The sequence below is a fragment of the Streptomyces sp. NPDC050164 genome, assembly GCF_044459945.1.
GTDB lineage: Bacteria > Actinomycetota > Actinomycetes > Streptomycetales > Streptomycetaceae > Streptomyces > Streptomyces coeruleorubidus_A.
On record NZ_JBITJK010000004.1, the window covers coordinates 113,003 to 168,018 of the forward strand.

Annotated in this window: 49 protein-coding genes, 3 tRNA genes and 4 pseudogenes (1 of these 56 cut by a window edge); 28 read left to right on the forward strand and 28 right to left on the reverse strand. The window is 71.8% G+C overall.

Translation table 11 applies throughout. The features are described from left to right. Positions 1-136: 136 nt before the first annotated feature. The 4 genes from ACIBNA_RS08360 to ACIBNA_RS08375 form a co-directional block, all read right to left on the reverse strand. Positions 137-631 (reverse strand): FG-GAP repeat protein, encoded by a 495-nt coding sequence (locus tag ACIBNA_RS08360; protein WP_399164457.1) that lies wholly within the window; start codon positions 629-631, stop codon positions 137-139. 139 nt (positions 632-770) lie between these two features. Beyond that, entirely contained in the window at positions 771-1,286 is a 516-nt protein-coding gene (locus ACIBNA_RS08365) for an MSMEG_6728 family protein (RefSeq protein ID WP_399164458.1), read from the reverse strand. 18 nt (positions 1,287-1,304) lie between these two features. Continuing rightward, a complete protein-coding gene (locus ACIBNA_RS08370) occupies positions 1,305-1,772 on the reverse strand; it encodes a DUF4383 domain-containing protein (protein ID WP_399164459.1) in 468 nt (155 codons plus the stop codon). 13 nt (positions 1,773-1,785) lie between these two features. Continuing rightward, positions 1,786-4,263: a SpoIIE family protein phosphatase gene (locus ACIBNA_RS08375; RefSeq protein ID WP_399164460.1), complete on the reverse strand. Its 2,478-nt coding sequence runs from the start codon at positions 4,261-4,263 to the stop codon at positions 1,786-1,788. A gap of 200 nt (positions 4,264-4,463) precedes the next feature. Between ACIBNA_RS08375 and ACIBNA_RS08380 the strand changes: the two genes are divergently transcribed. Further along, positions 4,464-5,435 (forward strand): DUF72 domain-containing protein, encoded by a 972-nt coding sequence (locus ACIBNA_RS08380; RefSeq protein ID WP_399164461.1) that lies wholly within the window; start codon positions 4,464-4,466, stop codon positions 5,433-5,435. Here ACIBNA_RS08380 and ACIBNA_RS08385 read toward each other — a convergent pair. The 4 genes from ACIBNA_RS08385 to ACIBNA_RS08400 all read right to left on the reverse strand — a co-directional run bounded on the left by ACIBNA_RS08385 (position 5,335) and on the right by ACIBNA_RS08400 (position 10,753). Next, positions 5,335-7,209, reverse strand: a complete 1,875-nt coding sequence (locus ACIBNA_RS08385; RefSeq protein WP_399164710.1) for a copper resistance protein CopC — start codon at positions 7,207-7,209, stop codon at positions 5,335-5,337. The genes ACIBNA_RS08380 and ACIBNA_RS08385 overlap by 101 nt on opposite strands. Before the next feature lie 220 nt (positions 7,210-7,429). Continuing rightward, positions 7,430-7,909, reverse strand: coding sequence for a cupin domain-containing protein (locus ACIBNA_RS08390; RefSeq protein ID WP_399164462.1), 480 nt, complete (start codon positions 7,907-7,909; stop codon positions 7,430-7,432). Next, positions 7,906-8,514: a GNAT family N-acetyltransferase gene (locus tag ACIBNA_RS08395; protein WP_399164463.1), complete on the reverse strand. Its 609-nt coding sequence runs from the start codon at positions 8,512-8,514 to the stop codon at positions 7,906-7,908. Before ACIBNA_RS08395 ends, ACIBNA_RS08390 begins: the two co-directional genes overlap by 4 nt. Next, the gene (locus ACIBNA_RS08400) at positions 8,507-10,753 is read right to left on the reverse strand and encodes a penicillin acylase family protein (RefSeq protein ID WP_399164464.1); all 2,247 of its coding nucleotides are present in this window, start codon (positions 10,751-10,753) and stop codon (positions 8,507-8,509) included. Before ACIBNA_RS08400 ends, ACIBNA_RS08395 begins: the two co-directional genes overlap by 8 nt. 81 nt (positions 10,754-10,834) lie before the next feature. Here ACIBNA_RS08400 and ACIBNA_RS08405 point away from each other — a divergent pair. The 5 genes and pseudogenes from ACIBNA_RS08405 to ACIBNA_RS08425 all read left to right on the forward strand — a co-directional run bounded on the left by ACIBNA_RS08405 (position 10,835) and on the right by ACIBNA_RS08425 (position 14,077). Further along, positions 10,835-11,556 (forward strand): annotated as a pseudogene (locus tag ACIBNA_RS08405) (siderophore-interacting protein). A 24-nt stretch (positions 11,557-11,580) separates the two neighbouring features. Further along, positions 11,581-12,174, forward strand: a complete 594-nt coding sequence (locus ACIBNA_RS08410; protein WP_399164465.1) for an HhH-GPD-type base excision DNA repair protein — start codon at positions 11,581-11,583, stop codon at positions 12,172-12,174. 747 nt (positions 12,175-12,921) lie between these two features. Next, the gene (locus ACIBNA_RS08415; RefSeq protein ID WP_399164711.1) at positions 12,922-13,485 is read left to right on the forward strand and encodes an HdeD family acid-resistance protein; all 564 of its coding nucleotides are present in this window, start codon (positions 12,922-12,924) and stop codon (positions 13,483-13,485) included. A 31-nt stretch (positions 13,486-13,516) separates the two neighbouring features. Then, entirely contained in the window at positions 13,517-13,855 is a 339-nt protein-coding gene (locus ACIBNA_RS08420; RefSeq protein ID WP_399164466.1) for a hypothetical protein, read from the forward strand. A gap of 69 nt (positions 13,856-13,924) precedes the next feature. Continuing rightward, a complete protein-coding gene (locus tag ACIBNA_RS08425) occupies positions 13,925-14,077 on the forward strand; it encodes a hypothetical protein (protein WP_399164467.1) in 153 nt (50 codons plus the stop codon). A gap of 33 nt (positions 14,078-14,110) precedes the next feature. Here ACIBNA_RS08425 and ACIBNA_RS08430 read toward each other — a convergent pair whose 3' ends face one another. Continuing rightward, positions 14,111-15,667, reverse strand: coding sequence for a helicase HerA-like domain-containing protein (locus tag ACIBNA_RS08430; RefSeq protein ID WP_399164712.1), 1,557 nt, complete (start codon positions 15,665-15,667; stop codon positions 14,111-14,113). 106 nt (positions 15,668-15,773) lie between these two features. On the opposite strand from ACIBNA_RS08430, the gene ACIBNA_RS08435 reads away from it, so the two are divergent. Beyond that, positions 15,774-16,070, forward strand: coding sequence for a type II toxin-antitoxin system VapB family antitoxin (locus ACIBNA_RS08435; RefSeq protein ID WP_003991361.1), 297 nt, complete (start codon positions 15,774-15,776; stop codon positions 16,068-16,070). 121 nt (positions 16,071-16,191) lie between these two features. Then, entirely contained in the window at positions 16,192-16,806 is a 615-nt protein-coding gene (locus tag ACIBNA_RS08440; protein WP_399164713.1) for a LytR C-terminal domain-containing protein, read from the forward strand. A 19-nt stretch (positions 16,807-16,825) separates the two neighbouring features. Here ACIBNA_RS08440 and upp read toward each other — a convergent pair whose 3' ends face one another. Next, the gene (gene upp, locus ACIBNA_RS08445; RefSeq protein WP_274817487.1) at positions 16,826-17,461 is read right to left on the reverse strand and encodes a uracil phosphoribosyltransferase; all 636 of its coding nucleotides are present in this window, start codon (positions 17,459-17,461) and stop codon (positions 16,826-16,828) included. Positions 17,462-17,593: 132 nt separating this feature from the next. On the opposite strand from upp, the gene ACIBNA_RS08450 reads away from it, so the two are divergent. The 8 genes from ACIBNA_RS08450 (at position 17,594) to ACIBNA_RS08485 (ending at position 22,227) form a co-directional block, all read left to right on the forward strand. Then, on the forward strand, positions 17,594-17,929 hold the full coding sequence (locus tag ACIBNA_RS08450) for a hypothetical protein (RefSeq protein ID WP_399164723.1): 336 nt from the start codon (positions 17,594-17,596) through the stop codon (positions 17,927-17,929). A gap of 275 nt (positions 17,930-18,204) precedes the next feature. Further along, positions 18,205-18,741, forward strand: coding sequence for a hypothetical protein (locus ACIBNA_RS08455; RefSeq protein ID WP_399164714.1), 537 nt, complete (start codon positions 18,205-18,207; stop codon positions 18,739-18,741). A 110-nt stretch (positions 18,742-18,851) separates the two neighbouring features. After that, positions 18,852-19,283 carry a tRNA adenosine(34) deaminase TadA gene (gene tadA, locus ACIBNA_RS08460; RefSeq protein WP_274817488.1) on the forward strand — a complete coding sequence of 144 codons (432 nt, stop codon included), beginning with the start codon at positions 18,852-18,854 and terminating at the stop codon, positions 19,281-19,283. Positions 19,284-19,338: 55 nt separating this feature from the next. After that, positions 19,339-19,423, forward strand: a tRNA-Ser gene (locus ACIBNA_RS08465). A 116-nt stretch (positions 19,424-19,539) separates the two neighbouring features. Beyond that, positions 19,540-19,716: a hypothetical protein gene (locus ACIBNA_RS08470; RefSeq protein WP_399164468.1), complete on the forward strand. Its 177-nt coding sequence runs from the start codon at positions 19,540-19,542 to the stop codon at positions 19,714-19,716. Next, positions 19,716-20,009 (forward strand): Dabb family protein, encoded by a 294-nt coding sequence (locus ACIBNA_RS08475; protein WP_399164715.1) that lies wholly within the window; start codon positions 19,716-19,718, stop codon positions 20,007-20,009. The genes ACIBNA_RS08470 and ACIBNA_RS08475 overlap by 1 nt, the downstream gene beginning before the upstream one ends. A gap of 143 nt (positions 20,010-20,152) precedes the next feature. Continuing rightward, on the forward strand, positions 20,153-21,007 hold the full coding sequence (locus ACIBNA_RS08480; protein ID WP_399164469.1) for an RNA polymerase sigma factor SigF: 855 nt from the start codon (positions 20,153-20,155) through the stop codon (positions 21,005-21,007). 314 nt (positions 21,008-21,321) lie between these two features. Further along, positions 21,322-22,227 carry an RNA polymerase sigma factor SigF gene (locus tag ACIBNA_RS08485; RefSeq protein ID WP_274817491.1) on the forward strand — a complete coding sequence of 302 codons (906 nt, stop codon included), beginning with the start codon at positions 21,322-21,324 and terminating at the stop codon, positions 22,225-22,227. A gap of 573 nt (positions 22,228-22,800) precedes the next feature. Here the strand turns inward: ACIBNA_RS08485 and ACIBNA_RS08490 are convergent. Then, complete coding sequence (locus ACIBNA_RS08490; RefSeq protein ID WP_399164470.1) at positions 22,801-22,998, reverse strand: hypothetical protein; 198 nt, start codon at positions 22,996-22,998, stop codon at positions 22,801-22,803. 215 nt (positions 22,999-23,213) lie between these two features. Here ACIBNA_RS08490 and ACIBNA_RS08495 point away from each other — a divergent pair, with 215 nt between their 5' ends. The 3 genes and pseudogenes from ACIBNA_RS08495 to ACIBNA_RS08505 all read left to right on the forward strand — a co-directional run. Next, complete coding sequence (locus tag ACIBNA_RS08495) at positions 23,214-23,702, forward strand: MarR family winged helix-turn-helix transcriptional regulator (RefSeq protein ID WP_399164471.1); 489 nt, start codon at positions 23,214-23,216, stop codon at positions 23,700-23,702. 13 nt (positions 23,703-23,715) lie between these two features. Further along, positions 23,716-26,238: pseudogene (locus tag ACIBNA_RS08500) on the forward strand (MFS transporter); the annotation flags it as partial. Positions 26,239-26,535: 297 nt separating this feature from the next. Next, positions 26,536-27,057, forward strand: a pseudogene (locus ACIBNA_RS08505) (YceI family protein); the annotation flags it as partial. Here the strand turns inward: ACIBNA_RS08505 and ACIBNA_RS08510 are convergent. Together ACIBNA_RS08510 and ACIBNA_RS08515 are read right to left on the reverse strand one after the other, a co-directional pair. After that, the gene (locus tag ACIBNA_RS08510) at positions 27,040-27,741 is read right to left on the reverse strand and encodes an ANTAR domain-containing protein (protein WP_399164472.1); all 702 of its coding nucleotides are present in this window, start codon (positions 27,739-27,741) and stop codon (positions 27,040-27,042) included. The pseudogene ACIBNA_RS08505 and the gene ACIBNA_RS08510 sit on opposite strands and share 18 nt — an antisense overlap. Before the next feature lie 57 nt (positions 27,742-27,798). Further along, complete coding sequence (locus ACIBNA_RS08515) at positions 27,799-28,521, reverse strand: ANTAR domain-containing protein (protein WP_399164473.1); 723 nt, start codon at positions 28,519-28,521, stop codon at positions 27,799-27,801. Between the two features lie 217 nt (positions 28,522-28,738). Here ACIBNA_RS08515 and ACIBNA_RS08520 point away from each other — a divergent pair, with 217 nt between their 5' ends. Both ACIBNA_RS08520 and ACIBNA_RS08525 read left to right on the forward strand, forming a co-directional pair. Continuing rightward, positions 28,739-29,092 carry an STAS domain-containing protein gene (locus ACIBNA_RS08520; RefSeq protein ID WP_399164716.1) on the forward strand — a complete coding sequence of 118 codons (354 nt, stop codon included), beginning with the start codon at positions 28,739-28,741 and terminating at the stop codon, positions 29,090-29,092. A 10-nt stretch (positions 29,093-29,102) separates the two neighbouring features. Continuing rightward, the gene (locus tag ACIBNA_RS08525; RefSeq protein WP_399164474.1) at positions 29,103-29,573 is read left to right on the forward strand and encodes a PPOX class F420-dependent oxidoreductase; all 471 of its coding nucleotides are present in this window, start codon (positions 29,103-29,105) and stop codon (positions 29,571-29,573) included. A gap of 4 nt (positions 29,574-29,577) precedes the next feature. On the opposite strand, the gene ACIBNA_RS08530 is transcribed toward ACIBNA_RS08525, so the two are convergent. The 8 genes from ACIBNA_RS08530 to ACIBNA_RS08565 form a co-directional block, all read right to left on the reverse strand. After that, positions 29,578-30,333: a TetR/AcrR family transcriptional regulator gene (locus ACIBNA_RS08530; protein ID WP_399164475.1), complete on the reverse strand. Its 756-nt coding sequence runs from the start codon at positions 30,331-30,333 to the stop codon at positions 29,578-29,580. Between the two features lie 120 nt (positions 30,334-30,453). After that, a complete protein-coding gene (locus ACIBNA_RS08535) occupies positions 30,454-31,950 on the reverse strand; it encodes an MFS transporter (RefSeq protein WP_399164476.1) in 1,497 nt (498 codons plus the stop codon). 106 nt (positions 31,951-32,056) lie between these two features. Further along, a complete protein-coding gene (locus ACIBNA_RS08540; protein ID WP_399164477.1) occupies positions 32,057-34,213 on the reverse strand; it encodes an ArnT family glycosyltransferase in 2,157 nt (718 codons plus the stop codon). Then, positions 34,210-35,589, reverse strand: coding sequence for a glycosyltransferase (locus ACIBNA_RS08545; protein WP_399164478.1), 1,380 nt, complete (start codon positions 35,587-35,589; stop codon positions 34,210-34,212). Before ACIBNA_RS08545 ends, ACIBNA_RS08540 begins: the two co-directional genes overlap by 4 nt. Positions 35,590-35,603: 14 nt before the next feature. Next, positions 35,604-37,187 carry an ATP-binding protein gene (locus tag ACIBNA_RS08550; protein WP_399164479.1) on the reverse strand — a complete coding sequence of 528 codons (1,584 nt, stop codon included), beginning with the start codon at positions 37,185-37,187 and terminating at the stop codon, positions 35,604-35,606. Continuing rightward, a complete protein-coding gene (locus tag ACIBNA_RS08555; RefSeq protein ID WP_399164480.1) occupies positions 37,184-37,924 on the reverse strand; it encodes a response regulator transcription factor in 741 nt (246 codons plus the stop codon). The genes ACIBNA_RS08550 and ACIBNA_RS08555 overlap by 4 nt, the downstream gene beginning before the upstream one ends. Positions 37,925-38,053: 129 nt before the next feature. Continuing rightward, positions 38,054-38,935 (reverse strand): DUF2797 domain-containing protein, encoded by an 882-nt coding sequence (locus ACIBNA_RS08560; RefSeq protein ID WP_399164481.1) that lies wholly within the window; start codon positions 38,933-38,935, stop codon positions 38,054-38,056. 63 nt (positions 38,936-38,998) lie between these two features. Then, positions 38,999-39,412, reverse strand: coding sequence for an HGxxPAAW family protein (locus ACIBNA_RS08565; RefSeq protein ID WP_399164482.1), 414 nt, complete (start codon positions 39,410-39,412; stop codon positions 38,999-39,001). Positions 39,413-39,515: 103 nt separating this feature from the next. Between ACIBNA_RS08565 and ACIBNA_RS08570 the strand changes: the two genes are divergently transcribed. Next, the gene (locus tag ACIBNA_RS08570; RefSeq protein WP_399164483.1) at positions 39,516-39,992 is read left to right on the forward strand and encodes a MarR family winged helix-turn-helix transcriptional regulator; all 477 of its coding nucleotides are present in this window, start codon (positions 39,516-39,518) and stop codon (positions 39,990-39,992) included. 58 nt (positions 39,993-40,050) lie between these two features. Here ACIBNA_RS08570 and ACIBNA_RS08575 read toward each other — a convergent pair whose 3' ends face one another. Further along, positions 40,051-40,308, reverse strand: a complete 258-nt coding sequence (locus tag ACIBNA_RS08575) for a GntR family transcriptional regulator (RefSeq protein WP_399164484.1) — start codon at positions 40,306-40,308, stop codon at positions 40,051-40,053. A 343-nt stretch (positions 40,309-40,651) separates the two neighbouring features. On the opposite strand from ACIBNA_RS08575, the gene ACIBNA_RS08580 reads away from it, so the two are divergent. Further along, on the forward strand, positions 40,652-40,936 hold the full coding sequence (locus tag ACIBNA_RS08580) for a hypothetical protein (protein WP_399164485.1): 285 nt from the start codon (positions 40,652-40,654) through the stop codon (positions 40,934-40,936). A 264-nt stretch (positions 40,937-41,200) separates the two neighbouring features. Here ACIBNA_RS08580 and ACIBNA_RS08585 read toward each other — a convergent pair whose 3' ends face one another. Continuing rightward, the gene (locus ACIBNA_RS08585; RefSeq protein ID WP_399164717.1) at positions 41,201-41,527 is read right to left on the reverse strand and encodes a GYD domain-containing protein; all 327 of its coding nucleotides are present in this window, start codon (positions 41,525-41,527) and stop codon (positions 41,201-41,203) included. 151 nt (positions 41,528-41,678) lie between these two features. Here ACIBNA_RS08585 and ACIBNA_RS08590 point away from each other — a divergent pair. After that, positions 41,679-41,816: pseudogene (locus ACIBNA_RS08590) on the forward strand (hypothetical protein); the annotation flags it as partial. 289 nt (positions 41,817-42,105) lie between these two features. Here the strand turns inward: ACIBNA_RS08590 and ACIBNA_RS08595 are convergent. Beyond that, positions 42,106-42,870, reverse strand: a complete 765-nt coding sequence (locus ACIBNA_RS08595) for a DUF899 family protein (protein WP_399164486.1) — start codon at positions 42,868-42,870, stop codon at positions 42,106-42,108. A gap of 601 nt (positions 42,871-43,471) precedes the next feature. Between ACIBNA_RS08595 and ACIBNA_RS08600 the strand changes: the two genes are divergently transcribed. Further along, a complete protein-coding gene (locus tag ACIBNA_RS08600; RefSeq protein WP_399164487.1) occupies positions 43,472-44,785 on the forward strand; it encodes an MFS transporter in 1,314 nt (437 codons plus the stop codon). A gap of 116 nt (positions 44,786-44,901) precedes the next feature. Here ACIBNA_RS08600 and ACIBNA_RS08605 read toward each other — a convergent pair. Together ACIBNA_RS08605 and ACIBNA_RS08610 are read right to left on the reverse strand one after the other, a co-directional pair. Next, positions 44,902-44,974, reverse strand: a tRNA-Arg gene (locus ACIBNA_RS08605). Positions 44,975-45,173: 199 nt separating this feature from the next. Beyond that, a tRNA-Ser gene (locus ACIBNA_RS08610) sits at positions 45,174-45,264 on the reverse strand. Positions 45,265-45,502: 238 nt separating this feature from the next. Between ACIBNA_RS08610 and ACIBNA_RS08615 the strand changes: the two genes are divergently transcribed. Both ACIBNA_RS08615 and ACIBNA_RS08620 read left to right on the forward strand, forming a co-directional pair. Then, complete coding sequence (locus tag ACIBNA_RS08615) at positions 45,503-46,060, forward strand: SSI family serine proteinase inhibitor (RefSeq protein ID WP_399164488.1); 558 nt, start codon at positions 45,503-45,505, stop codon at positions 46,058-46,060. Between the two features lie 326 nt (positions 46,061-46,386). Continuing rightward, positions 46,387-51,372, forward strand: a complete 4,986-nt coding sequence (locus ACIBNA_RS08620) for a PAS domain-containing protein (RefSeq protein WP_399164489.1) — start codon at positions 46,387-46,389, stop codon at positions 51,370-51,372. 141 nt (positions 51,373-51,513) lie between these two features. On the opposite strand, the gene ACIBNA_RS08625 is transcribed toward ACIBNA_RS08620, so the two are convergent. Further along, on the reverse strand, positions 51,514-52,095 hold the full coding sequence (locus tag ACIBNA_RS08625; protein ID WP_399164490.1) for a TetR family transcriptional regulator: 582 nt from the start codon (positions 52,093-52,095) through the stop codon (positions 51,514-51,516). 130 nt (positions 52,096-52,225) lie between these two features. On the opposite strand from ACIBNA_RS08625, the gene ACIBNA_RS08630 reads away from it, so the two are divergent. Then, complete coding sequence (locus ACIBNA_RS08630; protein ID WP_399164491.1) at positions 52,226-53,437, forward strand: MFS transporter; 1,212 nt, start codon at positions 52,226-52,228, stop codon at positions 53,435-53,437. A 104-nt stretch (positions 53,438-53,541) separates the two neighbouring features. On the opposite strand, the gene ACIBNA_RS08635 is transcribed toward ACIBNA_RS08630, so the two are convergent. After that, positions 53,542-55,016, reverse strand: partial view of a long-chain fatty acid--CoA ligase gene (locus ACIBNA_RS08635; protein WP_399164718.1) — the 3' portion only. It continues 202 nt past the right edge of the window; only the last 1,475 of its 1,677 coding nucleotides appear in the window; its start codon lies beyond the right edge, outside the window — the gene reads right to left on this strand; it ends in the stop codon at positions 53,542-53,544.

Sequence of the window (55,016 nt, forward strand, 5' to 3'; positions counted from 1 at the left end):
ACCACCACCCCCCCCCTCATCCTCGACTCACAAACCCCAAACCCCCCCCCCCCCCACCCCCCCCCCCCCCCCCGCCGGCGCCCCCCGCGCGGGCCCCCCCCCCCCCCCCCCCCCCCGCCCGTTGTCGGGACCGGGCCTATCCGGCCTCAGGGAGCGGCTGAGGCGTGAGCGGCGGGTGCCCCTGGAGGCTGCTGCCGAGCTGCGGCTGTCCGTCGGTCGACAGCAGGTAGGACGTCGGGGTCAGGCTGCGTGCTCCGGTGACGGTGAGGGTGATGTCCGTGCCCAGGAGCGTGGTGAGCGCGCCGCTGCCGCCGTCCTCGCCGAGCGCCGCGATCGTCAGGTCCTTCCTGCCGTCGCCGTTGAGGTCGCTGAGCAGCAGCCGGGAGCCGAACCCGTCACCGGCCTCGTTCTCGCCGGGGACGCCCTCGGTGCCCTGGTCGAAGACCTGGCGGTTGGTGTTCGTGAGCCCGACGGAGCCGCCGTACATGACGGTGACGTGCCCGGCGTCGGCGACGGTGCCGCTGTCGGTGTCCTCGTCGGGATCGCCGACGGCGAGGTCGTCGTGGCCGTCGCCGTTGATGTCACCCGCGGCGAGTCCGGCGCCGTACCGGTCGTACAGGCCGTTGACCATCTGCTCACCGTCCTGGAGCGAGCACTGGACGCCCTGCTGTCGGACCAGGCTGCCGAGCCGACGGCCCTGTGAGCGGCCCTGGTCTCCTTGAGGCCTCGTGGTTGGTCGGGACGGTGCGGGCCGGGCCGGGGCAGCGGAGCTACGCCATCCCGTCCGGCCGGCCCTCGACGGCGCCCGAGGGGCGTGTCCACGACTGGCGGTCCGACGCCGGCCACACGTACGGCAGGTCGTCCGGGACGCCGGGGAAGACGTCCGCGTAGGTGGCGGGGTCCTTGCGGACGAGGGCCGAGCGGTGGCTGTGGTGGAAGGGGGCGTCGCCCAGCCAGGGCGGCAGTTCGCCCTCGGCTGCCAGGACCTGCTGGTCGCGGACCGGGGCGTGCGGGCGGGTCGCCGCGAGGTCGGCGACCAGGGTGGCCGCGCAGCTGTCCTGGTGGCCCTGCTCGCGCCAGACGCGGCAGATCTCCAGGCCGTAGCGGACGAGTGCCTCCTCATAGCCGGTCCACATCCGGACCGCCGGGTGGCGGCGCCAGCCGTAGCCGGGTACGACCAGGCCACGCAGCACCTGCAACGCCTCGACCCGCTGTTTGCCGAGCCGGCGGCGGTCCAGGACCAGGGCCGACTCCCGGAAGCCGGGATGGGGGAGGAAGGTCTGCACGCCGTCCCGTCCCGGTGCTTACCGCTGCGCGCCGGTGCGGCGGGTGCGGGTCGGGCGGCGGCGGCCGAGGGCCAGAGCCAGGGCGATCATCGTGACGCCCAGGGCGAAGTGCAGCCAGTCGTCGGCGGCGTTGAGGGGGACGAAGTTGGCGTCGCTGTCGTGGCCGACGGACAGGCCGTAGACCCACAGCACCAGATAGACGGCGCCGCCGACCAGCAGGTACGAGTACGCTCCGGCGACCGTGCCGGCCAGGGCCAGGCCTGCGAGACCGAAGACCAGGTGCACGACGTTGTGCAGGACCGAGACCTGGAACAGGCCCAGCAGCTCGGCGCCCGACTCGTGGGAGGCGAACTCCATCGAGCCGTAGTCGGTGGTGATGCCGGGAATGAACCCCAGCACGCCGACCAGGAGGAAGACGACGCCCACCAGCTGGGCGGCCCGCTGCACGGGCGCTCCGGCGGCCCGGTGGGAAGTGTGTGTGGTCATGTCCGGTGGATCCTCACTGGAGAGACAGTGTCTGTTCCGCCCAGATGGTCTTGCCCGTGGCGCCCTGGCGCGTGCCCCAGCGCCCGGTCAGCTGGGCCACGAGGAGCAGGCCGCGCCCGCCCTCGTCGTAGGTGCGGGCGCGCCGCAGGTGGGGAGCGGTGTTGCCGCCGTCGGAGACCTCGCAGATCAGGGTGTTGTCGTGGATCAGACGGAGCTGGATCGGCGGCTGAGCGTGCCGGATGGCGTTGGTGACGAGTTCGCTGACGACCAGTTCGGTGACGAAGACCGCGTCGGACAGCCCCCACCTCTCCAGCTGCGCCACCACGTCCTTGCGGGTCTGGGCGACCGCGGACGGGTCGTCCGGCACCGCCCAGGTGGCGACCTGACTCGCGTCGAGCGCTCGGGTGCGGGCGACGAGCAGGGCCACGTCGTCGGCCGGGCGCTGCGGCAGCAGGTCGGCCAGCACGGTGTCGCACAGGGCGTCCAGCGAGGGCGCCGGGCGGGCGAGGGCCTCCCGCAGCCGGTGGACACCGGCGTCGATGTCCCGGTCCCTGTCCCGGTCCTCGATCAGGCCGTTGGTGTAGAGGACGAGCAGGCTGCCCTCGGGCAGGACGACCTCGGTGGCCTCGTAGGGCAGGCCGCCCACGCCGAGCGGGGGCGCGGCCTGGAGCCCGACCAGGTCGACGCGCCCGCCGGGACTCACCACGGCCGGCGCCGGATGCCCGGCCCCGGCGAGGCAGCAGCGCCGCGACACGGGGTCGTACACGGCGTACAGGCAGGTCGCGCCCACGTCCCCGGAGGTTTCCACGCCCTCCTCCTCGACGTTCAGCCGGGCGACCAGGTCGTCCAGGTGCGTCAGGAGCTCGTCGCTCGGCAGGTCGATGTCGGCGAGGGTGCGTACGGCCGTGCGCAGTCGGCCCATGGTCGCGCAGGCGTGCAGGCCGTGGCCGACCACGTCGCCGACGACCAGGGCCACCCGCGCCCCGGAGAGGGGGATGACGTCGAACCAGTCGCCGCCGACGCCGGCGTGCCCGCCCGCCGGCAGATAGCGGGACGCGACCTCGACCGCCGCCTGCCGGGGCAGCCGCTGCGGCAGCAGGCTGCGCTGGAGCGTGACAGCCGTGGCCCGCTCCCGGGTGTAGCGGTATGCGTTGTCGATGCTGACCGCGGCCCTGGCCGCCAGTTCCCCGGCCAGGACGAGATCGTCGTGCCGGAAGGCGTCGGGGTTGCGGTACCGGACGAAGAACGCGACGCCCAGCGTGGTGCCGCGGGCGGCGAGCGGCACGGTCATCACCGAGTGGATGCCGAACGCCCGGATCCTCTCGGCGCGGGCGGGGTCGTGGGCGAGCCACTGCGTGAACGCCGGGTCGGTCACCCTGTGCAGGGTGGGCCGTCCCGCGCGCAGGCTCTCGTAGGGCGCCGAACCCTCCGGGTAGGAGTCCACCTTGCCGGCCGTCACGACCGCCTCCGGGGCACCCGGGGTCACGGACCGCATCGCCACCCGCCGCAGCAGCAGCGGGCCGTCCGGCGGCAGGGCCTGAGCGGGCGGTTCGGGTACGTCGTCCAGCGCGGCGAGCAGATCGACGCCGGCGAAGTCGGCCAAGGCCGGGACGGTCACGTCCGCCAGCTCCTGGGCCGTGCGCGTCACGTCGAGCGTGCCGCCGATGCGCCGCCCGGCCTCGGCGATCAGCTGGAGCCGCTTGCGGGCCCAGAACTGTTCCGTCATGTCGTGCGCGGAGAGGCAGACGCCCCGGATCGTGCCCTCGGCGTCCCGCAGCGCGGACTCGAAGACCGACCAGGCGTGCTCGCGGGTCTCGCCCGGGGTGCGCAGACAGTTCTCCTCGTACTGCGGCTCGCCGGTCCGCAGCACCCGGACCATGCTGCGTTCCACCCGCTCACCGGCCTCGTCGTCGACGATCTCGGCCACGCGCAGGCCCAGCATCTCCTCCTCGGTGAGCGCTACGGCCTGCTCCATGCCCTCGTTGGCCCGCCTGAGCCGGAGCCGGGTGTCGTAGATCGCCATGGCGCAGCACGGGGACTGGGCGAAGCTCCAGCTCACGAGGGATTCGTCGAGGGCGGGCCGGGGCTGCCGGCGGGTCAGGGCGGAGAGGAGGAGCCAGGCGCCGGCGCCGGTGCCTGGCTCCCTGTGGTGGGCGAGGACCCTGACGGTCAGCTTCCGGCCGTCGTGGTGCCGGAGCGCGACGTCGCCGTTCCAGCGGGGCAGTCCGGCGAGCGTGGGCAGGCCGCCCCGCACCGGGATCGGCTCGGCCAGCAGATCCGCGGCGCGGCGGCCGGTCATCTGCCGTGCCGAGTACCCGAGGAGCCGCTCGGCGCCCGTGTTCCAGCCGGTCACCCTGCCCTGCTCGTCGAGGGTGACGCGGGCGGTGAGGGCCTCGCCGACGAGGTCCGCGAGGTCCGCAAGGGCTTCGGAGGCCTCGGGTTCCGCTCCGAGCGACCGGGTGGCCCGGCCGACGGTGACGGGCTGCTCCATGATCGGTCATCTCGCTCTCGCGGGGAATCACGGGGGATTTTCGGGCGAATCACGAGGAGTCGCGAAGGATCGCAAGAGAATCAGCTGTAATTCCGAATATGTGTGCTACTCCATGATTACCCCCATTGGAGCTGGTTTTACCGTGCCACCCCGGCCTGGCGCGGAGCCTGCCGCCGCCCGGCCCGGGTAACCGGTCCCCCATGGGCGAGATCCTGGTGGGCACGTGTTCCTGGACCGACCGGGCCCTGGTCGGCAGCGGCTGGTATCCGGCGGGGCGGCGGGACGCCGAGGGGCGCTTACGGCACTACGCCGAGCGGTTCCCGGTCGTCGAGGTCGACGCCTCGTACTACGCGCTGCCGAGCGAGCGGAACAGCCGGCTGTGGGCCGAGCGGACACCGGACGGGTTCGTGTTCGACGTGAAGGCGTTCTCGCTGCTGACCGGGCATCCCACCAGGGAGGCGGCGATGCCGGGCGGGCTGCCGGCCGATCACCGGGACCCTGCCGTGCTCGACGAGGTGTGGGCGCGGTTCGCGGCCGGGATCGAGCCGCTGCGGCGGGCCGGGCGGCTCGGGAGCGTGCTGTTCCAGTTCCCGCCGTGGTTGCGGCCCGGGGAGCGGGCCAGGGTGTTCCTCCGGGAGTGCGCCGAGCGGACGCGCGGGTGGCCCGTCGCCGTGGAGTTCCGGCATCCCTCGTGGTGGGAGCCGGGCCGGGCGGAGGCGACGTGCGCGCTGCTCGCCCGGTACGGCATGGCCGCGGTCGCCGTCGACATGACGCAGACGCTGCCCTCCTCGATGCCGCCCGCCACCCCCGTCACCTCGCCCCGGCTGTCCGTCGTACGGTTCCACGGACGCAGCACCGCCTGGGGGACCGGCAGCAAGGAGGACCGGTTCCGGTACGCGTACGGCGAGGACGAACTGGCCGAGTGGCTGCCCCGCGTGCGCCGGCTGGCCGAGCGGACCGAACAGGTCCACGTCCTGTTCAACAACTGCTGCGGCGACGCCGCCGTCCGTGCCGCCCAGTGCATGACCCGGCTCCTCGACGGCGACCGGTCGACGGCGCCACCGAGGCTGCCTAGGGCACGATCCGCACCTGCTTCGACACCGTCACCTGGTCCACGTCCGACACCCGCACGGTCGTCTTCATCGTCCAGGTCCCGGCGAGGGGCAGGTTGACGGAGTTGGTGCTCCAGTAGCCGCCGACGTCGGTGAGACGGGCGTCGATCGGGCCGACCTTGCGGGAGGGCAGGGTGAAGGTGATGCGGACCTCGGGGACGACGACCAGCCCCTTGTCGGCGCCGTAGACCACGGCCTGGACGCCGTTCTCGCCGACGCGGGCCGGGTCCAGGGTGACCTCCACCGTGCCGCGGCCGGACAGCGTGCCGGTGCTTGTGCCCGTGTCGAAGGGCACCGTGGTGAGGGTCGTGGGAGGCAGCGCACCCGCCGGGGACCGCTGCGCGGCCTCGGCCTGCGCGCGGCCCGGCAGCGTGGTGGTGAGCAGTGTCGTGATCAGCAACACCACGGCGGCGACGGCGACTTCGACGAGGACGGAGCGGCGCAGACCGCGACGCCGGGTGTCCGCTTCGCCGGAGTCGGAGGTCGGCCCGGACGCGCCCGACGACTCCCGCCGCCCCTCCGGCGCTTCCGGCTTCTCGGGTTCCCCGGGCTCACCTGTCGTGCCGGATGCCCCGGAGTCCCCGGACACCCCCGGTGCCTCCGGCTGTGCCGGCGCCCCTGCGCCGACCGGCTGCGCGACGCGTTCCGGTACGGCCGTCCGGGCGGTGGCCACCGGTGCCGCGAGGCGGGCCGTCCAGCGGCGCGAGTACCCGGCCGCCAGCAACAGCGCGGTCACCGCGACCAGTTTGGCCAGCAGCAGCCGACCGTACGACGTGCCGGTCAGCGCGGCGAGGGAGCCGAGGCCGCGCCAGGACTGGTAGAGGCCGGTGACGGCCAGGACGGTCACCGAGGCGAAGGCGATACGGGAGAAGCGGGGCACGACCGCCGTGAGCTCGTCGACGGAGGCGCGGCGCAGGGTCAGGAGCAGCGCCACGAGGCCGCCGAGCCAGACCCCCGTCGCCACCAGGTGCAGCACGGACGACGTCATCGCCACCGGCACCTGGATCCCGGCGGAGGCGTGCTCGGCCGCCGCCCAGGTCAGGGCCAGGGCGACGGCCAGGGCCGCACCCACCGACCGCATCAGGGGCTCTTGGTGGTCGCGGCGCCTGGACAGCCGTAGCAGGAAGGCGGCGGTCAGCAGCAGGACGGCCAGCCTGGCGAGCAGGGCCAGGCCCGGGCGGCTGGTCAGGGTGCGTTCGAGGGCGGAGAGGTCGAAGGCCGCGGCCGGGCCCGCGCCCGTCTCGTACGGGGCGCGCAGCATCAGCAGGACGGCAGTCGAGCCGAGCAGCGTCCACCAGGCCGCCACCAGCGGTCTGCGCAGCGGGGACGTGTCCGCGGGCCGGCACAGCAGCGCGAACGCCACCGTCCCGACGAGCAGCGCGGCGGCGAGGTAGGCGAGATAGCGGGCGGCGTCGTAAAGGCCGCCGGTCAGCGGGTCCTCGGCCGGGCCGGTGTCGACCTGCGCGGTCGTCGCGGACCGTTTGCCGACGGAGAAGGTGAAGGCGCCGGAGACCGGGTGGCTGTCGGCGGACACCACGCGCCAGGCCACCGTGTAGGTGCCCTGGGCGAGCTTCTTGGGCAGTCCGGCCCGGGCCGTGTCGGACTGGCCGTCCGCGTGCTGCGCCTCACCCGTGTGCACGCGGCGCTGGTCCGGGCCGAAGACTCGGAAGGAGTCGTCGAGCAGGCCGACGGACTCCGTGAAGGTCAGGGTGAGGTGGCGGGGAGCACGCTGGACGACGGATCCGTCGTCGGGGTCGGTGCTGCGGAGGGCGGCGTGGGCGGAAGCGGGGGCTCCGCCGAAGAGGAGCAGGACCAGCACGGTGCCGAGCAGCACCAGGGCTTGGGCTCGCCGGGGGTGTCCGACATTGCGCTCCTCGTTCCGCCGTTGGTGCACGTCGTTCTCCGGGGTCGGGCTGTACGGCTCCCGGTTATGTACGGATGGGAGTTGTGCAGCGCTCACCGTGGGGGGTGGGTGTGTGGTTCGGCGCGTGCGAGTGCGTGGGGGTTGTTCGCGCCCGCGCGGCGGAGCCGCAAATCGACACAGCCCCGCGCCCCTAAAGAACAGGTCGGCACAGAGCTGCGATCTTGTCAGCCGCTGCCGGATAGCGTGCCGTCAGCTCCGCCGCGTCCCCGTGTTCGTAGCCCTCGAACGTGAAGCCGGGGGCCATCGTGCAGCCGAACAGGGTCCACTGCCCGCCCTCGCGCACCCTGCCGCCCATCCACGTGCCTGCCGGGACCGTGAACTGCACGTGCCGGCCGCCGAGGACGTCCGGTCCCAGCACCGCCGTCCGCGTGCTTCCGTCCGGGGCGAGCAGGAGGAGCTCCAGGGGATCGCCGAGGTAGAAGTGCCAGATCTCGTCGGTGGGCAGGCGGTGCAGGGCGGAGAAGTCGTCCGCTGTGACGAGCGCGACGATCGCCGTGCCCTCGGGTCTGCCGTCCGGGCGTTCGGGACCGGCCCAGGTCTGGCGGAACAGGCCGCCCTCGCGGGGGATCGGCTCGAGGCCGTAGTGGGCGATGAGGTCGTCGGGCGTCACCCGGGAAAGAGTATCTCCCGGTCGAGGAAGGCGAGCTGGGCCTTCTTCTCGGGCAGGTACACGTCCGGCAGGTCGATCTCCGGCAGGACCACCACCGGCCCCGCCGTGAAGCCCGTTTCGAGGAACCGGGCGACCGCCTTCTCGTTGCCGACGTCCGGGTCGACCACGATCCGCCGGCGGTCCAGTCCGAGCAGGACGTACCGGGCGACGGCGGTCAGCAGCCGTGCGGTCCAGCCGGAGCGCGCCCCGCCCGGACCGGCGGGGGCGACCAGCAGGTGGACGCCGATGTCGCCGGGCCGGACGTCGTAGCACTCGCTGACGCGGTCCGCCTCGGGCTCGTAGGTCTGCAGGAGTGCGACCGGCTCGCCGTCGCGGACGAGGAGGAAGGCGTGGTGGGTGGTGAGCGTGTCCATGTGGGCGTAGATCTCGGCCACCTGACGCTCGGTGAGGCCGGTCATGCCCCAGAAGGCGGCCCGGTCCTCGCTCACCCAGCGGTGGACCGTCCCGGCGTCGGCCTCCGGGTCCAGCGGCAGGACGCGGACGGTACCGAAGCCGTCGGTCACCTGCTCGTCGACGGCTGTGCGGGAGGCGTACGGGTCAGACATCGGTCTCCTTCTTCAGCAGGGCCCAGTCGGTGACGACCGGGACGAGGTCGCCGGCGAGCCACAGGGGGAGCTGGTCGCGGTGGTGGGGCGAGCCGGGGACGCCCGAGGCGCCGAGCGGGACCACCCAGCGGCTGTCCTCGCGCCGGGCCAGGTCCCAGACGTAGCGGGCCGCCGGGCCGCGCGCGGCGCGGTCGGTGAGGCTCGGCACGCCCGAGGTGCACAGCACGCAGTCGTGGTCGCCGGACAGCCCCGGTTCGTCGTACGGCGTCTGAGGCTCCAGCGCCCGCCAGGGGGCGAGCCGGTGGGTGTCGCCCCAGACACCGGCGGGTGGCCGGCCGGCCACCTCCTCGACCGCCGCGCGGACGGCCGACAGGCGGTCGATGCCGTGCGGTTCCTCGGCCCGCAGCAGGTGTTCGAGGGCGAAGGCGATGCGCGGGACGAGGGCGAGCCAGGGCCGGAACACCTCCGGGTACGCCGGCGGTGTGGCGAGTGCGGCGAAGGCGGGGTGTGCCGCCAGCTGCCGTACGACCGCGGCGCGCACGGCCGAGTAGAGGGCCGCGTCGGCGCTGTCGGCGTCCATGCGGCGGTTCCAGGCGAGGAGGCGGTCCCGGAGGGCGGAGGCCTCGGGGGTGAGGGCGTCCAGGGGGTGTCCGCCAAGTCCCGTCGTCCGCCCGGAGGGCGGGCCTGCGGCGTTCGGTGCGTGCTCTGGGGGTCCCCCCTGCTCGAAGAGCTTGGGGGAGCGTGCCGGGCGTCGCGGGGCAGGCTGGACTTTGCGGACATCCCCTAGGGCCCGGAGGTGGTCCAGGAGGGCGGACGCGGAGGCGAGGTGGGTGTCCGTGTGGATGGCGGGCATGTCGGCGGCGGACCAGCGCTCCTTGCCTGCGAGCAGCGCGGCGATGCGGTCGTGGCGGTGGGGCGGGGCGAACTCGACGCCGAGGGGTTCGGCCGGGCCGCGCTGGTTGGCCATGACGGCGACGCCGTCGGTGAGCCCGGCGCGGGGTGTCTCCTGCCAGCCCTGCCACTCGTGGCCGGGCTCCCAGGCGGGCACCAGGCGCAGGCGGTTGGCCTCGGCGCGCAGCGGCACCCGGCCGGCGACGCGGTGCAGGACGCCGCCCTCGGTGTCGGCGGCCTGGAGGACGTTGACCGGCTCGGCCCAGCGGTCGAACGCCCGGTCCACGTCGGCGACCCGGCGGGCCCGCAGCAGCGGCAGCAGGGCGCCGAAGCCGAGGTCGCCGGTGACGCGGGGCGGGTAGCGCAGGCTGATCGCCACGGGCGTGCCGGAGGGATCGGCCGGGTCGGACGGGTCGCCGTCGAGTCCCTCCGGGCCGCCGATGACCACCGGGCCCCGGTCGGTCTCGATCACCTCGACCTCGACCGGCTCCTCGCCCGCCACCTCTACGACCTCCGTGTGCCGGGCCGCCCGGTGCCAGACCCCGTCCGGGCCGAGGGCCTCCACCCAGGCGCCGGTGCGCCGCAGCCGCTCCCGGTACAGGTCCTGGTAGTCGGCCATGGCGTTGGTGATGGCCCAGGCGACCGTGCCGGTGTGCCCGAAGTGGGCGATGCCGGGGACACCGGGGACGGCCAGGCCGACGACGTCGAACTCCGGGCAGGACAGGTGGATCTGCTGGTAGACGCCGGGGTCCTCGATCCAGCGGTGGGGGTCGCCGGCGATGACCGCCTGCCCGGTGACGGTCCGTTCGCCGCTCACCAGCCAGCCGTTGCTGCCGCAGGTGCCGGGGCCGTCGGTGGCGAACAGGCCGATGGCGTCCACGCCGAGGTGGGCCGCGACCTGCTCACGCCAGAGCTTGGCCGGGAACCCGGCGAAGAGGATGTGGGCGGCGAGCCAGACGCCGAGGGGGGTCCAGGGGTGCCAGGGGCCGGGGGTGAGGCTGGTGCGGGCGAACTCGGGGGCCGCGTCGGCGCCCGCCGCCAGCCCGCCGTTGACCCCCTCCACATACGCCCGCACCCAGTCCGCCGTCTCGGGGTCCCGTCTCTCCAGCTCCGTGAAGCAGCGTCTGGCGGTGTCGTCGAGTCTGGCGCGTCTGGCGAACCGGTCCCAGGCCAGGGCGCTCTCGCCGAGGAAGGACGCCGAGGTGCCCTGGGCCCGGTGCCGCTCGACCTCCAGCTGCCAGGCCCGGTCGCGGGCGGTGACGAGGCCCTGGGCGTGGGCGAGTTCGGCCGCGCTGCCCGCGCGCAGATGCGGGATGCCCCAGGCGTCGCGATAGATCTCGGTGGCCACGCTGTGCCCCTACTTCCCTTTAGGTTAGCCTTGCCTAAGTTATAGCTGTGGGCGGAATCGTACGCGAAAGGCGAATGCGGGATGGGGCAGGGGCGGGGCTGGGAGGGCGCGGTCCTCAGACTGCTGGGTGCGAAGGATTTCGCGTTCACTGTGACCGACGCGCAGGACGTCACCCCGGACTACCGGCGGCTGCGCTTCACCGACGGCGGTCTGCTCGCGGCGACCGGCGTGCACCCGACCATGTGGGTACGGCTGTGGTTCGACAACGCGGGCAAGCCCCACCAGCGGGCCTACACCCTGGTCGCCCCGGACCCGGCGGCCGGGACGTTCGGCCTGGAGTTCGCCCTGCACGAGGGCCGCGCCAGCGACTGGGCCAGGGCGGCGAAGCCCGGCGCACCATCGAGGCGACCGTCCAGGGCACCGGCTTCGAGCACCCCGACCCCGCTCCCTCCCACGTCTTCGCCCTCGGCGACCCGGCCTCCCTGCCGGCCATCAACTCCCTGCTGGACGCGCTGGGTTCCGCCCCGGCCACCGTCTGGTTCGAGGGCGGCGACGGCGATCTGCCGTTCCGCACCGACCCGGCCCGGCACGAGCTGCGCAAGGTGCCGCGCCAGGATTCCGGCGCCCGCCTGGTCGACCAGGTGAAGGCGGACCTGCCCGGCCTGCTCCAGGGCACCTCCGACCCGTACGTCTGGATCGCCTGCGACACGGCGACGACCCGGTCGCTCGCGGCATACGTCCGCAAGGAGCTGGGCCTGCCCAAGCAGCGGGTGCACGCGCTCGGCTACTGGCGGGCGACGTGAGCCCGGGCGGGGGATGATCGGTGCATGGACGTCACTCTTCACCTCGCCCAGGACCCCGAGGCCGACGCGCTGCTCGGGCGCAGTCCGCTCGCCGCGCTGGTCGGGATGCTGCTGGACCAGCAGATCCCGATGGAGTGGGCGTTCAAGGGTCCGGCAACCATCGCCCAGCGGCTCGGCACGGACGACCTGGACGCACACGAGATCGCCGTGCACGACCCCGAGGCCTTCGCCGCGCTGCTCTCCCGGAAGCCGGCGGTGCACCGCTACCCGGGCTCCATGGCCAAGCGGATCCAGCAGCTGTGCCAGTACCTCGTCGAGCACTACGACGGTGACGCCGAGGCCGTCTGGAAGGACGCCGCCACCGGCAAGGAACTGCTGAAGCGCCTGGCCGAACTGCCCGGCTTCGGCAAGCAGAAAGCCCAGATCTTCCTCGCCCTGCTCGGCAAGCAGCTCGGGGTGCGGCCGCCGGGGTGGCAGGAGGCCGCGGGCTCCTACGGCGAGCCGAAGTCCTTCCGCTCGGTCGCCGACATCACGGGCCCCGAGTCGCTGGCCAAGGTACGTGCCCACAAACAGCAGATGAAGGCAGCGGCCAAGGCCGCGAAGACGACCGGAAGGTAACGGCCGGCGGGGCGAGAGCGCCGGCCGGGTGACCGGACCCGGGGGCGGGCGCCAGCGCCGTGACCCGGACCAGAGGGCAGGCGCCAGCGCCGTGACCCGGACCAGAGGGCAGGCGCCAGCGCCGTGACCCGGACGAGGTCACAGGCGTCAGCCGCGCGGCCGAGCCCCGGCAGCGGGCGTCAGCGGGGTGGCCGGGCCCAGGGGCGAGCGCCAGCGGCGTGGCCGGACCCAGGCCGCGGGCGTCAGCCGCGTGGCCGAACCCCAGGCGGCGGGCGTCAGCCGCGGGCCCGCCTCTGGGCGCGGGCGTGAGCCACAGGCCCGCCCGGCCACAGGCATCAGCCAAGCAGCCCGCCCCCAAACAACAGGCGTCAGCCAAGCAGCCCGCCCTCAAACAACAGGCGTCAACCACACGGCCCGCCCCAAGTGGCAGGCCCCTCCCGGTCGGTCCAAGGATGGACCATGACCGAGCCACCGAGCGGCTCCCCTTGGGACCCGGAGCGCGGGCCCTCACGCGGGCATGCGCCCCGCCCGCCCCAGGGTTTGGAACCCCACGTCCCCCAGGGCCCGGGCCCGGACGGCCCTCACACCCACGGACGGCCCGGTCACACCCCTCCCAGCCCACACGCCCCGGCCCCACCCGGCGCACAGGGCCACTGGCCGCACGATCCGCAGGCACCCCGGGGCGCCGCGCAGACCGCGAGTCCGCCCTCAGGCGGCCACGAGTCGGAGTCCCCCTTCCCAGGACCGCTGCACCAGCTCTCCCGCGCCGCCTGGCAAACCGTGCTGGCCACCGGGGTCACCTCACTCGTGCTGGGGCTGCTCGTCCTGGTCTGGCCGGGCGCTTCCCTGTTCGCGGCCGGGGTGCTGTTCGGGCTGTATCTGCTCGTCAGCGGCATCCTCCAACTCGCCTCCGCCTTCGGCACGCACCGCACGACCGCCCTGCGCGTCCTCGCCTTCATCAGCGGCACGCTCTCGATCCTGCTCGGCCTGTTCTGCTTCCGCCGCCCCATGCAGTCGATCCTGCTGCTCGCCCTCTGGATCGGCATCGGCTGGCTGTTCCGCGGCATCACCCAGACCCTGGCCGCCGCCCACGACCCGGCGATGCCCGCCCGGGGCTGGCAGATCTTCCTCGGGATCCTCACCGTCGTCGCAGGCGTCGTCCTCATCGACGCGCCCTTCGAATCCGTCGCCGTCCTCACCCTGGTCGGCGGCTGCTGGCTGTTCGCGGTCGGCGCCGCCGAGATCGTCACGGCCCTGCGTATCCGGGGCCGCCGTACGCCGAGCGAGCGGTTCTCGCAGCCAGTGGGATGAACGGCATACACACGACGGGGAACCACCTCCCGTGAACCCCGCACCGCAGCCGGTCCCCCGCGGCACCCGCCGACACGGATGGCCGCGGGTGCTGGTCCTGCTGCTCGCCCTGCTCGTGCCCGGCGCGCACACCGAGGCACACACGGGTCCGACGGCCACCGTCTCCGGCGAGAGCACGGCCGTCGAGTGCGACGTCCTCGACACCGCCCTGCGCCCCCCAGCCCGGGGCACCCAGCGCATCGCCGTCCCCCTGCGCCTCACCCCGCTCCCAACCCCCGGGCCCGCGCACGCCGCACCGCACCCCGTGCCCGTGCCGCCGGGCCCACGGCACGACCCTCGCCCCCTGCGTTCCGAGGTCCTGCGCTGCTGACGGGACCGGACACCGGTCCATCAGCCCGTACGCAGCAATACGCAGCAATACGGAACGAGGAACACAGCCATGCTCGAAGACCCGTACGCGGTCCTGCGCGCCCTCCTGCGCGCCGAGGCCGCCCGCAACGCCCCCAAGCCGCCCCAGCCCCAGCCCCATCCCGAGCCCAAGCCGAAGACACGGGAGCGACAGCAGCACCCGATGGATAGGGAACGCGGCTGACAGACCGACCCGCGGCGGCGGAGGCGACCCGGACTAGCGCCTCCGCCGCCCCCACGAACGCCGTGCCGTCCGTGCCGTCCCGAACAACGACCGCGTGATCTCCCGCCCGATCTGCGTCCCCACCGACCGGGTCGGCGACTTGGACACCCCGCTGTCGACCACCTGCTCCGCCACGGACGGCCCCTCCTCCGCACGCCGTTCCGGCGCGGCGTCCCGCATCTCGTCGGGCCCCTTCGCGCCGCGGACAGCACCGCGGCCGGCCCCGCGGCCATCCGTCAGCCGCTCGTACGCCCCGACCGGCCCCATCAGGGACTCGGGCGCGCGCAGCCGGGTCGTGGCGACAGGGGTGGGCGCGCCCTTCTCGCTCAGCACCGTCACCACCGCCTCGCCCGTCCCGAGGTCGGTCAGGACCTCCTCCAGGTCGTAGGGCGACTTCGGGAAGGTCTTCACCGTGGCGTTCAGGGCCTTCTGGTCGTCGGGCGTGAAAGCCCGCAACGCGTGCTGCACACGGTTACCGAGCTGGGCGAGGACGTCGGCGGGTACGTCCTTGGGGGTCTGCGTCACGAAGAAGACGCCGACCCCTTTCGAGCGAATCAGGCGCACGGTCTGCGTGATCGACTCCAGGAACGCCTCGGAGGCGTCGTCGAAGAGCAGGTGCGCCTCGTCGAGGAAGAAGACCAGCCGGGGCTTGCCGACGTCGCCGGCCTCGGGCAGTTCGTGGAAGAGGTCGGCGAGCAGCCACATCAGGAAGGCCGAGAACAGCTGCGGCCTGTCCTGCACGGCGCTCAGCTCCAGCACGGAGACCACGCCCCGCCCGTCCTGCGCCGTACGCAGCAGCTCGGCGGTGTCGAACTCCGGCTCACCGAAGAAGCCCGAAGCGCCCTGTGCCTCGAAGGCCGTCAGGGACCGCAGGATCACCCCGGCCGTGGCCGCCGGTAGACCGCCGATCGTCCTCAGCTCCGGCCGGCCCTCCTGTGAGGTCAGGAAGGTCACGACCGCCCTGAGATCCTTGAGGTCGACCAGCTCCAGGCCCTTGCTGTCGGCGTAGTGGAAGATCAGCGCGAGGGACTGCTCCTGGGCCCGGTTCAGCCGCAGCACCTTGGACAGCAGCACCGGGCCGAAGCCGGTGACCGTCGCCCGGACCGGGATGCCCTTGCCGATGCCGCCGAGCGCGTAGTACTCGGCGGGGAAGGCGGTCGCCGTCCACCGCTGGCCGACGTCCGCGGCCCGGCCCTCGACCCGGGCGTCCGGGCGGCCCGGCGCGGCGATCCCGGAGAGATCGCCCTTGATGTCGGCGAGGAAGACGGGCACGCCCTGGGCGGACAGCTGCTCGGCGACCAACTGGAGCGTCTTGGTCTTGCCCGTGCCGGTGGCGCCCGTGACCAGGCCGTGGCGGTTGAGCATCGCCAGCGGCACCCGGATCTGCGCGTCCGGCAGGCACTGCCCGTCCCACAGCAGGGCGCCCAGATGCAGGGCGGGGCCGGAGAAGGCGTAGCCGGAGGCGATCCCCAGGGTCTCCTGCGGAAGGGCGGCGGCGCGGGCCGACACCTCGGGGCCGGGGGCCGACGGCATGGACTCGCGGTCCGGCATATTCACGCCCCTGTTCCCGATTCGTACCGCCTTGTGGGCTTTTTTTCAGCGTCGCACTCCGTCGCCACGGCTGCGCCCGGAAGGTCCCGCCCGGTAGGCTTTCCGTGTGATCTTCAAGCGCATCGGAAACGGCCGGCCGTACCCCGACCACGGCCGGGACAGCACCCGGCAGTGGGCGGACGTCGCGCCGCGCCCGGTCCGCCTCGATCAGCTCGTGACGACCAAACAGCAGCTCGACCTCGAGACGCTGCTCGCCGAGGACTCGACGTTCTACGGCGACCTCTTCGCGCACGTCGTGAAGTGGCAGGGCGACCTGTACCTGGAGGACGGTCTGCACCGCGCGGTGCGGGCGGCGCTCCAGCAGCGCCAGGTGCTGCACGCGCGCGTGCTCGAGCTCGACTGACCCCCGCCGGTCACGGGTTGACCCTTTCGGGTTCTGCTGGGCGACGTCGAATGATCATCTAGTAGGCATCGTCGCTCAGGCGCACTACGCTGCGTTCATGAGCATGCTGACTCCCCCCGGCATGGGCGGCAAATACCGCATCAAGGGAAACAAGTACCCGCGGATGCGCCGGCCCCGGCGGCGCGGCAGGCTCGTCGTCCTGGTCGTCGCCTCCGCCGCCGTGCTCGGCGTGGGCGGCTGGGGCACGTGGCAGCTCATCGACGTCTTCACCGGCGGCGGAAGGGCTTCGGCGGCCGGCAGCGGGACGGACTGCGCCCCCGAGACCAAGGCGAGCCCCTCGCCCAGCCCCAAGGCCCTGCCCGAACCGCGCGCGATCACGGTCAACGTGCTCAACGCCACCGCCCGCAGCGGCCTGGCGAAGCAGACCGCCGACGAGCTGAAGAAGCGCGGCTTCAAGATCGGCGACGTGGGCAACGCGACCAAGCAGTACGACAAGAAGGTCAAGGGCCCCGGCGTGCTGCTCGGCCCCGCCTCCGCCCTCGACACCTCACTGCCGGTGCTCGGCACCCAGCTCCCGGGGGCCGAACGGCGTACCGAGGAGGCCCGCAAGGGCGCTGCCGTCGATCTCGTCATCGGCGACGGCTTCAGGGAACTGGCGAAGAGGCCGGACGCCGACCGGGCCCTGACCAAGCTGGCCAGGCCCGAGCCGGCGCCGTCGTCGAAGAAGGGCTGCTGAACCCCCGTAGGGCCCTGGCCTACTCGGCCGCCCCGTACATCCGGTCCCCCGCGTCGCCGAGGCCCGGCACGATGTAGCCGTGCTCGTTCAGGCGCTCGTCGACCGACGCGGTCACGACCGTCACCGGGGTGCCCGCCAGCTCGCGCTCCATGACCTCGACGCCCTCCGGCGCGGCCAGCAGCACCACGGCGGTCACGTCGTCGGCGCCGCGCCGCATCAGCTCCTGGATCGCCGCGACCAGCGTGCCGCCGGTGGCGAGCATCGGGTCGAGCACGTACACCTGTCGTCCCGACAGGTCCTCGGGCATACGCGTGGCGTACGTGGAGGCCTGGAGCGTCTCCTCGTTGCGGATCATGCCGAGGAAGCCCACCTCGGCGGTCGGCAGCAGCCGGACCATGCCGTCCAGCATGCCGAGGCCGGCCCGCAGGATCGGCACCACCAGCGGACGCGGGTGGGACAGCTTGACGCCCGTGGTCGTGGCCACCGGCGTCCGGATGTCGACCTGTTCGGTGCGCACGTCGCGCGTGGCCTCGTATGCGAGCAGGGTGACCAGCTCGTCGGCGAGACGGCGGAAGGTCGCGGAGTCGGTGCGCTGGTCGCGCAGCGTGGTGAGCTTGTGGGCGACCAGGGGATGGTCGACGACGTGGAGACGCATGTCCACAACAGTAACCGGGCCCGTTGGCCCCGGCCGCACAGCAAGCCCGCCGTCCGCCCATCACCCGTTCGCTGGCGTCAAACCGCCCGTCCGGGGGAAAGCGGGAAGGACGGACTGGGGGTGGTGAGCCTGATGCCCGACCGGGATTCCCGAGACGTTCCGTCGCCGCGCGCACAGCCCGCGACGGACCCGGAGACCGACGAGACCGGCAGGACTGCCCGGACCGTCCAGACCGGATGGACCGAGCAGTCCGAGCAGGCCGACGTGCCGGGCGCGGCGGATACGGCCGGCGCGACCCGCATGCTGGGCGGGACGACGAGCGAGACCGACGCCGAGCGCCGTCGGCGGCGCGCCCGGTTCCTGCGCGATCTGGCCGAGGCCCGGGAGCTGCGCGACCGCGTGCAGCCGCGCCGCGTCAAGACGGCCCGGCTGCGGCACGCGATGCGCATGCGCACGTTCCGCTGGTAGGAAACGGGGGAGCAAACCCCCGGGGAAGATCACGAACCGCGCGGACGTTGCCGAGGTGACCGTGCGTGCAGCGGGGGAAAGCCGCGTACGATCCGCAGGTGGCGGCAACGAGCGTGCGATCAAAACTGCCGGACACAGGGAGCCGAAGACGTCCCCTGAACGCCTTGTTTCTGCCACGATTCCGAGTGGGTGGGGCTCGGACGAGCACTCCCCGCCCGCAACCTCCGCCGGGGGGACCCCCAACCGGCACGCCTATGACCAGTGGGAGAGTCACGGTGTACTTCGCCGCACTGCTCGCGCGCACCGAAGACGGGTGGGAAGCGAGCGACACAGAGCTCGACGATGTGGAAACCCTGTCGGATCTGGCCGACCTGGCCCGTGAAGCCTCCCCCGACGAGGACACGGTGCTCGTGCTGATCGAGCAGGAGGACGCCTGGTTCGGCGTCGTCCGCGTGGACGGCGAGGAGGACCCTCGCATCTACGTCTCGGACGCCGCCGCCGCTGCCCGCAGCAGCTACGGCGAGATCCTGCTCACCGACGAGCTGCTCGGACGCGATCCGGACGACGGGGACGACCTGGACGCCCTCGACCTCGACGGCACCGAGGACGGTGAGTCCGACGACGCCGAGCCCGACGACGCCGACCCGGTCGCCGCAGCCGGCGAGTCCGTGCCGCACGGCCCGGTCGGCGACGCCCAGATCCTGGACGACCTCGGCGTGAGCGAGAAGGAGCTGCGCTCGCTGGCGACGGACGCCGTCACGGAGATCGCCGAGGCCCTCGGCGCCTCGGAGACCCTGGAGACCGTCCGCTGACCGCTCGCACCACCCCGGGACCGCCGGACCAGCCGAACCAGCCGGGCCCACCGGACCGGCCGGGCCCACCGGACCGGCCGGATCCGGTACGGGACCCCTGGCGGCCCGCGATGCGACTCGCCCTGGCCGAGGCCGCCGAGGCGGTCCGGGGCGGGGACGTCCCCGTCGGCGCCGTCGTACTGGCCCCGGACGGCACGACGGTGCTCGCGACCGGACACAACGAACGCGAGGCCGGCGGCGACCCGACGGCCCACGCGGAGGTCCTCGCCCTGCGGCGGGCCGCGGCCGGACTCGGCCGGTGGCGGCTCGCCGGCTGCACCCTCGTGGTGACGCTGGAGCCCTGCACGATGTGCGCGGGCGCGATCCAGCAGTCCCGCGTCGACCGGCTCGTCTACGGCGCCCGCGACGAGAAGGCCGGCGCGGCCGGTTCCCTCTGGGACCTCGTCCGCGACCGGCGGCTCAACCACCGGCCCGAGGTGATCGAGGGCGTGCTCGCCGAGGAGTGCGCCGGGGTCCTCACCGAGTTCTTCCGCGGCCGCTGACCGTCGCCGAATACCGATTTCAAAGCACGCGGCACCTTGCTGTAAGGTCTCCCTCGGTAGCGTGTCCGAGCGGCCGAAGGAGCTCGCCTCGAAAGCGAGTGTGGCGCAAGTCACCGAGGGTTCAAATCCCTCCGCTACCGCTTGAGAAGGGCCTCGTCGTCAGACGGGGCCTTTCGTGCGATCTACCCCTTCGCGTGATCGGTCCTTCGTGCGATCATGTGCGCTGTTTGGGACACCAGTGACAGGGGAGGCCGCGATGGCGGTGAACGCGAAGAAGGTCGCCGTCTACGTCCTCGTGGTCTTCGTGTCGTACGTGATCATCACGGACCCGGAGAAGGCCGCGGACTACGTCCTTATAGGATTCCAGGGCATATCGGACGCCGCCCGGGCCCTCGGCGACTTCGCCACGTGGGTCGCCGACGGAGGGAAATGATGATCCGCCACCTGGTCCTCTTCAAGCTGCACGAGGGCGTCGAGCGCGACGACCCGCGGGTCGTGAAGGGCGTCGAGGCCTTCCGCGCCCTCGACGGCACGATTCCCGGGATCCGCTTCTGGGAGCTCGGCTGGAACGTCAGCGACCGTCCCATCGCCCATGACTTCGCCATCAACTCGGCCTTCGACGACGCGGACGCGCTGCGGCGGTACGTGGAGCATCCCGACCACCAGGCGGGCGTCGCACTGTGGCGCGAGTTCGCCACGTGGGTGATCGCCGACTACGAGTTCTGAGCCCGCCGCTTCGAGCCCCCGTCGTTCCGACGGGGGCTCTTTTCGTTGCTGGTGCGCATTTATGCGGTATTTCATCCCTCAACACGTAGTTATGGGGTGCTTGCACACAGTGCACATGTCTTGTGATGCTATGACCGCTTTTGATGGAAGAGTTGACGGATGACGAGGTGGAGTTGACCGTGCTGGCCAGTACCGCACCTCAGACACCATCCTCGGAACCGGCTCCCCAGCGGAGCCGCGGCGCCGACACCCGCGCCCTCACGCAGGTCCTCTTCGCACAGCTCAAGGAGCTCCAGCCGGGGACGCCGGAGCACGACCGGGTGCGCGGGGCGCTCATCGAGGCCAACCTGCCGCTCGTGCGCTACGCGGCCGCCCGGTTCCGCTCCCGCAACGAGCCGATGGAGGACGTCGTCCAGGTCGGCACCATCGGGCTCATCAACGCCATCGACCGCTTCGACCCGGACCGGGGCGTGCAGTTCCCGACGTTCGCGATGCCGACGGTGATCGGCGAGATCAAGCGCTACTTCCGCGACAACGTCCGTACGGTCCATGTGCCACGCCGGCTGCACGAGCTCTGGGTACAGGTCAACAGCGCGACCGAGGACCTCACGACCGCCTTCGGACGCACCCCGACCACGGCCGAGATCGCCGAGCGGCTGCGCATCACCGAGGCCGAGGTGCTGTCCTGCATCGAGGCCGGGCGGTCGTATCACGCGACCTCTCTCGAAGCCGCGCAGGAGGGCGACGGGCTGCCGGGACTGCTGGACCGGCTCGGTTACGAGGATCCCGCGCTGGACGGGGTGGAGCACCGGGATCTCGTACGGCATCTGCTCGTACAACTGCCCGAAAGGGAGCAGCGGATTCTGCTGCTGCGGTACTACAGCAATCTCACGCAGTCTCAGATCAGCGCGGAACTCGGCGTCTCACAGATGCATGTCTCGCGGCTACTCGCGCGTAGCTTCCAGCGGTTGCGGTCTGCGAACCGGATCGACGCGTAGCCGTGAAGCGGGACGGTGGGCGGCTGTGAACCCCCTCGGTACGTAATCGCAAACAGTTGCGAGTGGTAACAGTGGCGGGCGAATCGCTCATCAGGACGGTTCCCGACAGTTGCGGGCCGAAAAGGCGTCAGGCCCTTTGCTTGCAGGGCGGATTCGCGTCTCAGATGTCGACATGTCACTACAGCGTGTTGCCGACATGTGACATTCTGCGGGAAGCGCGTTTGCCGGGGCTTCGGCTCCGGTATTCAGGTGAAGGCTGCGTTCCTCAGACGGGAGCGTCCGCCGCGACCGTCCCGCGACCCAAAGGGGGTGGCATGTCCGCAGAACAGGGCAGCTCGAAGGTGCTCACGCTCGCGGAGAGCGACAAAGCTCCCCATGCTCTCGACTCACTCGGCCCCATCGACGACGTCCCGGCCGAGCTCGCGACCGAGCCCGCCCCGGTGCTTCCGGCCGCGGGGGCCATCGACACCCGCACCCTGTCCCGCTCCCTGTTCCTGCGGCTGGCCGCGCTCGACGAGGACAGCCCCGAGCGTGCGTACGTCCGTGACACGCTGATCGAGCTCAACTTGCCGCTGGTGCGGTACGCGGCGGCGCGGTTCCGCTCCCGCAACGAGCCGATGGAGGACATCGTCCAGGTCGGCACGATCGGGCTGATCAAGGCGATCGACCGGTTCGACTGCGAACGGGGCGTCGAGTTCCCCACGTTCGCGATGCCAACCGTCGTGGGTGAGATCAAGCGGTTCTTCCGCGACACGTCCTGGTCGGTGCGGGTGCCGCGCCGGCTTCAGGAGCTGCGGCTGGCCCTGACGAAGGCCAGTGACGAGCTCTCGCAGAAGCTGGACCGCTCGCCGACGGTCACCGAACTCGCGTCCGTGCTCGGGGTGTCCGAGGAGGACGTCGTCGACGGGCTGGCGGTGGGGAACGCGTACACGGCGTCCTCGCTGGACTCCCCGGCGCCGGAGGACGACGGCGGCGAGGGCTCGCTGGCGGATCGGCTGGGGTACGAGGACAGCGCCCTGGAGGGCGTCGAGTACCGGGAGTCGTTGAAGCCGCTGCTGGCCAAACTGCCGCCCCGTGAGCGGCGGATCATCATGCTGCGGTTCTTCGCGAACATGACCCAGTCGCAGATCGGCGAGGAGGTCGGCATCTCACAGATGCACGTGTCCCGCCTGCTGACGAGGACCCTGGCGCAGCTGAGGGAAGGCCTCATCTCGGACTGACGCCACCGCCGACCGGCGGGTGGTGGGTCGCGACCTGTGGGTGGTGGCTCGCCGCCCGCCGGGTGGTGGCTCGCCGACCCGCCGGGTGGTGGTTCGCCTATCCGCCGGGTGGTGGTTCGCCTATCCGCGGGTGGCGGGCCGCCGACTCGTGCGTGGTGGGCCGCCTATCCGCGGAGGGTGGCCGCCGAGCCGCGGGTGGTGGGGCGCCTACGCGCCAGTGGTGGGTGCGCCTGCGCGGCAGTGGTGGGTCGGGGCCGCGCCGACGGGTGCGGCTGCGCGGTGGTCCCGCTCAGATGCCGCAGACACCGCTGCGCGCTGCAAGTTCAGCTGCGTGATGTCGACCCGCTTAGCTGCCGCCGGCCGCCGCTGCGGGCAGTCGTGCCGCTGGGGATGGGGATCCCCCCTGCTCATGGGGGTCCCCTCGAGCGAAGCCGAGAACTTGAGGGAGAAGCCGAGAGCTTGGGGGAGCGTGGGCGCAGCGGCACCCCGCACCGCCGGGCTGCGGACCCACCCCGCCCAGCAACAACGCCGAGTTCCAGAAAACCCGCCGTACGAGTTACACCACGGTCGACGTCACCCCAGCGCCAGCCAAGCCACCGCCGCGACAACCGCGACGGCGACGACGACGCCGATGATGAGACCGATACGCGGCCCGCCACTCGTCGGCGCGGTCTGCCGCCCCTGCGGCGCCGCCTCGTCGACGAACGCGCGGAACATCTGGGTGCTGCCGGCGGGGTCGTGATTGCCCTGGGGGGCCTGGTTGTTAGCCATGGCCCGAGACCCTAGCGAAAACGACGGGGCTCCCCAAGTGGGGGTTGGCATTCCGTTCGCTCCCGCCCACCCCCTGCCGCCAGGCTCACCACCTGCACATTTACTACCGCAATACTTGCCTTTGCCGACTTTTTATGCCCCATTCACCTCCTTTATTTGCCTTCAGCAACCAATCGCTCCTATGGTTGCCCTAAGCAACGAAAGTGGGAGGTGTCATGGCCGAGAGGGCGGAGTACGAAGAGCTGGTCCGCCAGTTCAGTGCCTTCGGCGCCGTGAAGCGGGAGCTCGGCCGGATCATGCCGGCCGACTGTCCCGGCGGTTCGGCGGCCGTACTGACACTGCTGGGCCGCCACGGCGACATGCGCATGAGCAAGCTCGCCGAGCTGCTCGCGGTGGACATGTCGGTCACCAGTCGCCACGTCGCGCACGTCGTGGCCCGGGGCTGGATCGAACGCTCCCCCGACCCCGCGGACAAACGCTCCCGCATCCTGCGCCTCACACCCGCGGGCCACGCACAGCTCGACGAACTGTCCCGGCGGACCACCGAGGTCCTCGCCGAGCGCCTGAGCGACTGGACCGACGAGGACGTCGGCCGGCTCACGGACCTGATGGCGCGGCTGAGGGAGAGCTTCGACTGCCGCCCCGCGCCCCGGGCGGCACCACCCGCTGTCGCACAGACCACCCGTACACCCGCAAGCACGTAAGAAAAGGAAGCCCATGGCAACGACCACACCAGCCGGTGTGCGGGCTCATGCCAAGCACGGGGGAGGCTCCCACAGCTCCTCCGGCGACGGCGCTCCGATGACGCACCGGCAGATCATGGAGGCCCTCACCGGCCTTCTGCTCGGCATGTTCGTCGCGATCCTGTCGTCGACGATCGTCTCCAACGCCCTGCCCCGGATCATCGGCGACCTCGGCGGCGGCCAGAGCGCCTACACCTGGGTCGTGACCGCGTCCCTGCTGACGATGACCGCGTCCACGCCGCTGTGGGGCAAGCTCGCCGACCTGTTCTCCAAGAAGCTGCTGATCCAGTTCGCGCTGGTCATCTTCGTGCTGGGTTCGGCGGCGGCCGGCATGTCCCAGAACCCGGGCATGCTCATCACCTTCCGCGCGGTCCAGGGCATCGGCATGGGCGGCCTGTCCGCGCTGGCCCAGATCATCATGGCGGCGATGATCTCGCCGCGGGAGCGCGGCCGGTACAACGGCTACCTCGGCGCCACCTTCGCCACCGCCATGGTCGGTGGCCCGCTGGTCGGCGGCGTCATCACCGACACCGACTGGCTCGGCTGGCGCTGGTGCTTCTACGTCGGCGTGCCCTTCGCCGTGATCGCCCTGATCGTTCTCCAGAAGACCCTGCACCTGCCCGTGGTCAAGCGGAAGGTCAAGGTCGACTGGGCCGGCGCCTTCTTCATCACCGCGGCCGTCTGCCTGCTGCTCGTCTGGGTGACCTTCGCCGGCGACAAGTACGACTGGGTGTCGTGGCAGACGTACGCGATGGTCGGCGGCTCGGTCGTGCTGCTGGCGCTGTTCGTCCTGATCGAGGCGAAGGCCAGTGAGCCGATCATCCCGCTGCGGCTGTTCCGCAACCGGACCATCACGCTGGCGTCGCTGGCCTCACTGTTCGTCGGTGTCGCGATGTTCGCCGGGACCGTCTTCTTCAGCCAGTATTTCCAGCTGGCCCGGGACAAGTCGCCGACGATGTCCGGTGTCATGACGATCCCGATGATCGCGGGTCTGTTCATCTCCTCCACCGTCTCCGGCCAGGTCATCACCCGGACCGGGCGCTGGAAGGCGTGGCTGGTCGCCGGCGGTGTGCTGGTGACCGCGGGCCTCGGCCTGCTGAGCACGATCCGGTACGACACCGAGTACTGGCACATAGCGATCTTCATGGCGCTGATGGGTCTCGGCATCGGCATGATGATGCAGAACCTGGTGCTCTGCACGCAGAACCAGGTGGAGCCGGGCGACCTGGGCGCCGCCAGCTCCACGGTGACGTTCTTCCGGTCCCTTGGCGGTGCCGTGGGCGTCTCGGCACTGGGCGCGGTCCTGGGCAACAAGATCACCGACTACGTCGAGGACGGCCTCGCCGACCTCGGCGCCAAGGGCGCGGCCCTCGGTCACGCCGGCACGGGCGAGGGCAACATCCCCGACCTCGGTGCGATGCCCGCGCCGATCCGCACCGTCGTGGAGAGCGCCTACGGCCACGCCGTCGCGGACGTGTTCCTCTACTCGGCTCCGCTGGCGCTGCTCGCGCTGCTGGTGTCGTTGTTCATCAAGGAGGTCCCGTTGAAGACGAAGGGTGGGCTGGCGCAGGCGGCGGACGCCGACGCCCGCGCGCAGGCTCCCGCCGAGGCGGCCGCCGAGGCTCCCGCAGCGGAGAAGGCCGTGCCGAGCTGGGCCGTGGTCGACACCGAGGCCGCCGACGGCACCGGGCCCGAGGGCACGCAGCGGCTCGCCGCCGTCGCCACGGCGGCCCGTCCGGACGAGACCTCCGGCGGTGTCCCCGTGCGCGGTTTCGTCCGTGGCGCCGAGTCCGCGCCCGTGCCGCAGGCCGCCGTCACGCTGATCTCGCTGGTCGGGCGTCAGCTGGGCCGGTCCAGGGCGCAGGCCGACGGCTCCTACGCCATCGACGCGCCGGGCGCCGGGTCGTTCGTGCTGATCGCGTCCGCCGACGGCTACCAGCCGCAGGCGTCCACGGTCGTGGTGAACGGCGAGCCGGTCGCCTACGACATCCTGCTCAGCGGCACCAGCGGGCTGACCGGCCTGGTGCGGGCCGCCGAGGGCGGGCAGCCGGTCAAGGACGCGATGGTGATCGTGACCGATGTGCGCGGGGATCTGCTGGCCACCGGGACGACCGGTGAGCAGGGCGAGTTCTCCTTCGCCGAGCTGGTGCCGGGCGCGGTGACCGTCGCGGTGAACGCCGCCGGGTACCGGCCGCGCGCCCTGCCCGTCGAGGTGGGCGGCACCGGGGTCACCCGGGTCGAGATCGACCTGGACTCGGGCGCCCGCGTCCAGGGTGTCGTCCGCGCCCCGCACGGCCCGCTGGCCGACGCCCGGGTGACGCTGGTCGACCAGGCGGGCAACGTCGTCGGCTCGGCCACGACCGGCACGGACGGGGCGTACGCCTTCACCGACCTGGACGGCGGCGAGTACACCGTCATCGCCACGGGCTACCCGCCGGTGGCCACCGCCCTGACGGTCACGGGCCGGTCTCATTGCGAGGAGTTAGCTGAGATGGGACTGACCGCGAGGATCCGTACCCGGGACGGTTGGGCCGTGTCGCACGCGGTCGTCACCGTGGTCGACAGGACCGGCGCGCAGGCGCTGCGTGCCGAGGCCGACGCGGAGGGCGCCGTACGGGACGCGACGCCGCTGGAGCCGGGGGCGTACACCGTCATCGTCACGGCCGTCGGGTACGCGCCCGCGGCCTCCAGCGTGATCGTCACGGGTGGGGGAGGCCGGGCCGAGGTCGGCACGGTGACGCTGGCGCGGCAGGGCGGCACCGAGCTGCCGCCGCCGGGGCCGTGGACCGTCGACCCGGTGCACTCCAGCGTGGCCGCCGTGGCACAGCATCTGGGCATCTCCAGCGTGCACGGCCGGTTCACGGAGTTCTCCGGCTCGATCGAGATCGCCCCGGACGACGTCACCAAGTCCCGTGTGGAGGCGGTGATCCGGGCCGCGTCCGTCGACACCGGCAACGGCATGCGCGACGGGCACCTGAAGTCGCCGGACTTCTTGGACGTGGAGCGGTTCCCCGAGATCACCTACCGGTCCACGGGGCTCACGGCGACCGGGTCCGACCGGTGGACGGTCCACGGTGAGCTGGGCATGCACGGGGTCGTACGGCCCGTGGACCTGGACCTGGCCTACCTCGGCACCGGCCCGGACCCCTGGGGCGGCACCCGCGCGGCGTTCCGCGCCACGACCGAACTGCACCGCGAGGACTTCGCGATGAACTACAACCAGGTCCTCCAGGCCGGCATCGCCGCCGTCGGCACGACGCTCAGGGTGGAGCTGGACATCCAGGCCGTGCAGAGCGAGTCACTTCCGGCTGCCTGAGGCCGGGCCGGAGACCTTCGCCACCAACTGGCCGCACAGGTCCCGGAGTTTGACGTTCCGGTGCTGCGAGGCGCGGCGCAGCCGCTCCAACGCGTCCCGGGCGTCGATCCGCTCCCGTGCCATGAGGATGCCGATCGCCTGGTCGATGACGCTGCGGGAGAGCAGCGCGGTGCGCACGTCCGTCGCCGACTGGCGGCGGCGCTCGATGCGCAGCGCCACGTTGATCGCGTCCCCCGCCCGTGCGGCGAAGGCACGGGCCGCGTCCCGGCCCGGGTCCAGCACCGCGCGCCGCAGACCGTAGAGGTTGATCGCGGCGCCCGTCTCGCCCTCGACGGCGACCGGCACGGCCAGCACGCAGTGGACGCCCGCGGAGAGCGCGTAGCGCGTGTACGCAGGCCAGCGGGACTCCGCGGACAGGTCGGGGGCGTACTGCTCGGCGCCGGTCTCGGCGGCGTCGACGCAGGGGCCCGAGCCGTTCTCGTACTGGCGCTGGTCCAGGCCGCTGGGCAGGCCGTCGCTGCCGGCCAGGGTGAGCAGCCGGCCGCCGCGGCTCACCGTGATGCTGCACGCGGCGGCGCCGGGCACCTCCTGCACCGCACGGTCGGTCAGATCGCGCAGCAGGGTGTCGAGACCGCTGCTGCGCACCATCGCCTGGTCCAGCGTGTCGGACGTCTCGGAGCTCATGAACGTACGGGTATCCCGTCGGCGTCCCTTAACGCCCCCGCCCTAACTCGCGGTGCCTCACGTGGAGTTGTGGGCGCTGACGATCCGGCGGGCGAGGTCGCGCAGTTTCACGTTCTCCCGCTGGGAGGCCCGCACCAGGCTCTCGAAGGCCGCGGCCGCGTCGATGCCCTGGCGCTCCATGAGGATGCCGGTGGCCTGGCCGATCAGGTCCCGGGTGTGCATGGCCTCGGTGAGCTGCTCGCGCACGGTCGCGGACTCCAGGGCGATGCTGACGTGCGTGGTGAACAGCCGGCCGATGCGCGTCGCGTCCTCGTCGAAGGCGCCCGGTTTGCGCGCGTAGGCCGTGAGCACGGTCAGCCGGCGGCGGTCGGCCCGCAGCCGCAGCGACAGCGCCGAGCGCAGCCCCAGGGCCGACAGCACGTCCCAGCCGTCGTCGGCCTCGCTGTCCGCTATCCGCGCCACCGGGCTGTGCCACAACTGGTCCCAGTGCCCGTGCGGTTCGCGGCCGCCGTGCCGTGCCTCGGCGGAGCGCACGACGTCGTCGGTCCAGGCGAGCGTGCGGAACTTGCTGCCGCGCTCGATCTCGGAGATGCCGGCGTGCTCGGCCCCGGGCATGATGTGCACGGCCAGCCGGACCGCCGTGCGCAGCGTGTTGTGCCGTGTGGGTGTCTCGTGCAGCTGCTGAGACGCCACCGTCAGGGCCTCGCCCAGCTCGAAGCCGACCGGAAACCGGGGCAAATCAGGAAACTCGGACGCAGCCACCACGAACCTCTTCGGCATGCACGACCATGGCCGTGCGCAGGAGAGCTCCGCAGCACATTCCCGACTGCGAGCACAGGACGAACAGCACTCTAGCTGCTCGGTTGCGTGCAGGTGACGTCCGGCCGACGGCCGCCACGGGCGCCTTCCGCAGCCGCGCCCCGGCATGGTGGAATGGGCCCACGGGTCAGGAAGCGGCCATACCGGAATCCGGACGAACGTCTGCCAGGTGAGTGCTGTGACTTTCCTCCCGAATCCCACCGAACCGCGGGACCTGCCCGGCCACGTCCACGTCGCCATGCCCGCGGAGATCGACTTCTACAACGCGGAGCAGCTGTTTCCGCTCATCATGTCCGAGGCCCGGGCCCGTGGTGACCGGCTGGAGGTGCTCGTCCTCGACCTCAGCGCGACCTGCTTCATGGACTCCCAGGGCATCCGCCTCCTCAACGACGTACGCCACCGGCTGCGCCCCGGGGCCCGGATGCGTCTGGTGGCCCGGCCGGACGGCGTCGCGAGCCGCGTACTGGAGCTGACCGGCCTGCGCCGGGACGTGCCCGTGTACGACAACCTCGCCGAGGCCATGGCGTCGTAGGCTGCCTGACATGGCACCGAACATCGCTACGAACACCCGCGTCTCCCTCGACGAGTTGCTCGACTTCGTACGACCCCGGCACCACGCGATCCTGCTGACCCGGCGCGCCGACGGCGGCCCCCAGGGCTCGCCGCTGACCTGCGGGGTCGACGACTCGGGCCGGATCGTGGTCTCGACGTACCCGGAGCGGGCCAAGACCCGCAACGCCAAGCGGGACTCCCGGGTCAGCCTGATCGTGCTCAGCGACGACTGGAACGGCCCCTGGGTCCAGATCGACGGCACGGCCGAGGTCGTCGACACGCCCGACTCCGTCGAACCGCTCGTGGAGTACTACCGGAACATCGCCGGAGAGCACCCCGACTGGGACGAGTACCGCGCGGCCATGGTCAAGCAGGGCAAGTCGATCATCCGCATCACACCGGAGCGGTGGGGGCCGGTGGCGACCGGCGGGTTCCCGGCGCGGCTGGTCGAGGGGGAGTAGCTCCTCACTCGCGGGCGACCATCGCCTCGATGCCCGCGATCAGCAGTTCCAGCGCGAACTCGAAGTCGCGCTCCAGCATCTCGGCGACCGTGTCGCCGCCCCGCGCCGCCATGATCTCCTGCGACTCCTGGATGACGTCGGCGGCCTGCGGGGCCGCGCTCACCGTGCTCAGCGCCTGCTGGAAGTACTCGTCCACGGTCATGCCGCCGGCCGCGGCCCGGGTGGAGAGATGGCCCTCCAGCGTGCCGTAGCCGTAGACGAACTGGAAGACGGCCGAGATCGTGCTCGTCAGGCGTTTCGCGGGCAGCCCGGTCCTGCGGACGACGCGCTGTACGGCCCTGGAGAAGGCCAGGTTGTTGGGGCCGATGTTGAGGAAGACGCCGACCAGGGCGGACACCCAGGGGTGACGCACCAGCAGCGTCCGGTACTCCCGGGCGAGCGCCCGCACCTGGTCGCGCCAGTCCTCGTCGGCGTCCGGATCGGGCAGCCGCATCTCGCCCATGACCTCGTCCAGGGCGAGTTCGAGGAGGTCGTCCTTGGTGTCGACGTACCAGTAGACGGACATCGCGGTGACGTTCAGCTCACCGGCCAGCCGCCGCATCGAGAACTTGGCCAGCCCCTCCGCGTCGAGCAGCCGGACGGTGACCTCGGTGATGCGCGCGCGGTCCAGCCCCGAGGGCTGTCCACCACCGCGCCGCCGGTGCGCTTTGCTTTCCAGCCAGACGCTGGTCCGCACGGCCTTCTCGGCTGCCTTCGCCATGGCGCACCTTCCTCGACTTGCTGATGCGGATCATGCTAGGCGCCCCGAAAGGGGCGCGGAGAACTGCGCGATCGACCACGGCGAATCCGCACCCGCACGACGACCGCATACCCCGAGCTCCTAGGCGGATTCTGCCCGCTCAGCCCGCCGCAGCAACGCCGCCGCGACCAGCCCACCGACCAGCACAGCCACCGCCCCCACCAACTGACTGGTTTCCAGACCGGAGGCGAACGCGTCGGAGATACGTGCCTTCTCCTCAGCCGAGTCCGCTGCCGCGAGTGCCGCCGGCAACGACGCCGCCGATACGGCGACCAACGACGCGAACCGCGAGTTGAGCACGGCACCGAGGACCGCCACTCCGAGGCCGTTGCCGAACTCCGCGAGCGTCCCGTTGATCCCCGCTCCCACACCCGCCTTCTCCGGCGGTATCGCGCTCATGATCGCGTTGGCCATGGCCGGCATGGACAACGCCACACCCGCGCCCATCACGACCAGGCCGAGCAGCATCCCTCCGTACCCGTGCCCGCCGAGCAGCGCGATCGCCGCCAGACCCGCCGACACCAGGGCCATACCGAGTGCGATGGCCGCAGGCGTGCCGACCTTGAGCACCAGTTTCGCTCCGAGCCCGGTGAAGTTGAGCGCGACCACGGTCAACGCCAGCGGCGCCGTCCGCAGACCGGCGTCCAGCGGCTCGTAGCCGAGCACGAACTGGAGGTGCTGGGTGAGCAGGAACAGCGAGCCCGTCATGCCGAACGCCACGAGGATCGCGCCGGCGACCGCGCCCACGAACTTCTGGTTGCGGAAGAAGTGCATGTCCAGCATGGGGTGCTCGATCCGCAGCTCCCACGTCACGAACAGGCTGAGAACGACCAGGCCGACCAGCGCGGAGACCAGCACCTGCCCGGACGTCCAGCCGTGCTCGGGTCCGGTGATGATCGCGTACACCACGGCCGTCATGCCGATGGTCGACAGCACCGCGCCGACCAGGTCCGGCCGGTCGCCCGCCTTGTGCTTGGACTCCGGGACGAGCGCGGCGACCGCGATCAGGCCGAGCACGGCGACCGGGATGTTGATCAGGAAGATCGCGCCCCACCAGAAGTGGTTCAGCATCACTCCGCCGATCAGCGGCCCGGCCGCGAAACCGAGCGAACTGACCGTGGACCACAGCGCGATGGCCTTGACCCGCTCCTTGTCGTCGAAGATCTGCACGACGACGGCGAGGATCGTGGTCATCAGCAGCGCCCCGCCGACGCCCATGCCGGCGCGGGCCGCGATCAGCTGGGCCGGGCTCTGGGACAGGCCGGCCACCAGCGAGCCCACACCGAAGATCGCCAGGCCCGACATCAGCAGCAGCTTGCGGCCGTAGCGGTCGGCGGCGTTGCCCGCGGTGAGCAGCAGGCCGGACTGCACCAGTGAGTAGGCGTTCATCATCCACTGGACGTCGGCGGTCGTCGCGTCCATCTCCCGGGTGAGCGAGGGGATCGCCACGTTCAGGATCGTGTTGTCGAGCAGCACGGTGAGCTGCGCGAGGCAGATGACACCGAGGATCAGCCAGCGCTGGGGGTGGCCGCCGTGCGCCGTCTGCGGCGGGGCCTGTTCCTGTGGGGACGTCGTCATGCTGTACACCGTAGAATAGTTCCCATACGCCGTACAACCGAGTAATCGAGCAACGGGGAAGGGCGGTGGCCGAGAGCCACCGCCCTTCCCCCGGTCAGGGGAACTGTCAGCCGCTCGCCTTCTGCGTGAGGTCGTAGAAGGTGGCTGAACCGGCCGTGACCTTCTTGAAGTTGGCCTCGACCCAGGAGGTGATCCGGGAGGACGTGCCGTCGCTGCTGCCGCCCATGGCGCCGCCCGCGCCGGACGCGATGAAGTAGTGGATCTTTCCTTCCTCCACGTACTTCTTGAACTGCGCCAGGGTCGGGGACGGGTCCGTGCCGTTGAAGCCGCCGATGGCCAGCACCGGGTCGCCGGTGGACAGCTGGTAACTCGCGGCGTTCTGGGCGCCGATGGCCGCCGCGACCCAGGTGTACCGGTCGGCGCCGGTCTCCAGCAGCTTCTTGGCCTCGGAGCCGACGCTGGCGCCGTTGAGCAGACCACCCATGCCGGCACCCATACCGCCCGCACGGCCACCGTCGCCGGTCCGGCCGCCGGGGGCGGTGTTCTGGCCCTGCTGGTTCTGGCCACCGCCCGGGAAACCGCCGCCGGGGAAGCCGTTGCCCTGCCCGCCCTGGGGGTTGCCGTTGCCGTTCTGCTGGTTCCGGCCCGCGCCCGGGAAGCCGCCACCTCCGGGGCCGCCAACGCCACCCGGCCCACCGCGACCGCCCGCGACCGCCGGACCCGCCGTGACGATCGAACCCGTGTGCCCCTCGTTCACCGTGGTGAGCGTGTACGCCGCCGGACCGGCCAGCGCCGCGGCGAGGCCGAGTCCGGCCGCTCCCAGGGCCAGGCGCCGCCCCAGCCGGCCGGCGAAGATCAGGCCGAGGGCCGCCGTCAGACCGCCGACCAGGACGAGCCACTTCAGCCAGGGCAGGTAGTCGGAGGAGCGGTTGAGCAGGACGTAGCCCCAGGCCGCGGTGGCCGTCATCGCCGCCGCCAGGGTCAGCGACGCCCACGCCTTGTCCCGCTTCTCCCAGAGCAGCGCCGAGCCCATGCCGATCAGCGGCGCGATGTAGGGGGCGAGGGCCACCGTGTAGTACTCGTGGAAGATGCCCTGCATGTAGCTGAAGACCAGCATGGTCGTGATCAGCGCGCCGCCCCAGACGAGGAACGAACCGCGCGTCACCGACGTACGCCGTGCCTTGCCCGTGGCCACGAGGCCCGCGACGAGCAGGATCAGCGCGGCCGGGATCAGCCAGGAGATCTGGCCGCCGACGCTGGAGCTGAACAGGCGGTCCCAGCCGGTCTCGCCCCAGTTGCCACCGCCGTTGCCGCCACCGCCTGAGACGCTGCCGGTCTCGTCGCCGTTGAGGCGGCCCAGGCCGTTGTAGCCGAAGGTCAGTTCCAGGAAGCTGTTGTTCTGCGAGCCACCGATGTACGGACGCAAGGACGCGGGCCACAGCTCGACGATCGCGACCCACCAGCCGCCGGAGACGACGATCGCGGCCAGGGCGGCGGCGAGCTGCCCGATCCGCTTCTTCACCGTGACCGGGGCGCAGACGCCGTGGACGAGGGCGAGCGGCGGCAGGATCAGGAAGGCCTGGAGCGTCTTGGCGAGGAAGGCGAATCCGATCGCGGCACCGGCCCACAGCAGCCACCTGGTGCGGCCGTCCTCCAGGCCCCGGATGACGAAGTAGCAGGCCACGGCCATCAGCAGGGCCAGCATCGCGTCCGGGTTGTTGAAGCGGAACATCAGCGCCGCGACGGGGGTGAGTGCGAGCACCGCGCCCGCGATCAGCCCGGCCGCGGGGCTGAACCGGCGGCGTACGGCCGCGTGGACGACGGCCACCGTGCCGACGCCCATGAGTACCTCGGGGACCAGGATCGCCCAGGAGCTGAGCCCGAACAGCCGCACGGCCAGGGCCATCGGCCACAGCGCGGCCGGGGGCTTGTCGACGGTGATGGCGTTGGCCGCGTCCAGAGAGCCGAAGAAGAACGCCTTCCAGGACTGGCTGCCGGCCTGGACGGCCGCCGAGTAGAAGGAGTTGGCGTAGCCGGAGGCGCTCAGGTTGTAGAGGTAGAGCACCGCGGTCGCCAGCAGCAGGACGAGGAGGGCAGGGCGGGCCCAGCGGGGGTCCTCGGGCCGGCCGCGCCAGAGCCGGTGCGCGAAAGGCCTCTTGGGGTCGCCGGGGGCCGGTGCCGCTGTTGTCGGTGCCGGGGGGCGGGTCCAGGTTCCGGGAGTCGTGTCTGTGTCGGTGGTCTGCTGGTCGTAGTGGACGGTCATCGCAGGTCCCTCGCATCGGTGTCGTGGGGGCGCACCGGCAGCAGCTGCACGGTGGCGTCCCTCCAGGTGCCGTCCGCGGCTTCACCGGCGCGGAACTGGTCGGTGCGGTGCGAGGCGACGACCGTCGTCCCGCTGTCGTGTCGGTCCGGGAACACCCACGCCCGGAAGAGCAGGAAGCGCAGCACGGTCGCCGCGAGGTTGGCGGCGATGAGGACCGCCAGCTCGGTGGAGTGCGCGGGCTCGGACGTGGCCGCGCCCAGCGCGGCGAGCGAGCCGCTGGTCAGGGCGAGCCCGATACCAAAGACGACCAGGCCCTGCGCCTGGTGCCGTACGGCCCCGCCGCGCCCGCGCACCCCGAAGGTGAGCCGCCGGTTCGCGGCGGTGTTGGCGATCGCCGAGACCAGCAGGGCGAGCGCGTTGGCGGCCTGGGAGCCGGTGAAGACGCGGAAGCCGCTGTAGAGGAGCAGGTAGAAGAGGGTGGAGAGGCCGCCGACGACGCAGAACCCGACCAACTGGCGGGCCAGGCCCCGCGGTACGTCCTTGATCTCACGGTCGCGCGGGTCGTCGCCGAACGGCCGGGTGAGCCGGTCCAGCGGCAGCGAACCGGTGGCCAGGGCCCTGCCGACCCGCCACACGCCCCTGAGGTCGTCGGTCGCGGTCTTGACGATGTGCACGGTCGAGTCGGGGTCGTCGACCCAGTCGACCGGCACCTCGTGGATACGCAGCCCCGCGCGCTCGGCGAGCACCAGCATCTCGGTGTCGAAGAACCAGCCGGTGTCCTCGATCAGGGGCAGCAGCACCTGCGCCACGTCACGGCGGATCGCCTTGAACCCGCACTGGGCGTCCGAGAAGCGAGCCTGCAGCGAGCCGCGCAGGATGAGGTTGTAGGCCCGGCTGATGAACTCCCGCTTGGGGCCGCGCACCACGCGCGAGCTGCGGGCCAGCCGGGAGCCGATCGCCATGTCCGAGTGGCCGGAGATCAGTGGCGCCACCAGCGGGAGCAGGGCGTTGAGGTCGGTGGACAGGTCCACGTCCATGTAGGCGAGGACGGGGGCGTCCGAGGCCGACCAGACGGCCCGCAGGGCCCGGCCGCGGCCCTTCTGCTCCAGGCGGAAGGTGGTGACCTCGGGGATCTCCGCCGCCAGCCGCGTGGCCACCTGCAAGGTGGCGTCCGTGGAGGCGTTGTCCGCGATCGTGATGCGGAACGCGTACGGGAACGTGCGGGCGAGGTGATCGTGCAGTCTGCGGACGCACGGCTGGAGGTCCTTCTCCTCGTTGTAGACGGGGATCACTACGTCCAGGACAGGCGTACCGGCTGGTGCGGCCGGGAGGTGCTCCCGCGCCGGCAGGGTGCCGGGAGAAGAGTCGGTTCGCATGGAACCGACTTTCGTCAGGCGCCCTGTTGTGCCCATGTGGTGACGCTGTGGCGTGCCTGTGAGTGCTGCTGCCGGCTCGTTTCCGGCTGCGGCGGGGCCGGCAGCGCGGGCAGGTGCACCGTGAACACGGTCCGCCCGGGCACGCTGTCGACGGTCACGGCACCGCCGTGCGCGGTCGCCACGGCCTGCACGATGGCGAGGCCGAGACCGGTCGAGCCGGTGGCGCGGGTCCGCGCGGAGTCGCCGCGTGCGAACCGTTCGAAGACGCGCGGCAGCAACTCGGCCGGAATGCCCTGCCCGTCGTCCTCGACGTCCACGCACAGCCAGGAGCCGCGCCGCTGGACGCGGGCGGTGACGGTCGTACCGGGCGGGGTGTGGTTGCGGGCGTTGCCCAGCAGGTTGACCAGGACCTGCTGGAGCCGGGCCGCGTCCGCCGACACGAGCGCGGGCTCGTCGGGCAGGTCGAGACGCCAGTTGTGGTCCTGGCCGGCCGCACGGGCGTCACTGACGGTGTCCACGACGAGCGGTACGAGGTCGGTCTGCTCGAACTGCAACGGCCGCCCGGCGTCCAGCCGGGCGAGCAGCAGCAGATCCTCGACGAGCAGCGTCATACGCCCGGCCTCGGACTCGATCCGCCCGAGGGCGTGCCGGGTGTCGGGCCCGACGTCCTGCCTGCCCCGCCTGGTCAGCTCGGCGTACCCGCGGATGGAGGCGAGCGGGGTCCGCAGCTCGTGACTGGCATCGGCGACGAACTGCCTGACCCGCATCTCGCTCTGCTGCCGTGCGTGCAGGGCGCCGTGGACGTGGTCGAGCATCCGGTTGAGCGCGGCACCGACCTGGCCGACCTCGGTGTGCGGGTCGGTCTCGGAGTCGGGGACACGCTCGCTGAGGTTGACCTCCCCGGTGTGCAGGGGGAGTTCGGAGACCCGGGTGGCGGTGGCGGCGACTCTGCGGAGGGGGCGGGTGGCTACGCCGATGAGGACGGAACCGGCGATGGCGGCGGCGACGAGGCCGGCGCCGGTGACGCTGACCTCGACGAGAATGAGGGTGTTGATCGTGGTGGTGACCGACTCGGTGGGCAGGGCGACGAAGTAGCTGCCTCCGTCGGTCCCGAGGACGTACTGCACGCGGTACTCGCCGAGGCCGGGTATGTCGACGGTGTGCATTCCACTGGTCGGCACCTCGGCGAGGGCGGCCTTCTGCTCGTCGGTGAGGCTGACGGCCGAATTCCGCTGGAAGGGGCCCTTCTCGTTGGAGGCCCGGGCGATGAACGCCCGGGTGACCGTGCCGTCGGCACCGCCTTCGGCGGCGATGGTCTCCGGCTGGGCCGGTCCCTCGACGAAGCCGATGACCCTGTCGATCGAGTCGGAGTCGTCTTCGCGCCCGGGTTTCATGGGCCCCGACAGCCGCTTGCCGGCCTCGTCGACCTGCCCGTTCAACTGCTCGTACAGGTGCGACCTGAGGGCAAGGGTCGTCACCGTTCCGATCACCGCACACACCACGGCGATCAGCACCACGGACGCGACGACGAGCCGCGTCCGCAGCGTGCGCGGCTTGCCCGCCCTTGGCTGCGTACCCGGCCGTCGCCGCCCACTCATGCGGCCGCGGGCTTGATCAGGTAACCGGCACCACGCCGGGTGTGGATCATCGGCTCGCGCCCCGCGTCAATCTTCCGCCGCAGATACGAGATGTACAGCTCGACGACGTTGGCCTGCCCGCCGAAGTCGTACGACCACACCCGGTCGAGGATCTGCGCCTTGCTGAGCACGCGCCGCGGATTGCGCATCAGGAACCGCAGCAGCTCGAACTCGGTCGCGGTCAGGTGGATGTTCTCACCGCCCCGGGTGACCTCGTGACTGTCCTCGTCGAGGGTGAGGTCGCCGACGACCAGCGTGGAGTCGGAGCGCCGGTCGGCGGCACCGGACCGGCGTATCAGCCCGCGCAGCCGCGCGACGACCTCCTCGAGGCTGAACGGCTTGGTGACGTAGTCGTCTCCACCTGCCGTCAGCCCGGCGATCCGGTCCTCCACGGCGTCCTTGGCGGTGAGGAAGAGAACCGGCACGTCGGGCAGCTCACGACGCAGCCGCCCGAGCACGGCCAGCCCGTCCATGTCGGGCAGCATCATGTCAAGGACGACGGCGTCGGGCCGGAAGTCGCGAGCGGTCTGGATGGCACCCGTGCCGTCACCGGCACTCCGGATCTGCCATCCCTCGTAGCGCAGGGCCATGGACAGCAGCTCGGTGATCGACATCTCGTCGTCCACCACGAGCACTCGGACGGGGCTCCCGTCCGGCCTCAGCAGTTCGGTGCGCCCCTGGGGCGAGGTCGTGGTCATGGTGGACACGATGTCGGGGTGCTCTGAGAGCGCCCTTTCGAGAACCTGTGATTTCCCTGAGAAACACACAGGTGCTTCTCAGGGAACGCCTGGGAATGCCGGGGTCCGGTGGGATGAGGCCTGGGCGCGTCAGAACAACCCGTCCTGCACACCCACCTCCTCCTTGAACTCCCTCACCGGAACGGTCAGTTCCGCACGCCCGGCGGGCACCAGCCCCCATCCACTCATCAGCCGCGTGTCCAGCACGACGACCCCACCCCCGGTCGCCCCGGTCGCCAGATGCAGATCGGGCCCGGCAGCGGCCACGAGCTCCCCGCTCACGACGCCACCGGCGACGAGCTCCCCCACCTCCCCGACGGCGGCGGGCAGCCCGGCGAGCCCGAACACCTCCACATGATCGACAACTCGCAGAGGCTCGCGCACGAGCGACTCCGGCCACCCACCCAGCGCCACCGCCCGCGCATGCAACTCGGCGACCTCGACGGCCCGGTCAGCCGCCGCCTCCGGCAGCACGGCCCGCACGGCCCGCTTCTCGACGTATGGAATCCGGTCGGGCACACCCAGCGCGGCCCGCAACAACTCCTCGGTACGCCGCGCGGCCATGAGCGGCCCGACACCGAGCCAGCTGAAGCACACAGCTCCCTGCTCGAGCAGCCTGGCCGACCCCCGCTCCTGCGCCGTGATCCCGACCTTGACCATGCCGGGCCCGAACCACGCCAGATACACGTGATACGGCCGCGGATCGTCCGCGATCGTGTCGGCGGCCACGGAGTGCGCCCGGTCCAGCCGCGCACACTCCTCGCAGCGGGCCCCCGTACTCCGCGCCGACACGGCCGCCCCCGTCGGACACGCATGCCCCCGAGCCCCCACGCACGTCCGCACGCCCCCTTCGGCGACCCCGAAGGCGACCCGTTTCCCCCAGGTCAGCGCACTGCGCCGCCCACCGTCCCACGCCAGCACGGGACCGTCCGCCGACCACCGCAGCCCCGAGCACTTCCATGCCTGTGCCATCTCTGTCGAGACTAGAGGGCACCACTGACAACGGCGCCCGCTGACAACGGGCGCCCGCGTGAGTCAACGCCCGGAATCGGCCCCCACGGCGGCAGCCTCGGCCTCCCCGCCCACACTCACCTCGCCGCGCACGGAAACACCCCCGGCCACCTCCGCGGTACGGCCCGAACCCGCCACCCGCCGCCGCCCGGCCAGCCGGCACCCGAGGCACTTGTCATGCCCGGCCCGCGCCCCCGAGTCCCGCACCCGCCAGCCCCACTCGTCCCGGGGCCGGATCCCCGGCCCCTTCCCCCAGCCGGCCAGATGCAGCGCCCAGGTGACAAGCAGACCGACCACACCGATCCCGAGCCCACCGGCGATCAGCACACCCGAAACGAAACAGACCCCCACCCCCGCCACAGCGGCCCCGACACTCCCGATCCCTGTTCCGACCCACCCGGCGACCGTGTGCCCGTGGTCATACTGATGTGCGCTCACGTGCTGCCCCCTCCCGCGAGGGCTCATGGAGACTGGTCCCCCGAACCCCTCACCCACTAAGCATTTGACGGCCCAAACATCTCACGAACTAAGGGACCTGGGAATGCAAGCCAAGCCGCGTCCGGCCGCCACGCCGGAGCAGGCACTGTCGGCGATGGACCATCTCATCGCGACTCACCTGGTCGGACAGCACGAGATCGCCCAACAGGTGGGCCTGAGTGTGACCGACCTCACCTGCTTCGCCTACGTCATCGAGGCCGGCGAGAACCTGCCCACGGCCGGCGACCTGGCAGCCCGAGTCCACGTCACCACGGGCGCGGTCACCGGCATCCTCAACCGCCTGGAGCGCGCCGGCTACATCACCCGCCGCCCCGACCCGACCGACCGCCGCCGCATCCGCGTAGCCGCCCGGCCCGACGCGGTCGCCCGCGTCCGAGAGGTCTACGAGCCGTACTACGCCCGCCTCACGCAACTCTTCGCGGACTACTCCCCCGACGAAATCGCGGTCCTGAACGACTGGTTCACCCGCGCGAGCACGCTGGCGGCGGACTACTTGGAGGAACACTGCCGGACTGACTGAACGCCGGCCCAGAGCAGCACCGTCCGATCGACCCGACGCTCAGCATCTGCCACGCTGCCTACACGTCTTCGGCGCCGGCCTTCTGAGACTGCTCGGCCACGAAGGAGCCGAGACCGGGCTCCGTGTACGTCAGCCCTTCCTCGCGCAACGCGCGGAGCACCTTGTGCGCTGTCGCGTTGGCGACCCCGAACTCCGAGGTGAGCTGCACGACGGAGGGGACTCGGTTACGCGGAGGGTAGGTGCCGTCCGCGATCCGGCGCCGAACCACATCGGCCACCTGCCGCCAGCGAGGAATGTCAGGAACGAACTCGATCACCCCACTAGCATGCGCATGCTTGGACATCCGTGCCATGACCGACCTCATCCACCGACTCGCCACCCGGGCGGCCGTCTTCTTCTGGGGACCTGGCACGAAACCACGCCGCCGACCGCCGGCACCCGCCCCGCCCGTCGCCCTGCCCGTCGCCCTTCCCCAGCACCTCACCCCACCGCAGCCCGTACACCTCCGACGACACTCCGCTGGACGTCACAGCGATCAAATCCGTACGTCCGTACCTGATCGCTCATGAGCAACGCGAGCGTGGGCGCGAACTGGCCATGGCCGCGCTGGGCCAGGACATGCCCGGCCCGTACTGGATTCACGGGCTGGAGGTGGCCTGATGCCGGACGCACCCCGTCTGCTTCCCTGGTCCGGGCCCGAGGGCAAGCACTGCTACCTGATCACCGACCACCACGGCGGACCGATCTCCCGACTCGCCGACGTCACGGAGTCGACCCAGCTCCACATGGGCAACCAACTCGTCGACCACGCCCTCGCCCTGCTCCCCAACACACAGCCCGGCGACCTCCGCTACCTCGCCGAGCGCCTGACCGAGGCACTACGGGATGCCCTCCGCATCGCCGAGAGCCGCGGCCGGCGCCTGAACCATCCGGGCAAGTTCTAGCCGCGACGGCGCATCACTGCGTACGCACGAAAACGCCAGGGGCCCGGATCTCTCCGAGGCCTCTGACCTGCGCGCACTCGGCAGGATTCGAACCTGCGACCTTCTGATCAGTAGCTCTGTGTGGATCGGTTGCCGGAGGTCCCAGCGGTCGCTTCGAGGGCTCTGAGTGACGCTGCTGAACAGGGCGGTTGCTGGGGGTTGCTGTACTTCTCTGCCGTACCGCAGCCTGACGCCTCAACCCGGATGCCGTAACCGATCGGACCGCTACGCGCCAGGAGCCCGGTACTGGACCTGCTCGGCTGTGCGCAGGGCCTCGATCGTTTCGTCGACGGTCAGGAGAACCGTCGTCTCGAACGAACTCAGCGCGCCGCCCCCGCTGATCGCCAGCGCAACCGCGGCCATGGACACGTTGTCCGGAGCCTCCCACAGGTTGTAGCCGTCGTGCGTGCCGAAGGCATACCAAAAGCCATGGAGCTTCCCGCCGACGGACTCGATGTACGACTGAGCGGCCAGTGCGCGGTCCTCCGGGCGGACGATCAGCCTCGCCCAAGTCTCCGGGGTGTAGCTGAACCTCGATAGGTAGAGCGGCATCATGTCTCCCTTTCTTTCCATCAAGGGATGCCCTCGCGGGGCGGGAAGGCGTCGGCAGAGACCCGCGCATCCCCCGAATGGCCGGGGACGATGACCGCCCATCGAGCCAGGGAAACGCCACAAGCTCCGGAGTGATCCGGGACCTCTGGCGTTGTGTGCACTCGGCAGGATTCGCAACCTGAACCGCTCCTTCGAGGCGCACTGCCTCCACGCCGACGTCCGTAAGGTCCGCTTCCACGACCTGCGCCACACCTGCGCCTCGCTGCTCCACGAACAGGGCGCCGACGCCCGCATGATCATCGAAGTGCTCGGCCACAGCTCCATCCGCGTGACCATGGACATCTACACCTTCGTACGGCTGGACTCCCAGCGCTCCGCCTTCGATCGCGTCGGGAACGCCCTGAGGGTGACGCCAATGAGTCGGAGGATGACGGCGGCGCAGCCGATGTCCCGGTACCCGTCCAACCGCGATTCGAGAAGTTCTACGCATAACCGAAGACGGCTCTTCGCACGGATATTCAGGCTTCCACGCCGCCGAGACGGCCGTCGCTCCACCGCGAAGGCCGTCGGGCTTGGGTCTACGAACAGCAGCCTGAGCCACCCGTGGCCGTGCTTGGCTGTCCGTTGTCGAGGTCGTCGTCGTGGCCGGCTGCGATCCGTGCCCATTGCGCAGTCGGCCGTCCGTCCTTGCGGAACTGCTGGCCGAGCGTCTCGTACGGCTGCGGCCAGCCGGACGGGGAGTCCTCCCAGGTCTCCTGCCGCCCGTAGACGGTCATGTCGAGGATGCCGTAGGACGGCGCCATGGGTTCAACGCCGCGGCCGGTGGTCCAGTACGTCTCGTAGACATGGCCCCCATCGCGGAGGTAGCTCGCCTTCATCCCGAAGTAGCGGCCGTCGACGAGCCGTGCGTGCGACTCGGCGGGCACGGAGTACCAGGGCATGTCCCAGCCCATGAAGCGGCGGTAGCGGTCGGATTCCTCGTACGGGCCCTGGCAGAAGACGGCGAAGGTGACGTCACGCTGGTGCAGATAGGACAGTTCGCGGACCTGGCCGGTGAAGAAGGTGCAGCCCTCACACTGGTCGGCGGCGGGGCGGCCGTCGTGCCACATGTGATACGACACGAACAGCTGGGTGCGGCCCTCGAAGACATCGATCAGGGGGACATACCCCTTACCTCCGATGAGCGGGACCGACGGGTCCACCTCGGTCACGGGCAGCCGTCGCCGGGCGGCAGCGATCGCGTCGCCCTCGCGGGTGTGCGCCTTCTCCCGGACGCGCAGGGTGTCGATTGCGGCCAGCCACTCCCGGCGGGAGACGACCGGCGGCTTGTTCACATCAGTCATGGCCGTACTGACCCTGCAGCTCGCAAGAAATCATCGGTGGAGCCCGTGGCGGGCGCTACTGACCGCGATCTCGCCGGATGGCACGGACCCCGCACCCGTCCTCCGAGGCGGTTGCCGTCAATCACTGCCGTCAAGGCCGAAGCCAGAGGCCCTGTGGAGTGATCCACAGGGCCTCTGACGTGCTGTGCACTCGGCAGGATTCGAACCTGCAACCTTCTGATCAGTAGCTCTGTGGATCGGTCGCTGGCGGTCACACTGGTCGCGGTACGGCCGTGTGGGTGCTCAACCGGACAGGGCCGGTTGCTGTGGCCGCTGTACTTCGCTGCTGTACAGCACCAGTTTGGAAGATCGCGTAACCGGGTGTGCCGTAACCAGGCACGACGCTGACCTGCGCATCCGTAGGGCGCCGTCCGACGTTCCCCGCTGTTCCCCGTCGCTTGCTGGCCGATCGGGCACGCAGGGGGCACGCGTGCCCTTCTCGTACGCCCCCAGGCTGTCAGGGTGATTCTTCCCAGGCTGCGGAACGTAGGTGGGCGCGGCGGGCGCGGTCCCACGGAATAGCAGTTGCCCTAGCGGTCACAGACCGCCAGGATCGCGTGCCGTGCCTCGCTTCCTCCCTGACCTCGCCCCCTGGCGGTCTTCCCGCGACTTCCGGCTGATGTGGTGCTCGGGGCTGATCACGAACTTCGGCAGCGCCCTGACCATGGTGGCCGTGCCCGTCCAGCTGAAGGAGCTGACCGACTCACCCCTTGCAGTCGGCGCAGTCGGCGCAGTCGAGCTGATACCGCTCATCCTCTTTGGGCTCTACGGTGGTGCGCTGGCAGACGCCCTCGACCGCCGCAAGTTGATCGTGTACACGGAGGCGGCACTCGGCCTGCTGGTGGTCGCCCTCCTGGCCAACGCGTTGCTTCCCCACCCCATGGTCTGGCCGCTGTACGTCGTCGCGGCGCTGAGCAGCGCCCTCGGCGGCCTACAGCGCCCGGCGCTGGACGCGATGGTGCCCCGCGTCGTCCCGCACGACCAGCTCACCGCAGCCAGTGCCCTCAACGCCCTGCGTTGGCAGATCGGTTGGATCGCGGGCCCCTCCCTGGCGGGCTTCCTCATCGCCCTCGCAGGTCTTCAGTGGGCGTACGTCATCGACGTCGCCACCTTCGCCGTCTCGGTCGCCCTCAGCCTGCGCCTGCGGTCGTCCCCGGCCGCGCGCGGCGCCGGGAAGCCGTCGCTGCGCTCGATCGCGGACGGCGCACGCTACGCGTGGAGGCGCAAGGAGTTGCTCGGCACCTACGCTGTCGACGTGGCACAGACCGGCCTAGGGTTCCCCATCGCGGTCTTCCCCTTCCTCGCCGACGACCTCGACGCACCCTGGTCCCTGGGGCTGATGTACGCGGCGCTGCCCGCCGGTGCGCTCGTGGTGAGCCTCACCAGCGGCTGGTCGTCCCGCATCCATCACCACGGCCGTATGCAGATCCTCTCGGCCACCACGTTCGGCCTCACCATGACGATGGCGGGCCTGGTGCACAACGTCTGGCTGGTGCTGCTCTTTCTCACCGTTGCGGGCGGCTGCGACACGATCAGCGGCATCTTCCGCCGGACGATCTGGAACCAGACGATCCCCGACGAGCTGCGCGGCCGCCTCGCTGGCTTCGAGATGCTCTCCATCGCGGGCCTTCAACTGGGCCAGGTCCGCGCCGGGGGCATGGCCGCCCTCGTCGGCGTCCGCACCTCGGTCTGGTCGGGCGGCCTCATGTGCGTGGCCGCCGCCGGCCTGCTCGCCATCTCGCTGCCGAAGCTGATGTCCTACGACGCCCGTACCGATGAACATGCTGCACGTCAACGCATGATCGCAGCAGAGAGGCATAACTCCACTGCCGTGGAGACCGGCATGCCCAGTGAGGATAGGCAGTCCCAACGCTAGAAAGACGGCGAGCAGGAGCAGGCCGCTGAGGAGTGATCGGCGTTTCTGGCCGCGTTGATGTCAGCCGTTGATGTCAAAGGCCCCCTGGGATGATCCCAGGGGGCCTTTGACCTGTGTGCACTCGGCAGGATTCGAACCTGCAACCTTCTGATCCGTAGTCAGATGCTCTATCCGTTAAGCTACGAGTGCTTGTTCTGTTTTTTTCGCCGCTCTCGGGCCTTCCGGCTCGCTCGCGGCGACAGGAAGAACATTACATGACCGCCGCCGCCATGTGAAATCCGTTTGCCACACCCCTTGTGACCTGGGGAAATGACCTCAGAGGCGCATCGGCGACGGGGCCGACGACAGCGAAGCCCCGGTCGGGTGACCGGGGCTTCGTGATCAGGTGCGGAGGCGGAGGGATTTGAACCCTCGATGGGCTTTAAGACCCAAACCGCATTAGCAGTGCGGCGCCATAGACCGGACTAGGCGACGCCTCCAGGCACATCCTCCCGCGCGAGCGCGAGTCGGTGCGTGCCGATGATGACACAGTCGAGCGTGCTGTCACCAATCGACCCCCACGGTACTAGGCGGGAAGGGCGCAGGGCAAAGGCCTTGTCCGGGCAGTAGCGGGAGGTGTGCCGGGGTGTGCGGTGGTGGGGTGTGCGGTGGTGTCGTGCGGCGCCTCGGACCGGCGCGCAACGTACCGGGCCGCGCCGCGTTAGTCAGGTCATGTCGATGTCGCATGCCATTCGCCGGGGTCACCCCGGAAACGCGTCCCAGGCCTCCCGGGCCTCCCGAACCTCCCGGACCATCGCTCGTCCCGGTCTGCGGCGGCTCGTCGTCGGGGCCGCCGCCTCCGTCGCCGCCTTCGGGGCGCTGGCCGCGGTGTCCCCGGCCGCGTACGCCCAGCCCGGCCCGTCCCCGGCCGGGCTCGGTGGCCACCAGGGCCCGGACCGGGACCATCTCACCGTCACCGTGCGGAACGCGGGCGGTGAGGTCGACGGGACGTATGAGCTGTACTGCGGGCCCGACGGCGGCAGCCATCCCGACCCGCGCGGAGCCTGCGCCGCCCTGGAGCGGGACACGCGGTGGGGGAAGGACGTCTTCGCACCCGCCCCGGAAGGCGGCTTCTGCACCATGCAGTACGGCGGGCCGGCCACCGCGCACGTCACCGGCACCTGGGCCGGACGGCCCGTCGACGCCACGTACGACCGACGTGACGGCTGCGGGATCGCCCGCTGGGACCGGCTCGTACCGCTGCTGCCGGACATGGGATCCGAGAAGCACCCCTGAGGTAACCCGGGGCGGTGGTTCCCGTGGCGTCGCTCGCGCCCCTATCCGGCCACCTCACGCCCTCATCCGGCCACCCGGGCAAAAAGGTACAGAAACACTGTCCTCGTAAAGGTCCCGCGAAGGTCCCGCGACGTCGTTGCAGGAGGGGCGGGCGTTTCCGGTTACTCGGTCGTCAGTTCGGGGTCACTTGCTCGTGCGACCTCGCTCTCATCCGGCGTCGCGAGCGCAACCGGAGCCCTTAGACTCCCTCGCGTGACACGCTGCGGGACGGTTGGCAAGATGGCCCGAGCGGTTGGCAAGGTGCGGTAACAGGGAGGAAGCGTCTCGTGAGCAGCAGGCCATCCCGAGGCGCTGCTCGCCTCGCAGCCATACTGGACGCTCTTCCCGACGCGTTGGTGCTGGTCAACGCCAACGGGACGGTCGTCAACGCCAACACCATCGCCCTGGAGGCCTTCGAGACGCCGGGCACCGCTCTGGTGGGGCGCGGGCTGCTCGATCTGCTGCCGCAGTTCGACTCCAAGCTCATCCCGGGGTCCATGCGGCGGCCGGAGCACCTCGATCCGCATGCCCGGACCAAGCCGACCCGGATGATCGCGCGCAGGACGGACGGGACCGAGTTCCCCGTCGAGGTCACCAGTGCGAATCTGGAGAACGGGCAGCAGGCCTACGACGGTTACGGCTACACCGGCGACGAGCTGCTCATGCTCGTCGTGCGGGACCTGTCCGGGACCGTGGACACCGAGGCCGAGCTGGCGCGGTCGCAGCGGCAGACCGAGATGATCCTGCGGGCCGCGGCCGAGGGCGTCGTCGGGACCGACACCGACGGGCGGATCGTGCTCGTCAATCCGGCCGCCGCCCAGATACTGGGTTTCCGGGCCAGCGATCTCGGCGGGCGCGCACTGCACGATCTCGTGCTGCACTCGCGCGCCGACGGATCGCCCTTCCCGTACGAGGAGTCGCCGCTCGCCGACACCCTGCGCTCCGGGCGCAAGCACCGGGTGCGCGGGCAGATGCTGTACGCCAAGGACGGCGGCAAGGTGCCGGTCGATCTGACGACCGCGCCCGTGCGCGACGGCGAGCAGCTCGTCGGCGCCGTGATGACCTTCACCGACCGGCGGCCCTACGACGCCGTCGTCGAGGAGAAGGAGGCGGCTCAGAAGCGCCACGCGGAAGAGCTGGAGCGGATCGCCGAGGAGCACGCCTCCGAGCTGACCGCGCTGCGCCAGCAGCACGTGACCGAGCTGGAGGAGCTGCACGAGCGGCACGCCGAGGAGCTCGGCGCGAACGAGGAGCGGTACGCCGCCCTCGGGGAGCGGGAGAAGGACCGCTACGAGGCGCTCGCCGCACGGCACGAGCAGTTGCTGACCCTGCTCGGGCAGTCGCTGCGCGGGCCGCTGGAGGAACTGCGGCGTGAGCTGGCCGCGCTGGCCGCGGACGACGCCGGGCAGCTGTGGCCCGAGGCCAACCAGGTGCTGCACCACCTGTCCGCCGGGTATTCGCGCATCACGACGCTCATCGACAACGTCCTCGGCTATCAGCGGCTGGACACGGGCAGCGAGGGCATCTCCCGTACGAAGGTGATGCTGGACGCCGTCGTCGCCGCCGGTGTCGACGGGGCCGTCGAGCTCATCGGGCCCGGGCGGGTGCAGTTCGCCGTGCACGCGCCGCCCATCGAGGCCGAGGTCGATCCCCGGCTGCTCGCGACCGCCCTCGCGCATCTGGTCGCGGACGTGGCGGGGGTCGACGCGACCGGCAACACGCCCGTGTCCGCGGGCGGCTACATGGACAACACCGTCGTGGTGGCGGCGGCCCAGCGCGGCGAGGTCGTACGCATCGAGGTGCGCGGGCCGTACGCCGGCGGTGACACCGTGCACGAGCCCATCGTCCGCGGGATCGTCCGGGCTCACGGTGGTGTGCTCCAGACGCATGAAGTGCCGGGGATGAGCGGTAACGCCTACGTCCTCGAAGTGCCGATCGGGGGCGGGGCCGGGGCCGTTGCCGCGGATGCCGCCGCCCAGGCGGTTGACGAGGGGCTGCCCGCTGCCTCCGGTGATCAGACGTCCGGTGGGCAGACCTCCGGTGGAGGACGGCGCCGGGCGCGGCGGTCCAACACCGATGCGTTCCTGGACGGTGACGTTCCGGCTGAGGGCGACGACGGGGCCGGTGGGTCCGGTGCCGAGGGGGCCGCGCCCACCGGGCGGCGCAGGAGGCGGGCCGCCGGGGAACCGGCTGCCCTTCCCGCGCAGGCTTCCGGTGAGGGTGCGGCCGCGTCGGGCGGTACCGGGCGGCGGCGGCGTGCGGCCGAGAACGCCGGTGCGGCTCCGGCCCTGCCCGTCGGGGGCGCCGTCCAGGGCGTCGCCGAAGGGGCCGTCGTCACGGCCGCCGAGCATGCGGCGGGGACCGCCGCCTCGGGTACGGGACTGGGCGGGACCGTTCCGCCGCAGGGCGTGCCCGCGCCCTCCGAGCGGCGGGCCCGGCGTGAGGTCCAGCCCGGCGAGCAGCACGCGCTGCCGCCGGCACTGCCCGCGCCGTCCGGCGAGGCCGCCGCAGCTTCAGCCGACGCGGCCCAGGGCCAGGCCCAGGCTTCGCAGCCGACCGGGCGTCGGCGGCGTGCGCTGGCTGCTGCCGCCGAGCGGGCGGCCGCGCAGGAGGCGGCGGGGCCGCGTGCGGTGTTCGCCTTGCCGCCGGCCGAGGCGGATCAGGCCCCGGCCGGACCGGCCGGACCAGCCGGCGCCGCCGACCAGGGGCAGCAGGTCGCGCCAGGTGGTGTGCCCGGTCAGGGACAGGGGGCCGGTCAGGGGCAGGTGCCCGGTCAGGGACAGGGGGCCGGTCAGGGGCAGGTGCCCGGTCATGGTCAGGTGCCGGGGCAGGGACAGGGAGCCGTGGCGGTTCCCGGTTCCGCTGCCGCCGGTGACGGACGGCTCGAGGAAGGGCGGCACGACGCCGTCCCGCACGACCAGTCGGCCGATCACACCCCGCCCCAGCCGCACCCCACGAGTGCGCCGACCGGGCGTCGGCGGCGGGCCGTTGCGGCTCAGCCGGCCGACGGGGCCGGAGCGCAGGCGCCCGGTACGGCGTCTCCCGTGGCTGGTGCGCCTGGGCAGGGGGCGGGACAGCAGGCCGGTTCCGTGCCCGCGGGGACCGAGCAGGGGGGTCCCGCGCAGCAGGACGTCACCGGTCAGGTTCCGGTGGGTCAGGCCGGTCCGGGACAAGGCACCCCAGGTCAGGGTGTGCCCGTCCAGGCCGGGGTGGCTGCCGGGCAGGTCGCGCCCGGTACGGCTGTGCCGCCGCAGGGCGTGGCGGTTCCGGCGCAGGGGAACGCAGCTCACGCGCAGGGCAACGCCGTGCACCCGCAGGACAACGCCGTTCCTCCCCAGGGGAACGTCCCGCACGCGAGCGTCCCCCAGCCGCAGGGCACCGCAGTCCCGCCCCAGGGTGTCGCCGCGCCCCCGCAGAGCATCGCCGTACCCCCGCAAGGCGTGTCCGTCCCCGCCCCGGGCGGTCTCGGGCACAGCGTGCAGGCGGCCCTCCCGGGCCAGGCGCTTCAACCCGCGTCCCTGAACCAGCCCCACGGCGCGCAGCCACTGCCGCAGCAGGGCGTCGTCACACCGGAGCAGCAGCCCTCCGCCAGTCAGCCGCTCCCCGCCGAGTCCGCCCCCGGGCAGGGCACCCCGGCTCAGGGAACCCCCGCTCCGGGCACCCCACCCCAGGGCACCGCCACCCCCGGAACCCCATCCCCGGTCCCGGCCCCAGGCACCCCCGCCCCCCAGCCACAGACCTGGCCCGCCGCCGACCACACCTCGGGGGCCGGTGTCGCCGTACCTCCGAACGGTCCGGCACAGTCCGTACCCACGAACGGCGCGGCACAGTCCGCAGCTCCCAACGGCGCCGCCGCACACCCCGCCTTCCCCCCGAACGGCACCCCCGCGGCCCAGGCCCCGCAGCCCCACACCCCGGCGCCGGGCACCCCGATGCCCCCGGAGGGCGCAACGCGGGCGGCTCAGCCGTTGCCCGCGGAGGCGGCCGCGCCCGTCGACCCGAACTCCACGCAGGGGCGGGCGATCAGCGTGCGGACGCTGGGCCAAGGCGTGCCGTTCAACCGGCAGGCGGCCCACGTGCAGCAGCCGTCGGGCGGGCCCGCCGCGCGTCCCTCGGCCGCTTCGGCCCCGCAGGCGCCGGGTGCGCCCGCGGCCCCCTCGGCGACGCCGCCCCCGCACCAGTCGGGCGGATCGGGTCGGCGCCGCAAGCTCGGCACGCCGCCCGACCCGGCCGCGCGGACGGAACAGGCCGGTCGGAGTGACCAGACACCCCGCCAGGAAACGGCGCCGCGCCCGGAGCAGGCCGCGCGCCCGCATCCGACGGCCGAGCCGACGCCCGCGCAGGGCACCGCACCGGTCCCCGCGCCCGTCCCGGCGCAGCCGTCCCTCGCTGGTCAGTCGCGGCTCGCGCAGATGACCGAGGGTGGTGGACGGTCGTACGCCATAGGCGCGCCGGACGAGAACGCCGCCGAGGGTCCGGAGCCGCTGGACGGGCCGGGCGGTGCCGTCGAGGTGGCCGATCCGCCGGTGCCGCAGCCGATGGACGACGAGTTGCCGCCGGAGCCGCTGGACAACCCGCGGCGGCTGCTGGTGTGGCCCGCGCCGGACCTCAGCACCTCGCAGGCGCTGAGCGACCGCGGTTACCGGCCCGTGATCGTGAACTCGCGCGAGGAGGTCGACGCGCAGATCGCGGCCTTCCCCGCCGCGCTGTTCGTCGACCCGCTGACCGGGCCGATCACGCGTACGGCGTTGCAGTCGCTGCGGCAGGCCGCAGTCGCCGCCGAGGTGCCCGTCCTGGTCACGGCCGGACTCGGGCAGGCCTCGCGGGACGCGGCCTACGGTGCCGATCCCGCCGTCCTGCTGAAGGCGCTGGCGCCGCGCGACAGTGAGCAGCACCCGCCGCGGGTGCTGCTGATCGAGGAGCACGCGGAGATCGCGCTGGCGCTGACGGCGACGCTGGAGCGGCGCGGGATGCAGGTCGCGCGGGCGGCGAGTGACGGCGATGCGGTGACGCTGGCGGGGCAGTTCCGGCCGAACCTGGTCGTGATGGACCTGATGCAGGTGCACCGGCGGCAGGCCGGGATCGTGGACTGGCTGCGCGCGAACGGGCAGCTCAACCGCACCCCGCTCGTCGTCTACACGGCCGCCGTCGACCAGGCCGACCTGCCGCGGCTGGCCGCCGGAGAAACGGTGCTCTTCCTCGCGGAGCGGTCCACCAGCGGCGAGGTGCAGTCCCGGATCGTCGAGCTGCTGTCCCGGATCGGGACCAACTAGGGCCTGTCGTTTGGATCACGCCGCAGACGCGGGGTCTGGCACACACCTCTGCGGCGTTGTAGTCGGTTGCCGGCACCGCGCAGAACAGTCGCTTCCCTGCGACCTGATCCAAACGACAGGGCCTAGGGGAGTCCGAGCGCGCTATCGGGCCGAGAGGCGGCGGGCCGCCTCCTTGACCGAGGTGCGCAGGCGGTCCCGGTCGGGGTCCTCGCCGCCGACCAGGATGCGCCGCATCTGCGGCACGACCGCGGTCCAGTTGGCCAATGCGGTCAGCAGGAACAGCAGGTCGGCCGCCGGGATCGCGTCGGTGACGACCCCGCGGTCCTGGCCGTCCTGGAGGGCGGCGACCTTGCGGGCGTAGTGCTCCTGACGGTCGGACTCGTGGGGCAGTTCGGTGTCGCCGTACTCCAGGCCTTCCCAGAAGAGCAGGCGCAGCAGCTCCGGGTGGGCGGCGTGGTAGTCCATCAGGCGGTCGATCCAGCCCTCGATGTCGTCCGGGTCGATGGGGACCGCCTCGGCGAGGTGGAGCATCTTCCTTTCGAGGACGATCGCGAACAGCTCCGCCTTGTTGCCGAAGTAGGCGTAGATCAACTGCTTGTTGGCCTTCGCCTCGGCGGCGATGCGGTCGATGCGGGCGCCGGCGATGCCGTGCCGGGCGAACTCCGCGACCGCCGCCTCGAAGATCCGGGCCTTGGTGGCGTCGGGGTCCCTTGCTGCTGCCATGGGAAAGAGGGTAACGCGCCAGGTAACCAACTGTTTGGTTGACAGGGAATCGAAGGGCGACCCACACTGTTGCCCCATTGTCCAACCAACCAGTTAGTTGTTAGAGCCGACTCCAAGGGGTCCTCCTCCCATGCCGTCAGCGACCACAGCCACGACCACCTCCCGCCGGGCCGGCGCGGCCCCCGTGCGCCAGGCGCCTACGCCCGCACCCGGTCTCTTCCTCACCCTGATCGCCGTGTGCAGCGCGGTTACCGCCGCCAACATCTACCTCGCCGCGCCGCTGCTCTCGCTCATGGCCCGCGACTTCGGCTCGGCGCCCTCGGCCGTCGCCTGGATCGCCTCGGTCGCGCAGCTCGGCTACGCGGTCGGCCTGCTGTTCTTCGCCCCGCTCGGCGACAGCGCGAACCGGCGCCGACTGGTCGGCGGGCTCACGCTCGTCACCACCGTCGCACTGGCCGCCAGCGCCGCCGCCCCGGGTGTCACCGCCCTCGCGGTCGCCGTGTTCGTCGCCTCGGCCGCGACCGTCATCCCGCAGTTGCTCGTCCCGCTGGTCGCCGAACGCGCCCCGGCCGAGCGGCGTGCCCGTCATGTCGCGGCCGTCGTCGCGGGCCTGTTCACCGGCATCGTCGCGGCCCGGGTGCTGGGCGGACTGGCCGGGCAGGCCTTCGGCTGGCGCTGGGTGTTCGCCGGCGCTGCCGTGCTCACTCTCGTCCTGGGACTCGCGACCGCACTCGTCCTGCCGTCGCAGCGGCGGCGGGAAGGCCCGCTGTTCGCCGGACTCGCCGCGCTGCCCTCCGTGCTGCGCCACTCGTCCGACCTGTGGCGCGCCTGCCTGCGGCAGGCCGGGATGTTCGGGGCGTGGAGCGCGCTGTGGACCTCGCTCGCCCTGCTGCTGACCGGGCCGGCGTACGGGCTGTCCACCGCGACGGCCGGACTCTTCGGGCTGTTCGGACTGACGGCGACCGCGGTGGCACCGCTGGCCGGCGGGCTCGTGGACCGGTTCGGCGCGGAGCGTGTCGTGCGGTCCGCGTATCTGCTCGCCGGCGTGTCCGTGCCGCTGTTCTGGCTGGGCGGGCGGGTGCTGGGGGCGCTGTTCGCCGCCGCCGTGCTGATCCACGCGGCGCTCGTCGCCTCCCACGTCGCCAACCAGACCCTCGCCCTGACCGCCACGTCCACCCCGGCCACCGCCAACACCGCCTATGTGGTCGCCGGTTTCGCGGGCGGTGCCGGCGCCTCGGCCCTCGCCGGGTTCGCCTTCAGCCACTTCGGCTGGGTCGGGGTGTGCGCGGTGGCGGGCGTGTGGCTGGTGCTGGGGTGGGGGGTGACCGCCGTACGGCGGTGACGGCGGTCCTGATGAGGCTGACCTCCGTACGACGATGACGGCGGTCCTGATGAGGCTGACCTCCGTACGACGATGACGGCGGTCAGGCCATGCGTGCCCAGAGGTCAGAGCCGGGTGATGTCCAGCTCCCCCTCCGCGTACCGCCTGCGCAGCACCTTCTTGTCGAACTTGCCGACGCTCGTCTTCGGCACCGCCTCGATGACCGTCCAGCGCTCCGGGAGCTGCCACTTGGCGATCTTGCCCTCGTCGGCGAGGAAGGCGCGCAGGGTCTCGAAGGTGGCGGTGGAGCCTTCCTTGAGGACGACCGTGGCCAGGGGGCGCTCGCCCCACTTGTCGTCGGGTACGGCGACGACGGCCGCCTCGGCCACCTCGGGGTGGGACATGAGGGCGTTCTCCAGCTCCACCGACGAGATCCACTCGCCGCCGGACTTGATGACGTCCTTGGCACGGTCGGTGAGGGTGAGGTAGCCGTCGGGGGAGATCGTCCCCACGTCGCCCGTCTTGAGCCAGCCGTCCTCGCTGAACTTGTCGGCGGGGCACAGGGGGTCGGCGCCCGGGCCGTTGTAGTAGGCGCCGGCGATCCACGGGCCGCGCACCTCCAGCTCGCCGGCCGACTCGCCGTCCCAGGTGAGGCGTTCGCCGCCCGGGCCGGTCAGCCGGGCCTCGACGCCGGCCGGGAAACGGCCCTGGGTGAGGCGGTAGGCGAACTCCTCCTCCGTGCCGACGGCACCGGCCGGGGGACGGGCGACCGTGCCGAGCGGGGACGTCTCCGTCATGCCCCAGGCGTGGCAGACCCGCATGCCCAGCTTGTCGAAGGCCTCCATGAGGGACGGCGGACAGGCCGAGCCGCCGATGGTGACCTGGGTGAGGGAGGAGACGTCGCGGGGGTGCGCTGTCAGCTCGGCGAGCAGGCCCTGCCAGATGGTCGGGACGGCGGCGGCATGGGTCGGCTTCTCGCACTCGATCATCGCGGCGAGCGGCGCCGGCTGGAGGAAGCGGTCCGGCATCAGCAGGTTCACGCCGGTCATGAAGGTCGCGTGCGGCAGCCCCCACGCGTTTACGTGGAACTGCGGCACCACGACCAGCGAGGTGTCCTCGTCGGTCAGGCCCATCGACTGGGCCATGTTGACCTGCATGGAGTGCAGGTAGATGGAGCGGTGGCTGTAGACCACGCCCTTGGGGTCGCCGGTGGTGCCGGAGGTGTAGCACATGGAGGCGGCCTGGCGTTCGTCCAGCTCCGGCCAGTCGTACGAGGTGGGCTTCCCGGCGATCAGGTCGTCGTACTCGTGGACCCGCGCGGTCGCGTCCGCGAGCAGGGAGCGGTCCCCGGCGCCGGAGACGACCACGTGCTCGACCGTCTTCAGGTGCGGGAGCAGCGGGGCGAGCAGGGGGAGCAGCGAACCGTTGGCGATGATCACGCGGTCCGCCGCGTGGTTGACGATCCAGGCCAGCTGCTCGGGCGGGAGCCGGAGGTTCAGGGTGTGGAGGACCGCGCCCATGGAGGGGATCGCGAAGTAGGCCTCCACATGCTCCGCGTTGTTCCACATCAAGGTGGCGACCCGGTCGTCGTCGGCGACGC

Excerpts from the sequence above, each read along its gene's own strand:
- ACIBNA_RS08555 (WP_399164480.1), bottom strand. The coding sequence starts at position 37,924 with ATGACCACGACCTCGCCCCAGGGGCGCACCGAACTGCTGAGGCCGGAC.
- ACIBNA_RS08395 (WP_399164463.1), bottom strand. The coding sequence starts at position 8,514 with ATGTCTGACCCGTACGCCTCCCGCACAGCCGTCGACGAGCAGGTGACC.
- ACIBNA_RS08580 (WP_399164485.1), top strand. The coding sequence starts at position 40,652 with ATGCCGGACGCACCCCGTCTGCTTCCCTGGTCCGGGCCCGAGGGCAAG.
- ACIBNA_RS08375 (WP_399164460.1), bottom strand. The coding sequence starts at position 4,263 with ATGGAGCAGCCCGTCACCGTCGGCCGGGCCACCCGGTCGCTCGGAGCG.
- ACIBNA_RS08370 (WP_399164459.1), bottom strand. The coding sequence starts at position 1,772 with ATGACCACACACACTTCCCACCGGGCCGCCGGAGCGCCCGTGCAGCGG.
- ACIBNA_RS08470 (WP_399164468.1), top strand. The coding sequence starts at position 19,540 with ATGGCGGTGAACGCGAAGAAGGTCGCCGTCTACGTCCTCGTGGTCTTC.
- ACIBNA_RS08495 (WP_399164471.1), top strand. The coding sequence starts at position 23,214 with ATGGCCGAGAGGGCGGAGTACGAAGAGCTGGTCCGCCAGTTCAGTGCC.
- ACIBNA_RS08595 (WP_399164486.1), bottom strand. The coding sequence starts at position 42,870 with ATGACTGATGTGAACAAGCCGCCGGTCGTCTCCCGCCGGGAGTGGCTG.
- upp (WP_274817487.1), bottom strand. The coding sequence starts at position 17,461 with ATGCGTCTCCACGTCGTCGACCATCCCCTGGTCGCCCACAAGCTCACC.
- ACIBNA_RS08440 (WP_399164713.1), top strand. The coding sequence starts at position 16,192 with ATGGGCGGCAAATACCGCATCAAGGGAAACAAGTACCCGCGGATGCGC.
- ACIBNA_RS08515 (WP_399164473.1), bottom strand. The coding sequence starts at position 28,521 with ATGCCGAAGAGGTTCGTGGTGGCTGCGTCCGAGTTTCCTGATTTGCCC.
- ACIBNA_RS08525 (WP_399164474.1), top strand. The coding sequence starts at position 29,103 with ATGGCACCGAACATCGCTACGAACACCCGCGTCTCCCTCGACGAGTTG.
- ACIBNA_RS08550 (WP_399164479.1), bottom strand. The coding sequence starts at position 37,187 with ATGAGTGGGCGGCGACGGCCGGGTACGCAGCCAAGGGCGGGCAAGCCG.
- ACIBNA_RS08530 (WP_399164475.1), bottom strand. The coding sequence starts at position 30,333 with ATGGCGAAGGCAGCCGAGAAGGCCGTGCGGACCAGCGTCTGGCTGGAA.
- ACIBNA_RS08380 (WP_399164461.1), top strand. The coding sequence starts at position 4,464 with ATGGGCGAGATCCTGGTGGGCACGTGTTCCTGGACCGACCGGGCCCTG.
- ACIBNA_RS08360 (WP_399164457.1), bottom strand. The coding sequence starts at position 631 with ATGGTCAACGGCCTGTACGACCGGTACGGCGCCGGACTCGCCGCGGGT.
- ACIBNA_RS08630 (WP_399164491.1), top strand. The coding sequence starts at position 52,226 with ATGCCGTCAGCGACCACAGCCACGACCACCTCCCGCCGGGCCGGCGCG.
- ACIBNA_RS08410 (WP_399164465.1), top strand. The coding sequence starts at position 11,581 with ATGGACGTCACTCTTCACCTCGCCCAGGACCCCGAGGCCGACGCGCTG.
- ACIBNA_RS08585 (WP_399164717.1), bottom strand. The coding sequence starts at position 41,527 with ATGCCGCTCTACCTATCGAGGTTCAGCTACACCCCGGAGACTTGGGCG.
- ACIBNA_RS08570 (WP_399164483.1), top strand. The coding sequence starts at position 39,516 with ATGCAAGCCAAGCCGCGTCCGGCCGCCACGCCGGAGCAGGCACTGTCG.
- ACIBNA_RS08480 (WP_399164469.1), top strand. The coding sequence starts at position 20,153 with ATGGAAGAGTTGACGGATGACGAGGTGGAGTTGACCGTGCTGGCCAGT.
- ACIBNA_RS08560 (WP_399164481.1), bottom strand. The coding sequence starts at position 38,935 with ATGGCACAGGCATGGAAGTGCTCGGGGCTGCGGTGGTCGGCGGACGGT.
- ACIBNA_RS08545 (WP_399164478.1), bottom strand. The coding sequence starts at position 35,589 with ATGCGAACCGACTCTTCTCCCGGCACCCTGCCGGCGCGGGAGCACCTC.
- ACIBNA_RS08475 (WP_399164715.1), top strand. The coding sequence starts at position 19,716 with ATGATCCGCCACCTGGTCCTCTTCAAGCTGCACGAGGGCGTCGAGCGC.
- ACIBNA_RS08485 (WP_274817491.1), top strand. The coding sequence starts at position 21,322 with ATGTCCGCAGAACAGGGCAGCTCGAAGGTGCTCACGCTCGCGGAGAGC.
- ACIBNA_RS08540 (WP_399164477.1), bottom strand. The coding sequence starts at position 34,213 with ATGACCGTCCACTACGACCAGCAGACCACCGACACAGACACGACTCCC.
- ACIBNA_RS08625 (WP_399164490.1), bottom strand. The coding sequence starts at position 52,095 with ATGGCAGCAGCAAGGGACCCCGACGCCACCAAGGCCCGGATCTTCGAG.
- ACIBNA_RS08450 (WP_399164723.1), top strand. The coding sequence starts at position 17,594 with ATGCCCGACCGGGATTCCCGAGACGTTCCGTCGCCGCGCGCACAGCCC.
- ACIBNA_RS08425 (WP_399164467.1), top strand. The coding sequence starts at position 13,925 with ATGCTCGAAGACCCGTACGCGGTCCTGCGCGCCCTCCTGCGCGCCGAG.
- ACIBNA_RS08535 (WP_399164476.1), bottom strand. The coding sequence starts at position 31,950 with ATGACGACGTCCCCACAGGAACAGGCCCCGCCGCAGACGGCGCACGGC.
- tadA (WP_274817488.1), top strand. The coding sequence starts at position 18,852 with ATGCGACTCGCCCTGGCCGAGGCCGCCGAGGCGGTCCGGGGCGGGGAC.
- ACIBNA_RS08490 (WP_399164470.1), bottom strand. The coding sequence starts at position 22,998 with ATGGCTAACAACCAGGCCCCCCAGGGCAATCACGACCCCGCCGGCAGC.
- ACIBNA_RS08615 (WP_399164488.1), top strand. The coding sequence starts at position 45,503 with ATGTCGCATGCCATTCGCCGGGGTCACCCCGGAAACGCGTCCCAGGCC.
- ACIBNA_RS08430 (WP_399164712.1), bottom strand. The coding sequence starts at position 15,667 with ATGCCGGACCGCGAGTCCATGCCGTCGGCCCCCGGCCCCGAGGTGTCG.
- ACIBNA_RS08510 (WP_399164472.1), bottom strand. The coding sequence starts at position 27,741 with ATGAGCTCCGAGACGTCCGACACGCTGGACCAGGCGATGGTGCGCAGC.